The 53,505-nt window shown below is 71.6% G+C and carries 62 protein-coding genes (1 of these 62 running past the window's edge); 30 read left to right on the top strand and 32 right to left on the bottom strand.

Features of this window, described 5'->3' with window-relative positions:
- On the bottom strand, positions 1-709 hold the 5' portion of the coding sequence (gene aglJ / locus B4V04_RS08320; protein ID WP_498230749.1) for an S-layer glycoprotein N-glycosyltransferase AglJ. The gene continues 302 nt to the left of window position 1, outside the view; only the first 709 of its 1,011 coding nucleotides appear in the window; its start codon is at positions 707-709; its stop codon lies beyond the left edge, outside the window.
- Between the two features lie 159 nt (positions 710-868).
- On the opposite strand from aglJ, the gene B4V04_RS08315 reads away from it, so the two are divergent.
- A complete protein-coding gene (locus B4V04_RS08315) occupies positions 869-1,249 on the top strand; it encodes a DUF7522 family protein (RefSeq protein ID WP_498230748.1) in 381 nt (126 codons plus the stop codon).
- A gap of 54 nt (positions 1,250-1,303) precedes the next feature.
- On the opposite strand, the gene B4V04_RS08310 is transcribed toward B4V04_RS08315, so the two are convergent.
- Complete coding sequence (locus B4V04_RS08310; RefSeq protein ID WP_498230747.1) at positions 1,304-1,663, bottom strand: response regulator; 360 nt, start codon at positions 1,661-1,663, stop codon at positions 1,304-1,306.
- Between the two features lie 158 nt (positions 1,664-1,821).
- Between B4V04_RS08310 and B4V04_RS08305 the strand changes: the two genes are divergently transcribed.
- The 7 genes from B4V04_RS08305 to B4V04_RS08275 all read left to right on the top strand — a co-directional run bounded on the left by B4V04_RS08305 (position 1,822) and on the right by B4V04_RS08275 (position 6,895).
- Positions 1,822-2,853: a PhoU domain-containing protein gene (locus B4V04_RS08305; RefSeq protein ID WP_498230745.1), complete on the top strand. Its 1,032-nt coding sequence runs from the start codon at positions 1,822-1,824 to the stop codon at positions 2,851-2,853.
- 69 nt (positions 2,854-2,922) lie between these two features.
- Positions 2,923-3,105 carry a DUF7525 family protein gene (locus B4V04_RS08300; RefSeq protein WP_144799419.1) on the top strand — a complete coding sequence of 61 codons (183 nt, stop codon included), beginning with the start codon at positions 2,923-2,925 and terminating at the stop codon, positions 3,103-3,105.
- A 52-nt stretch (positions 3,106-3,157) separates the two neighbouring features.
- The gene (locus B4V04_RS08295; protein WP_144799420.1) at positions 3,158-3,385 is read left to right on the top strand and encodes a DUF7123 family protein; all 228 of its coding nucleotides are present in this window, start codon (positions 3,158-3,160) and stop codon (positions 3,383-3,385) included.
- Between the two features lie 113 nt (positions 3,386-3,498).
- Entirely contained in the window at positions 3,499-3,927 is a 429-nt protein-coding gene (locus B4V04_RS08290) for an SRPBCC family protein (protein WP_498230743.1), read from the top strand.
- The gene (locus tag B4V04_RS08285) at positions 3,924-4,730 is read left to right on the top strand and encodes a carbon-nitrogen family hydrolase (protein ID WP_498230742.1); all 807 of its coding nucleotides are present in this window, start codon (positions 3,924-3,926) and stop codon (positions 4,728-4,730) included. Before B4V04_RS08290 ends, B4V04_RS08285 begins: the two co-directional genes overlap by 4 nt.
- A gap of 658 nt (positions 4,731-5,388) precedes the next feature.
- The gene (locus tag B4V04_RS08280) at positions 5,389-6,381 is read left to right on the top strand and encodes a presenilin family intramembrane aspartyl protease PSH (protein WP_498230741.1); all 993 of its coding nucleotides are present in this window, start codon (positions 5,389-5,391) and stop codon (positions 6,379-6,381) included.
- An 82-nt stretch (positions 6,382-6,463) separates the two neighbouring features.
- Positions 6,464-6,895 (top strand): VOC family protein, encoded by a 432-nt coding sequence (locus B4V04_RS08275; protein WP_498230739.1) that lies wholly within the window; start codon positions 6,464-6,466, stop codon positions 6,893-6,895.
- Between the two features lie 24 nt (positions 6,896-6,919).
- On the opposite strand, the gene metG is transcribed toward B4V04_RS08275, so the two are convergent.
- From metG to B4V04_RS08225, 10 genes are all read right to left on the bottom strand, one after another.
- Positions 6,920-9,070: a methionine--tRNA ligase gene (gene metG / locus B4V04_RS08270; protein ID WP_498230737.1), complete on the bottom strand. Its 2,151-nt coding sequence runs from the start codon at positions 9,068-9,070 to the stop codon at positions 6,920-6,922.
- Positions 9,071-9,224: 154 nt separating this feature from the next.
- Entirely contained in the window at positions 9,225-9,677 is a 453-nt protein-coding gene (locus B4V04_RS08265) for a pyridoxamine 5'-phosphate oxidase family protein (protein ID WP_498230736.1), read from the bottom strand.
- Positions 9,678-9,753: 76 nt separating this feature from the next.
- Positions 9,754-10,668, bottom strand: a complete 915-nt coding sequence (locus B4V04_RS08260) for a thiamine-phosphate synthase family protein (RefSeq protein WP_498230734.1) — start codon at positions 10,666-10,668, stop codon at positions 9,754-9,756.
- Positions 10,665-11,312: a dCTP deaminase gene (gene dcd, locus B4V04_RS08255; RefSeq protein WP_498230732.1), complete on the bottom strand. Its 648-nt coding sequence runs from the start codon at positions 11,310-11,312 to the stop codon at positions 10,665-10,667. Before dcd ends, B4V04_RS08260 begins: the two co-directional genes overlap by 4 nt.
- A 107-nt stretch (positions 11,313-11,419) precedes the next feature.
- A complete protein-coding gene (locus tag B4V04_RS08250; RefSeq protein WP_498230731.1) occupies positions 11,420-12,166 on the bottom strand; it encodes a Yip1 family protein in 747 nt (248 codons plus the stop codon).
- 88 nt (positions 12,167-12,254) lie between these two features.
- Positions 12,255-12,923, bottom strand: coding sequence for an NfeD family protein (locus tag B4V04_RS08245; RefSeq protein WP_498230730.1), 669 nt, complete (start codon positions 12,921-12,923; stop codon positions 12,255-12,257).
- A 117-nt stretch (positions 12,924-13,040) separates the two neighbouring features.
- The gene (locus B4V04_RS08240) at positions 13,041-13,286 is read right to left on the bottom strand and encodes a DUF7312 domain-containing protein (protein WP_498230728.1); all 246 of its coding nucleotides are present in this window, start codon (positions 13,284-13,286) and stop codon (positions 13,041-13,043) included.
- 87 nt (positions 13,287-13,373) lie between these two features.
- Positions 13,374-15,131 carry a pyruvate kinase gene (gene pyk / locus B4V04_RS08235; RefSeq protein WP_498230727.1) on the bottom strand — a complete coding sequence of 586 codons (1,758 nt, stop codon included), beginning with the start codon at positions 15,129-15,131 and terminating at the stop codon, positions 13,374-13,376.
- A 124-nt stretch (positions 15,132-15,255) separates the two neighbouring features.
- Entirely contained in the window at positions 15,256-15,744 is a 489-nt protein-coding gene (locus B4V04_RS08230) for a metal-dependent hydrolase (protein ID WP_498230725.1), read from the bottom strand.
- Positions 15,745-15,838: 94 nt separating this feature from the next.
- On the bottom strand, positions 15,839-16,774 hold the full coding sequence (locus B4V04_RS08225; protein WP_498230724.1) for a sulfide-dependent adenosine diphosphate thiazole synthase: 936 nt from the start codon (positions 16,772-16,774) through the stop codon (positions 15,839-15,841).
- A gap of 138 nt (positions 16,775-16,912) precedes the next feature.
- Between B4V04_RS08225 and B4V04_RS08220 the strand changes: the two genes are divergently transcribed.
- The 7 genes from B4V04_RS08220 (at position 16,913) to B4V04_RS08190 (ending at position 19,183) form a co-directional block, all read left to right on the top strand.
- Positions 16,913-17,179 carry an eL43 family ribosomal protein gene (locus tag B4V04_RS08220; RefSeq protein ID WP_086220860.1) on the top strand — a complete coding sequence of 89 codons (267 nt, stop codon included), beginning with the start codon at positions 16,913-16,915 and terminating at the stop codon, positions 17,177-17,179.
- 3 nt (positions 17,180-17,182) lie between these two features.
- Positions 17,183-17,317 carry a DNA-directed RNA polymerase subunit P gene (locus tag B4V04_RS08215; protein WP_004049526.1) on the top strand — a complete coding sequence of 45 codons (135 nt, stop codon included), beginning with the start codon at positions 17,183-17,185 and terminating at the stop codon, positions 17,315-17,317.
- A gap of 20 nt (positions 17,318-17,337) precedes the next feature.
- Positions 17,338-17,589 (top strand): KEOPS complex subunit Pcc1, encoded by a 252-nt coding sequence (locus B4V04_RS08210; RefSeq protein ID WP_498230722.1) that lies wholly within the window; start codon positions 17,338-17,340, stop codon positions 17,587-17,589.
- A gap of 167 nt (positions 17,590-17,756) precedes the next feature.
- The gene (locus tag B4V04_RS08205; protein WP_498230848.1) at positions 17,757-18,143 is read left to right on the top strand and encodes a prefoldin subunit beta; all 387 of its coding nucleotides are present in this window, start codon (positions 17,757-17,759) and stop codon (positions 18,141-18,143) included.
- Positions 18,144-18,150: 7 nt separating this feature from the next.
- Positions 18,151-18,393, top strand: a complete 243-nt coding sequence (locus B4V04_RS08200) for a DUF3194 domain-containing protein (RefSeq protein WP_498230720.1) — start codon at positions 18,151-18,153, stop codon at positions 18,391-18,393.
- 142 nt (positions 18,394-18,535) lie between these two features.
- Complete coding sequence (locus B4V04_RS08195) at positions 18,536-18,733, top strand: HVO_0649 family zinc finger protein (RefSeq protein ID WP_498230719.1); 198 nt, start codon at positions 18,536-18,538, stop codon at positions 18,731-18,733.
- A gap of 24 nt (positions 18,734-18,757) precedes the next feature.
- Positions 18,758-19,183 carry a universal stress protein gene (locus tag B4V04_RS08190; protein ID WP_498230717.1) on the top strand — a complete coding sequence of 142 codons (426 nt, stop codon included), beginning with the start codon at positions 18,758-18,760 and terminating at the stop codon, positions 19,181-19,183.
- Positions 19,184-19,214: 31 nt separating this feature from the next.
- Here the strand turns inward: B4V04_RS08190 and B4V04_RS08185 are convergent, their stop codons facing one another.
- The 4 genes from B4V04_RS08185 to B4V04_RS08170 form a co-directional block, all read right to left on the bottom strand.
- Entirely contained in the window at positions 19,215-19,769 is a 555-nt protein-coding gene (locus B4V04_RS08185) for a GMP synthase subunit A (RefSeq protein WP_498230715.1), read from the bottom strand.
- Positions 19,770-19,893: 124 nt separating this feature from the next.
- Complete coding sequence (truD, locus tag B4V04_RS08180) at positions 19,894-21,426, bottom strand: tRNA pseudouridine(13) synthase TruD (protein WP_498230713.1); 1,533 nt, start codon at positions 21,424-21,426, stop codon at positions 19,894-19,896.
- Positions 21,427-21,765 (bottom strand): peptidyl-tRNA hydrolase Pth2, encoded by a 339-nt coding sequence (pth2, locus tag B4V04_RS08175; protein ID WP_008581783.1) that lies wholly within the window; start codon positions 21,763-21,765, stop codon positions 21,427-21,429.
- A 111-nt stretch (positions 21,766-21,876) separates the two neighbouring features.
- Positions 21,877-22,731: a bacteriorhodopsin gene (locus B4V04_RS08170; RefSeq protein WP_498230711.1), complete on the bottom strand. Its 855-nt coding sequence runs from the start codon at positions 22,729-22,731 to the stop codon at positions 21,877-21,879.
- 339 nt (positions 22,732-23,070) lie between these two features.
- On the opposite strand from B4V04_RS08170, the gene B4V04_RS08165 reads away from it, so the two are divergent.
- The 4 genes from B4V04_RS08165 (at position 23,071) to B4V04_RS08150 (ending at position 27,947) form a co-directional block, all read left to right on the top strand.
- On the top strand, positions 23,071-23,499 hold the full coding sequence (locus B4V04_RS08165) for a plastocyanin/azurin family copper-binding protein (protein ID WP_144799441.1): 429 nt from the start codon (positions 23,071-23,073) through the stop codon (positions 23,497-23,499).
- Between the two features lie 88 nt (positions 23,500-23,587).
- The gene (locus tag B4V04_RS08160) at positions 23,588-24,430 is read left to right on the top strand and encodes a sulfite exporter TauE/SafE family protein (protein WP_498230710.1); all 843 of its coding nucleotides are present in this window, start codon (positions 23,588-23,590) and stop codon (positions 24,428-24,430) included.
- A gap of 2 nt (positions 24,431-24,432) precedes the next feature.
- Positions 24,433-27,003, top strand: coding sequence for a heavy metal translocating P-type ATPase (locus B4V04_RS08155; RefSeq protein ID WP_498230709.1), 2,571 nt, complete (start codon positions 24,433-24,435; stop codon positions 27,001-27,003).
- A gap of 155 nt (positions 27,004-27,158) precedes the next feature.
- Positions 27,159-27,947, top strand: coding sequence for an aldo/keto reductase (locus tag B4V04_RS08150; protein WP_498230846.1), 789 nt, complete (start codon positions 27,159-27,161; stop codon positions 27,945-27,947).
- A gap of 7 nt (positions 27,948-27,954) precedes the next feature.
- Here the strand turns inward: B4V04_RS08150 and B4V04_RS08145 are convergent, their stop codons facing one another.
- Positions 27,955-29,349 carry a PAS domain-containing sensor histidine kinase gene (locus B4V04_RS08145; protein WP_498230708.1) on the bottom strand — a complete coding sequence of 465 codons (1,395 nt, stop codon included), beginning with the start codon at positions 29,347-29,349 and terminating at the stop codon, positions 27,955-27,957.
- Between the two features lie 81 nt (positions 29,350-29,430).
- Positions 29,431-31,308, bottom strand: a complete 1,878-nt coding sequence (locus B4V04_RS08140) for a S9 family peptidase (protein ID WP_498230706.1) — start codon at positions 31,306-31,308, stop codon at positions 29,431-29,433.
- A gap of 151 nt (positions 31,309-31,459) precedes the next feature.
- Here B4V04_RS08140 and B4V04_RS08135 point away from each other — a divergent pair, with 151 nt between their 5' ends.
- A complete protein-coding gene (locus B4V04_RS08135) occupies positions 31,460-32,506 on the top strand; it encodes a glycosyltransferase (RefSeq protein ID WP_498230704.1) in 1,047 nt (348 codons plus the stop codon).
- Positions 32,507-32,580: 74 nt separating this feature from the next.
- On the opposite strand, the gene B4V04_RS08130 is transcribed toward B4V04_RS08135, so the two are convergent.
- Positions 32,581-33,222, bottom strand: a complete 642-nt coding sequence (locus tag B4V04_RS08130; RefSeq protein WP_498230702.1) for a halocyanin domain-containing protein — start codon at positions 33,220-33,222, stop codon at positions 32,581-32,583.
- 141 nt (positions 33,223-33,363) lie between these two features.
- Between B4V04_RS08130 and B4V04_RS08125 the strand changes: the two genes are divergently transcribed.
- From B4V04_RS08125 to B4V04_RS08100, 6 genes are all read left to right on the top strand, one after another.
- Positions 33,364-33,843 (top strand): DUF7969 family protein, encoded by a 480-nt coding sequence (locus B4V04_RS08125; RefSeq protein ID WP_498230701.1) that lies wholly within the window; start codon positions 33,364-33,366, stop codon positions 33,841-33,843.
- Between the two features lie 80 nt (positions 33,844-33,923).
- On the top strand, positions 33,924-34,253 hold the full coding sequence (locus B4V04_RS08120; protein WP_498230699.1) for a hypothetical protein: 330 nt from the start codon (positions 33,924-33,926) through the stop codon (positions 34,251-34,253).
- Between the two features lie 123 nt (positions 34,254-34,376).
- The gene (mch, locus tag B4V04_RS08115; protein ID WP_498230697.1) at positions 34,377-35,315 is read left to right on the top strand and encodes a methenyltetrahydromethanopterin cyclohydrolase; all 939 of its coding nucleotides are present in this window, start codon (positions 34,377-34,379) and stop codon (positions 35,313-35,315) included.
- Between the two features lie 13 nt (positions 35,316-35,328).
- The gene (locus tag B4V04_RS08110) at positions 35,329-35,871 is read left to right on the top strand and encodes a double winged helix-containing putative transcriptional regulator (protein WP_498230695.1); all 543 of its coding nucleotides are present in this window, start codon (positions 35,329-35,331) and stop codon (positions 35,869-35,871) included.
- Positions 35,872-35,943: 72 nt separating this feature from the next.
- Entirely contained in the window at positions 35,944-37,149 is a 1,206-nt protein-coding gene (locus B4V04_RS08105; RefSeq protein ID WP_498230694.1) for a potassium channel family protein, read from the top strand.
- Complete coding sequence (locus tag B4V04_RS08100; RefSeq protein WP_498230692.1) at positions 37,146-37,502, top strand: nuclear transport factor 2 family protein; 357 nt, start codon at positions 37,146-37,148, stop codon at positions 37,500-37,502. Before B4V04_RS08105 ends, B4V04_RS08100 begins: the two co-directional genes overlap by 4 nt.
- A 12-nt stretch (positions 37,503-37,514) precedes the next feature.
- On the opposite strand, the gene mfnA is transcribed toward B4V04_RS08100, so the two are convergent.
- The 5 genes from mfnA to B4V04_RS08075 form a co-directional block, all read right to left on the bottom strand.
- The gene (gene mfnA / locus B4V04_RS08095) at positions 37,515-38,582 is read right to left on the bottom strand and encodes a tyrosine decarboxylase MfnA (RefSeq protein WP_498230690.1); all 1,068 of its coding nucleotides are present in this window, start codon (positions 38,580-38,582) and stop codon (positions 37,515-37,517) included.
- Between the two features lie 131 nt (positions 38,583-38,713).
- A complete protein-coding gene (ppsA, locus tag B4V04_RS08090; RefSeq protein ID WP_498230688.1) occupies positions 38,714-41,056 on the bottom strand; it encodes a phosphoenolpyruvate synthase in 2,343 nt (780 codons plus the stop codon).
- Positions 41,057-41,425: 369 nt separating this feature from the next.
- Positions 41,426-42,151 carry a DUF8116 family protein gene (locus B4V04_RS08085; RefSeq protein WP_498230844.1) on the bottom strand — a complete coding sequence of 242 codons (726 nt, stop codon included), beginning with the start codon at positions 42,149-42,151 and terminating at the stop codon, positions 41,426-41,428.
- A 37-nt stretch (positions 42,152-42,188) separates the two neighbouring features.
- Positions 42,189-42,842 carry a DUF8054 family protein gene (locus B4V04_RS08080; RefSeq protein WP_498230686.1) on the bottom strand — a complete coding sequence of 218 codons (654 nt, stop codon included), beginning with the start codon at positions 42,840-42,842 and terminating at the stop codon, positions 42,189-42,191.
- Entirely contained in the window at positions 42,839-43,606 is a 768-nt protein-coding gene (locus B4V04_RS08075; RefSeq protein ID WP_498230684.1) for a nucleotide-binding protein, read from the bottom strand. The genes B4V04_RS08080 and B4V04_RS08075 overlap by 4 nt, the downstream gene beginning before the upstream one ends.
- A 130-nt stretch (positions 43,607-43,736) precedes the next feature.
- Here B4V04_RS08075 and B4V04_RS08070 point away from each other — a divergent pair, with 130 nt between their 5' ends.
- Positions 43,737-45,041, top strand: a complete 1,305-nt coding sequence (locus B4V04_RS08070) for an MBL fold metallo-hydrolase (RefSeq protein WP_498230683.1) — start codon at positions 43,737-43,739, stop codon at positions 45,039-45,041.
- Between the two features lie 25 nt (positions 45,042-45,066).
- Here B4V04_RS08070 and B4V04_RS08065 read toward each other — a convergent pair whose 3' ends face one another.
- The 6 genes from B4V04_RS08065 to B4V04_RS08040 form a co-directional block, all read right to left on the bottom strand.
- Positions 45,067-45,351, bottom strand: coding sequence for a DUF8152 family protein (locus B4V04_RS08065; RefSeq protein ID WP_498230681.1), 285 nt, complete (start codon positions 45,349-45,351; stop codon positions 45,067-45,069).
- Between the two features lie 7 nt (positions 45,352-45,358).
- Positions 45,359-45,631, bottom strand: a complete 273-nt coding sequence (locus tag B4V04_RS08060; RefSeq protein ID WP_049906210.1) for a DUF7385 family protein — start codon at positions 45,629-45,631, stop codon at positions 45,359-45,361.
- Positions 45,632-45,732: 101 nt separating this feature from the next.
- A complete protein-coding gene (locus B4V04_RS08055; protein WP_498230680.1) occupies positions 45,733-46,656 on the bottom strand; it encodes an endonuclease V in 924 nt (307 codons plus the stop codon).
- Positions 46,657-47,613, bottom strand: a complete 957-nt coding sequence (locus B4V04_RS08050; RefSeq protein ID WP_498230678.1) for a rhomboid family intramembrane serine protease — start codon at positions 47,611-47,613, stop codon at positions 46,657-46,659.
- Positions 47,614-48,099: 486 nt separating this feature from the next.
- The gene (locus tag B4V04_RS08045; RefSeq protein ID WP_498230677.1) at positions 48,100-48,804 is read right to left on the bottom strand and encodes a type I 3-dehydroquinate dehydratase; all 705 of its coding nucleotides are present in this window, start codon (positions 48,802-48,804) and stop codon (positions 48,100-48,102) included.
- A gap of 82 nt (positions 48,805-48,886) precedes the next feature.
- Positions 48,887-49,861, bottom strand: a complete 975-nt coding sequence (locus tag B4V04_RS08040) for a transcription initiation factor IIB (RefSeq protein WP_144799462.1) — start codon at positions 49,859-49,861, stop codon at positions 48,887-48,889.
- Between the two features lie 246 nt (positions 49,862-50,107).
- Between B4V04_RS08040 and B4V04_RS08035 the strand changes: the two genes are divergently transcribed.
- From B4V04_RS08035 to B4V04_RS08025, 3 genes are all read left to right on the top strand, one after another.
- Positions 50,108-50,920: a cobalamin-binding protein gene (locus tag B4V04_RS08035; RefSeq protein ID WP_498230676.1), complete on the top strand. Its 813-nt coding sequence runs from the start codon at positions 50,108-50,110 to the stop codon at positions 50,918-50,920.
- 67 nt (positions 50,921-50,987) lie between these two features.
- Positions 50,988-51,542, top strand: coding sequence for a DUF84 family protein (locus B4V04_RS08030; protein ID WP_498230674.1), 555 nt, complete (start codon positions 50,988-50,990; stop codon positions 51,540-51,542).
- 164 nt (positions 51,543-51,706) lie between these two features.
- Positions 51,707-51,961: a DUF7123 family protein gene (locus tag B4V04_RS08025; protein ID WP_144799465.1), complete on the top strand. Its 255-nt coding sequence runs from the start codon at positions 51,707-51,709 to the stop codon at positions 51,959-51,961.
- 47 nt (positions 51,962-52,008) lie between these two features.
- Here the strand turns inward: B4V04_RS08025 and B4V04_RS08020 are convergent, their stop codons facing one another.
- On the bottom strand, positions 52,009-52,617 hold the full coding sequence (locus B4V04_RS08020; RefSeq protein WP_498230672.1) for a winged helix-turn-helix transcriptional regulator: 609 nt from the start codon (positions 52,615-52,617) through the stop codon (positions 52,009-52,011).
- Positions 52,618-52,719: 102 nt separating this feature from the next.
- Positions 52,720-53,505, bottom strand: a 786-nt coding sequence (locus B4V04_RS08015; protein WP_498230670.1) for an SPFH domain-containing protein, incomplete at its 5' end; no start/stop codon positions are given.

Below are 53,505 nucleotides of genomic sequence, written 5' to 3'. Positions count from 1 at the left end.
CGATACTGCCGAAGTAGAACAGGGGGTTGTTCGTCTTCGCCTTGCGGTACAGCTCGAGGAATATCACGCCGCCGTCGCGGATCGGGTGGAGGTTGGTCGCGGAGCCGCCGGGGCGCTCGCGGTAGGTGATCGAGACGACCGCGACCGAGACCTCGTTTTTGACGCACTCGACCGCCATCTCGGTCTCGATCCCGAACCCGTCGGCGGTGAGGTGGAGCCGGAGGAACGACTCCCGGGTGAACGCCCGGTAGCCGGAGAGGATGTCCCGGTAGCCCTCGCCGTGGATCGCGCGGAAGGCGAGGTTGATGACCCGGTTTCCGATCCGGTTCAGGCGGGTCATCGCCCCCGGTCGCATGTCGGCGAACCGGTTCCCGATGACGTGGTCGGCCTCGCCGGCGAACAGCGGTTCGAGCATCGCGTCGACGTCGTCGGCGTCGTACGTCGCGTCGGCGTCGGCCATCACGACGTACGTCGCGTCGACGTGGTCGCGCACCGCCTCGCGGACGGCCTGTCCCTTCCCGCGGCCCGACTGCTCGACGACGCGCGCGCCGGCCTCTTGGGCGGCCGCCCGCGTCCCGTCGGTGGAGCCGCCGTCGATCACGAGGACCTCCTCGGTCCCGACGTCGCGGAAGGCCTCGACGACGCGCGCGACCGTCTCGACTTCGTCCATCGTGGGCAGCAGGACGCAGACGTCGTCGTAGTCGCTCATGGCGGGTCGACGACGGGGCGGTCCCTAAACTCTGCCCTTCCGACGCGAGCGTTGTCGACGGCGGCGCCGCTCCGGACGCCTCTCGAGGCGGCCGTCGCTCGCACCGACGGGCCTGCGGACACCCATACGCTCATGTATGAGACGATCGATCGTGGTAGCATGGCACATGTTCCGGACTCCAACGCCGAGGAGCTTCTCAGCGCGGCGCGAACCGCGACCGGCGACGAGCTTCGCAGCCTGACCTACTTCACCGACGACGAAGTCGAACAGCTGTACCTCCGCAGCGACCTGAGCCGGACGGCCGACCTCGTCGGGTTCGCGGAGAGCGAGCGACACGGGTTCCACGCGCAGTCGCTGTACGCGAACACCCAACTCGGCGACTACCAGTTCACCGTGCGGGTGTTCGAGAACGGGTACCTCACGCGCGTGATCGCCAACGGCCACGGGGTGTGGGTGACGACCGACTCGATGGAGATGGACCGCTTCGAGGAGCTGGCGAGCGCGCTCGCGTCGCTCCTCCGGTCGTTCGATCCGCCGTGACCGGGTCAGTTCGATCCGCCGCGACCGGAGCGGACCGACCCGGACCCCCGTCGCTCAGCCGAGGTGACTCTCCAGCTCCGGGACCAGCTCGTCGGGATCGACCGGCTTGGTGACGTAGCCGTCGGCGCCGGCCTTCACCGCCTCCATCATCTTCTCTCGCTGGTCGACGCTCGTGCACATCACGACCGCGGCGTCCGGCCACCGATCCTTGATCGCCCGCGTCGCCTCGATCCCGGTCATCTCCGGCATGACGACGTCCATCGACACGGCGTCGGGCTCGTGCGCCTCGAACAGCTCCACGGCCTCTGCCCCGTTCTTCGCCTCCCCGACGACGTCGAACGACCCCTCCAGCGCGTCCCGGACCACGGTCCGCTGGAACGAGGAGTCGTCGACGACGAGCACCCGCTCGGTCATGGCTCGCTATCGGCAACTGAACGACATAAGCGCGCGGATCATCCGGCGCCCGACCCGGAATGATGCGTCCGATCCGCGTAACAAGCCCTTGTATATTCGATCAAGCGTATAATGAACATAGGAACAACGTTAAGGTGCATCCCGGGATATCTCCTCGCATGGAAACGCGGAAGGTCCAACGGCTGGGTCCGTCGACGCTGGCGATGACCCTCCCCGCCGAATGGGCACAGGAACACGGCGTCAACAAGGGCGACGAGGTGTCGCTCCGGATGGGCGGCAAGGGAACGCTCACCGTCCTCCCCGAGTCGGTGAGCACGGAGGAGTCGGAGGCGGTCATCAACGCCGACGGGCTCGACGCGCGGTCGCTGGAGCGGGCCATCGTCGCGCAGTACGTGCTCGGCCGGCGCGTGATCCACGTCCGGAGCGAGGGCACGCTCGACAGCGAGCACATCAACGCCGTCTACAAGGCCGAGACGCAGCTGATGGGGCTCGGCGTCATCGAGGAGACGCCGGAGGACATCTCCATCCGCTGCTCGGTCGACCCCGAGGACTTCACGCTCGACAACCTGCTCGAGCGGCTGGAGAACACCGGGTCGACGATGCGCGGCGAGGCCGTGAAGGCGCTCGCGCACGGCAACCCCGACCTCGCGCAGCGCGCGCTCAACCGCGAGCGGCAGGCGAACAAGATCTTCGTCCTCCTGCTCCGGCTCATCTTCACGGCGTACCAGAACCCGAACCTCGCCCGCGCGGTCGGCCTAGAGGAGGGGTTCCCCCTCATCGGCTACCGCTCCGTGGCGAAGAACCTGGAGCTCACCGCCGACAACGCGGAGGACATCGCCGACATCGTGATGGAGGCGGACGGCCACACGCTCGACGTCGACAGCGCGACGATGCGCCAGATCCGCGAGTTCACCGATCAGGTCGACGAGCTGACGGCGCTCGCGGTCAGGGCCGTCGTCGAGCGCGACTACGACCTCACCGTCGAGTGTCGCGACCTGTTTGCTCGGTTGGAGGACCGCGAGCAGGAGATCCTCGGCGAGCTGCCGAGCGATCTCGACAACGACACGCTGCTGATGACCCGCGAGGTGCTCGTCAGCCTCCAACACACCGCCGAGTACGCGATGCGGAACGCGGAGATCGCCGCGAACCTCGCGCTCAACGAGGAGTCGGAGCACGTCGAGATCATCTGAGAGCGACAGATATCGCCCCCGCGTCGCGCCCTTCGTATGAACTAAGTAGCCGCCCGCGAAGCGACGGGTATGAGCGAGGGATCTATCGAGTCTGACATGGAGATCGGCGTGGCGCTCGCGTTGGGGGCCGTCGCGCTCGTCGGCACGGCGCTGATGTTCGGGTACCCGTCGCAGCTCGGCCGCGCGTGGGGGTTCGCGGCGGCGTTCGTCTTCGCCCTCTGTGCGGTCGTGGCCGTGCAGCTGTTCGACTGAGCGGCCCGAGAACGAGAAACCGTTAAGGACGTCTGACGCCTACGCTCGCAGCATGAGCGAGTACACCGAGGAGGAGCAGCGGATCCTCGCGTACCTCACGGACAGCGTCACCCGTGGCGAGCGGTACGTCCGCTCGAAGACGATCGCCGACGCCATCGGCCTGACGGCCAAGCAGGTCGGCTCGCGCCTCCCCCGACTCGCCGAGAAGGCCGACGACGTCGACATCGAGAAGTGGGGCCGCTCCCGGTCGACGACGTGGCGCGTGACGCCGCAGGGCTGAGCGGCGGGGCGGCGCGCCTGACGGCCCCCTCGGCCGACGGCGACTCCGCCGGGGTCCGTGACCCGCCTGCCGGACTCGCGTGTTTTTAACCCCCGTGGCACCAACGGAGTGGTATGACCGTCCGAGTCTCCCGGACGTTCGAGTTCGACGCGCCCGCGGAAGACGTGTGGGCGTTCATCTCGGACGCCGAGAAGCGCGCCGGCGCGATCAGCGTGGTCGACACCTTCGACGTCCACGGCGAGGGGCGCGCGACCTGGCACGTCGCGCTCCCGATCCCGATGATCCGGTCGACGATCTCCGTCGAGACCGAGGAGGTCGAGCGCGACCCGCCGAATCGGGTGAAGTTCGTCGGCAGGTCGAAGGCGTTCCGCGTCACCGGCGAACACGCGATCACCGAGACCGACGGCGGCTGTCGGCTCGCCAACGAGTTCGTCGTCGACGGCCGGCTTCCGGGCGTCGAGTCGTTCTTCGAGCGCAACTTCGACAAGGAGCTCGACAACCTCGAGGACGCGCTCCGCGCCTCCCTGGGCCCCACGGCATGAGGGTCGCCTGCGTCCAGCTCGGCGTGGAGGGCGGCGCCGTCGCGGACAACGTCGAGCGCGCGGTCGAGCGGGTCCGGGCGGCCGCCGACGACGGGGCGGACCTCGTCGTCCTCCCGGAGCTGTTCGACGTCGGCTACTTCGCGTTCGACGCCTACGCCCGCGCGGCGGAGAGCCTCGCCGGCGACCGGCTCTCCCGGTTCGCGGCCGTCGCGGCCGACGCCGACGTCAACGTCCTCGCGGGGACCGTCGTCGAGGACCTGGCGGCCTCCGCGGCCGACGGGATCGACGTCCCGGCCGAGGAGGGCCTCGCGAACGCTGCGGTCCTCTTCGACCGCGACGGGGAGCGGCGACTCGTCTACCGGAAGCACCACCTGTTCGGGTACGGCTCCGAGGAGACCGACCGGATGGTCCCCGGCGATCGGGTCCCGGTCGTCGGCCTGGAGGGCGTGCGCGTCGGCGTCACGACGTGTTACGACCTCCGCTTCCCGGAACAGTTCCGCGAGATGGTCGAGGCGGGCGTCGAATGCGTGCTGGTGCCGAGCGCGTGGCCGTACCCGCGCGTGGAACACTGGCGGACGCTCGGTCGCGCGCGGGCGATCGAGAACCTGGCGTACGTCGCCGCCGTCAACGGGAGCGGCGCGTTCGACGGCGACGCGCTCTGCGGGCGGACGACCGTCTACGACCCGTGGGGCACCACGCTCGCGTCCGCGGGCGAGGAGCCGGCCACGGTGACCGCCGAGGTCGACCCGGAGCGAGTGGCGGCGGTGCGCGAGGAGTTCCCCGCGCTGCGGGACCGGCGCTGACCCGCTTCGAGCGCCGGCCCCGACTCCGCGCCTCGGCCCCGATCGCCGAGGTCGGACCGTCTGGTTTATACCGGAGAAGCGATAAGGAGGAGTTGCCGAAGTCCGACGCTTTTCTCGTTGGAGTTCGGCGACGAAACCACGCGCCCGTCCCGACCGCTCGGGCGGCGACGCCGACGACAGCCCGGGGGTCCGCTGTCCGGCTGCCGCCCGCCCGCCTCCCATCCCACCTTCGCCTCTCGCCTTTCCGGTTCCGCGCTGCATCTCGCCCCGCGAAGTCTCCCGCTTTTTACCTCTGTGTCACGCGTCGACCCGTCTCCGAGTCCCCCTTTTGCATCGCGGCTCCGCATCAGTTCGCGTCGAGTATCGGTCGCGATAATTCGAGCGACAGCTTCTTGTTCCGAATCGGGCTGGTCGTAAACGCCGCGGACGAACCCGGCCGGCTCGTCCGGTTTCGGGCGGGCCGGCCGGACGCTCGCTTCCACCGTCCGTCGTCCGTCGGCTCTCGGGTTCGGGTCCGACCCGCTCCCACACCGTACCCGAACCCGTTCTGCGGCGCGCGCTCGACGGTCACGCGGCCCGCGTCCGTGACACCCGATTCCCTCCAGCGACGGGGGCGAAGCGCAAGGACGAAACCCCTCGATCCCGAACCGTCGGTCGAATGTTCCCCCGCGAGTACCGCGGCGTCGCCTTCGTCGTCGGCCTGTTCCTCGTCGTCCAGCTCGGCGCGCTAGCGCTGGTCCCCGAGTTCGCCGAGAGCGGGTATCAGGCGGTCGAGAACCCGGACGACCCGACGAACAGCGTCGTGTACGTCCTCGCAATCTTAGCCATGACGGGGCTGATGCTCGCCGCGTTCAAGTACGACTTCGACGGCGCGATCCGCCTCCTCATCGTCGGCGTCTCGGCGTGGCTCTCCTGGTACGTCTTCTCCGCGCTGGTGTCGCCGCTGGCGGCGGCCGTGCCGGCGGCCGCGGTCGGCGTCGGGCTGCTCGTCTACCCCGAGTGGTACGTGATCGACACGGCCGGGGTGTTGATGGGGGCCGGCGCGGCCGGACTGTTCGGCATCTCGTTCGGCCTGCTCCCCGCGCTGATCCTCCTCGCGTTCCTCGCCGTCTACGACGCGATCTCGGTGTACGGCACCGAGCACATGCTGTCGCTCGCGGAGGGCGTGATGGACCTGAACATCCCGGTGGTGCTCGTGATCCCGCTGTCGCTGTCGTACTCGCTCCTCGGCGCCGACGAGGAGGGGGAGAGAGACCTCGACGGCGACGACGATAACCCCGAGACCACCGACGCCGACGAGGGCGCGGGCGAAGGCGCTGACGTCTCGGACCCCACCCCGATAGAGGAGCGCGACGCGTTCTTCATCGGGCTCGGCGACGCCGTGATCCCGGCCGTGCTGGTCGCGAGCGCGGCGACGTTCTCCCCCGCGGCCGGGCTCGCGGTCCCTCTGATCGGGATCAACCTCCCCGCGCTGCTCGCGATGGTCGGGAGCCTCGCCGGACTGCTCGTGCTGATGAGTTGGGTGATAAAAGGCCGGCCGCACGCCGGGCTCCCCCTGCTGAACGGCGGCGCCATCGGCGGCTACCTGATCGGCTCCGTCGTCGCCGGGGTCCCCATCGCGGACGCGATGGGACTCGCCGGGTTCCTCTGAGCGCCCGCGGTCGGAGCGCGCGAGGCGGTCGGCGCACCCGCCGGTCGACACCGTTTTTCCGTCGGTCGCCGTCGTTCGACCCGTGTCCGATCCGACTCCCCACCACGTCGGCGTCACGGTCGCCGACCTCGACCGCGCCGTCGACTTCTACACCGAGACGTTCGGCCTCGACGTCGCCGCCGAGTTCGCCGTGGGCGGCGAGGCGTTCGCGGACGCCGTCGCCGTCGACGGCGCGGCCGCCGAGTTCGCGCACCTCGTCGCCGACGGGGAAGGCAACGAGACTATGGTCGAGCTGGTCGCGTACGAGCCGGAAGGCGAGCCGACGCCCGAGCCGGAACTGAACCGGCCGGGCGCGGTCCACCTCGGACTCTCCGTCGACGACGTGGCGGAGTTCTACCGTGAGCTCGACGACGGCGTGGAGACGCTCAGCGAGCCCAGAACGACCGAGAGCGGGACCACGATCCTGTTCGTCGTCGACCCCGAGGGGAACCTGATCGAAGTGCTCGACGCGTGAGGTCGGAGAAAATCGAGACCGTTCTTACTTGACTTTCGTGCCCGGGCCGGCGTCCTCGTAGGTGGTGAGGAGGTCGGCCTCGTCGCCGGCGGCGAGCACCATCCCGTTCGACTCCACGCCGAACAGCTCCGCCTTCTCCATGTTGGCGAGCACGACGACCTTCGTCCCGGGGAGGTCGTCGATGTCGTGGAGCCGCTTCAGTCCGGCGACGATCGTCCGGGTCTCCGCGCCGAGGTCGACGCGGAGCCGCAGGAGGTCGTCGGCCCCCTCGATCCCCTCGGCCTCGGCGATCCGGCCGACCCGGATGTCCAGTTCCTGAAAGTCGTCGAAGCTAACGCGGTCGTCGCTGAGGGGTTCGATGTCGGTCATGTCGGTGTCGTCAGTGGTGTCGGTCGCGTCTCCGTCGGTCGATTCGTCCTCGTCGTCCGCTCCGTCCTCGTCGCCCTCGCTCTCGTCGCCGTCGGCCGCCTCCGCCTCGGCGACCCGCGACTCCAGTTTCTCGTTGAGCGCCTCGACGCGCTCGTCTTCGATCTGCTCGAACAGCTCTGTCGGCTCCGCAAGGTCGCCGGCGGGCCCCTCGCGGGCCGCGTCGACGGTGACGTCGTGCACCGACCCGTCCTCGCCGAGCTGGTCCCACAGCCGCTCGCACTTCTCGGGGGCGATGGGCTCGAAGAGGACGGCGATCGCCTTCGCGACCGCGACGCAGTCGTGGATCACCCGCGCGGCCTCGTCGGGCTGCTCGTCGACGAGCTTCCACGGCTCGTTCCGCTGGATGTACTCGTTGCCGAACCGGGCGAGGTCGGTGACGGCGTCGCCGAGCGCGCGCACGGAGTAGTCGTTGACCGCGGCCTCGACGTCGTCGATCGCCTCCTCGATCCGCTCCCCCACCTCGTCGCTCGTCGCGTCCGCGATGGGCGCGTCGTCGTAGTTGCGGTGGGCGAAGAGGAGCGAGCGGTAGAGGAAGTTGCCGACGGTGCCCACAAGCTCGGTGTTGACGCGGTCGCGGAACTTCTCCCACGAGAAGTCGACGTCCTGCTGGAAGCCGCCGTTGGTCGCGAGGTAGTAGCGCAGCGGGTCGGGGTGGAACCCCTCGTCGAGGTACTCGTCGGCCCAGACGGCGCGGTCGCGGCTGGTGGAAAAGCCCTTCCCGCCGAGGGTGACGAAGCCGCTCGCCATCACCGCGCGCGGCTCGGCGTGGCCGGTCGCCTCCAACATCGCGGGCCAGAAGATCGTGTGGTGCTGGATGATGTCGCGGCCGATCACGTGGACGATCTCGCCGCCCTCGGGGTGGGCGTCGCTGGCGCCCTCCTTCCACGCGGCCTCCCAGTCGAAGGCGTCGGCGCCGACTCGCTCGGAGTACTGCTTCGTCGAGGAGATGTACTCGATCGGGGCGTCGACCCAGACGTATAAGACGAGGTCCTGGGGGTTGTCTCCCGGGTAATCGATCCCCCAGTCCATGTCGCGGGTGATACACCAGTCCTGGAGCCCCTGCTCGATCCACTCGCGGGGCTGGTTCCGGGCGTTCGAGGTACCCTCCAGCCGGTCGAGGAAGCCGGAGAGGTACTCCGAGAACTCCGAGACCGCGAAGAACTTGTGGGTGCGCTCGCGGTACTCGGCGGGGTTGCCGGTGATCGTCGACTCGGGGTCCTCGACCTCTCCGGGCTCGAGGTGGCGCTGGCACCCCTCGTCGCACTCGTCGCCGCGGGCGTGCGCGCCGCAGTACGGGCAGGTACCCTCGACGTAGCGGTCCGGGAGGTACTGGTCGTCGACCGGGTCGTACGCGACCATGATCTCCTTCTCGTAGACGTGGCCCGCGTCCTCCAGGTCGCGGACGAGCTCCTGGGTGACCGCGGTGTTCGTCTCGTCGTGGGTGTGGCCGTAGTTGTCGAACTCGACGTTGAACTTCGGGAACGTCGCGGCGTACCGCTCGTGCCAGTCGAGCGCGAAGGCCTCGGGCGAGACGCCCTCCTGCTCCGCGTTGACCGCGACGGGCGTCCCGTGCATGTCGGAGCCGGAGACGAACGCGGTCTCCTGACCGAGTCGTTCGAGCGCGCGGCTGTACACGTCGCCGCCGACGTAGGTGCGCAGGTGGCCGATGTGGAGGTCGCCGTTGGCGTACGGCAGTCCGCAGGTCACCACCGCCGGGTCGTCGGTGGGGAAGTCGTCGTGGCTCATGAGGTGCGTGTATCGAGTTGTCGTGGATACGGGCCTAAAGCCCGCTGATTTTCGGGTGGGATCGAAACGGGTGGATCGCGTCGGCGAGAAGCCGCGCCCGATCGCTCGGACGGGGGTCACACGCGGCCGCTCGGTGACGGTCCCGCGGGGACCCCTAGGGGTCCATCGGTCGTTCGGCGCGACCGGTGAGTCGGTCCGGATCGAGCCGGTAGAACTCGAACTCCACCCGACCCGGCGGCTCGCCGAAGACGTCGACTATCGGTATCTGGTCCGTCCGTTCGAGACCGGCGAGCGACTCCGCGGAGACGGACTCGTCGGTGGTCGACACTAGTCGACCGCTCGCCACCACGCTCTTCCACCGGCCGTCGCGTTCCCCGTAGGTGACGAACGTGGTCCCGCGATCTGTGGGGTTCGCCTTTCCGCTCTCTTCTCCGACGGCGAGCCGGAAGTAAAACACCTCCTCGACCGGGTCGTAACCGTACGACACCGGGACCGAGTGCGGGGGGTCGTCGCCGGCCCTCGACAGGGAGAGGACCCCAGTTCCCGACCGCCCGAGGAACTCGTCGCGCTCGTCGTCGTCCATTCGAACCGCATCGGGGGCGCTCATACGCGATCTTGGACGGGCACGGTAATGAAGACCGGCCACGGACCGAGGCGGGGGCGGAACGCGTCGTCCGTCGCGCCTACACGATCTCGCGGACGACCGCGGCCGCCTCCGACGCCGTCGGGGCGAGCACGTAGACGATCGGTTCGACGCCGACGGCGCCGGTCTGGTAGAGGACGAGCGTCGCCGACTCGTCGCCCGCCGGGAGGTCGGCCGCGGCGACCGCGGCGGCGACGGCCTCGCGGGTCGGGCGATCGGCGTCGAACTCGACGGTCGGATGCGAGTCGGCGAGCGCCGCGACGGTGTCTGGGTCGTACCGGACGTTCACGGCGCCGCGGGCGGTCGACCCCGCCTCGCGGGCCGCGAGCAGCACCGTCGCGACGTGCTCGCTCACGCCGAACTCGGGCTCGCCGGGGACCATGGCACGCCCCTTCACGTCGACGAGGCGACCGGGGACCGCGGCGACGTCGTCGATCGTCCGGGCGTCGTCGAGGCACTCGGCGACGTTGGCGCCGACGTTCGGGATGAGCGCGGCGAAGCCCGAGGCGTTCGTCAGGGTGCGGAGCCCGCGCCGCACCGAGCCGAGGACGCGCTCGCGCTCGCGGAGCCCGCTGTCCGGGTCGTGGACCGAGAACTCCACGTCGGCCTCGGCGAGCGCCGGCATCGCCTCCTCGTGGAGCTCCGCGAGGAGGTCCCCCTCCTCCAACCGCCGGATCAGCACCTCAATCTCGACGAGCGCGCCGACGGGGCTCAGGTCGCCGGCGGCGAGCCCCTCGCCCACCCGATCGACCAGGTCGCGGACGCGCTCGTCGGCGACGATCCGGTCGTGGCGCGCCACGTCGCCGTGGGCGTACTTCGAGACCGCGGACTGGGAGATCCCGAGGGCGTCGGCGACCTCCCGCTGCGTGAAGCCGCGGTCGCGGAGGTCCTCCGCGAGCATCGAGCGGACCGTGGGGAGGAACTCGTCGACGACGACCTCCTCGATGAACTTCACGGGCGGTCCCCCGCGGTTCCGTCGTCGCCCTCGGCGGCGTCCGGCGGCGTCTCCGCCTCGCCGTCGCCCTCGAACTCCGGGTCGTCGCCGATCCGGGAGGCCTGCGGGCCGTCCTGGTCCTGATACTTCGAGCCGCGCTCCGCGCCGTACGGGCGGTCGGCGGGCGACTTCAGCTCCGTGAACGTGAGCTGGGAGACGCGCATCCCCGGGGAGAGCGCGACGGGCGCGGTACCGAGGTTCGACAGCTCGAGCGTGATCTGGCCCTGGTACCCCGGGTCGCAGAGGCCGGCGGTGGCGTGGACGACGATCGCGAGCCGTCCGAGCGACGAGCGCCCCTCGACGTGCGCGACGAGATCGTCCGGGATCTCCACGCGCTCGGTCGTCGTTCCGAGCACGAAGTCGCCCGGGTGGAGGATGAACTCGTCTCCCTCGTCGACGGTGGTCTCCGTGACGTACTCGCCGACCTCGTCGGCCTCGGTCGGGTGGATACAGGGGATGTTGGTGCGCTGGAACTCCAGGAAGCGCTCGCCGAGCCGCAGGTCGACGCTCGCGGGCTGGACCTGCTGGTCGACGTCGCCGAGCGGCTCGACCACGAGGTCCCCCGCCGCGAGCCGGTCGAGGATGTCCGCGTCCGACAGGATCATGTCGGGAGACGGAGCCCGCTCGGCTTAAAAACTCCCGAATGCGTCGCCGCGGGGGACGGAGAGCTCGCGGGAGCGGCGCGGGCGTCGCCGATCGCGCGGCCCCCGCTTCACACCACCGCGAGGAGGAACGCGAGGGCGGCGAACGCGCCGGCGACCGTCCCCGCGGTCCCGCGGTCGAGGTCGTGGGCCGCTTCCAATCCCCCGACAACGATCACCCACTGGACCGCGATCACGAGCGCCGAGGCGGCGAGCAGGGTCGCCTCCATCGTCCCGATCGCGGCGACGATCTCGTTCGCGATCGCCTCGATCGTCGCGCCGTCGACCGTCGTCGCCGAGAGCGCGTACCGGATCGCGGCGAGCCCAGCGGCCAGCCGGAGGATCTCGGGAAGGATCGCCCACGCCGCGATCACGAACGAGTCGCCCACTGAGCCGCTCCCGCCGGCGAGGCGCGCGCCGCCGTGGAGGACGAGCGCGAAGATCCCCCACCAGATCGGCACCCCGAACAGGGCGTACGCGACGTAGTCGCCGGTCGCGCTCCGGAGCTCCTCGCCGACGTCGACCTCGATCCGCTTCGGTCGATCGCATCGCTCGCCGATCAGCGAGTCGTCGTCTCCCCACGTCTCGCAGGTCGCCTCCGGCGGCCGGTCGGGGTTGTCGACGGTGACCTCGCTGTCGATCGTCGCGTCGAAGGCCGCGCCGAGCGCGAGGATACCCGCGACCGTCGAGACGGTGACGAGCAGGACGAGGCCGACCGCGACCGCGCCGGACCGCGGGCGGACCGTCTCGAAGTGGGCGCGGGAGCGGTCGAGGAGCGAACCGACGGCTCGGGAGAGGGGGGCGATCGGGGAGGGCATGGCAGGGATATCCGCGAGACCGTACAAGTGTCTTGTCCGTCCGGGCCTCGGTTGACCAGACCGGACCGCGGCCGACCCCCGAACGCGGTCACTCGCGTTCGGTCTCGGTCTCCGCGTCGGCCTCGGCTTCCGCTTCCTCGGCGTCCTCCCCGCGCTCGTCGGTCTCCGCGGCCTCAGCGGCCTCCGCGGCCTCCTTCCGAGCGCGGTCCGCCGCGAGCTCCCTGTCGATGTCGTCCTCGACGTACCCCATCGACTCCACGGTGACGACGTTGCCGCCGCCGGGGTCGACGACCATCACCTCCTCGCCCTCCTCGATCTCCCCCTCGATCGAGCGCGCGGAGTAGTAGGGGTTGAAGCCGCCGCCGGAGAGCTTCACCTCGCCGCCGGACGGGGTCACCGGTTCGGTGACGATGCCGGTCTTCCCCTTCAGCGAGTCGCTGTCGCTGGTCTGTCGCTGGCCCTTCCCGCCGTAGAGGTCGAACTCGTGGTAGCCGTAGAAGGCGGCCGCGCCGACGACGAGCGTCAGCAGCGCCATGACCAGCGCGAGGCCCGCGCCGGCGAAGCCGAGCGACGTCAGCAGGAGGCCGCCGAGCCCCGCGCCGATCAGCGCGATGCCGACGACGATGAAGTTCGCGCCCGGCGCGAGCGCCTCCGCCATCGAGAGCAGCAGGCCGGCCGTCAACAGCAGGAGGGGGAGCGTGTCCGGGTCGATCAGCCCGGACTGGAGGAGCGGTCCGAGTCCCGAGAGCAGATCCATGTCCGGACGTACGGCCGCGTCGGTATAAGTGGTGGTACGAGCGCCGGACCGTCGACGGAGAACGCGCCGGGCCGTCCGCGGCGAAAGCGCCGGGACGCGCGCCGGCGACGAGAGTTCTCAGAACCCGAACAGGAGCACGCCGACCGTGATCGCGACCCCGAGAGCGACGAGGGCGGCGTTCTCGAGGTCGATCGACTCGGGCTCTATCGGCTCCTCTTCGGGGGTGCCGGTGTCCTCCGTGATCCCGTCCGGCCCGACGTCGTCGACGGCGAACCGCCACTGGCGCTCGTCGCCGCCGTCGGCGTCCCGGGTCTCGTTCGCCCGGCTCCGCGTGTCGCCGTCGGCGTCCTCGTCGCTGGGCATACCCGCGGGTAGACGCGTCGGCGGTAAATGGCTGACGGGCGGAGGGACGAGGCGACCGCGGGGAACGCGCGAGCGCCGGGGGCGGGGCTACCGCTCGCGCGCCGCCGCGATCACGTCGCCGTCGTACACGATACCGCGCTCGCCGTCGAGCGTGACAACGCTCCCGTCGGCGACGCGCTCGGGGAGCGTCGCGCCGGAGACCATCGGGACGCCGAGCTCGCGGGCGACGACCGCGGGGTAGCCGGTCATCCCCTCGCGGGCGTCGATGATCCCGGCGACCGCGTCGAGGTCGCCCGAGAACTCGTCCTCGAAGGCGGGACCGAGCGCGACGATCGACCCCTCGGGGATCTCGTCCAGATCGCCGTCGGCGGTCCGGTAGACGGGCGCTGCGACGCGGCCCGCGACGGCCGCCTTCCCGGTCACCAGCGTCTCGGCCGCGACGTGGACCTTCAGCGTGTTGGTCGTGTTCGTCCCCTCGAACTCCGTCAGCATGCCGGAGAGCACGACGAGCGTGTCGCCGGAGGAGGCGCCGCCGGTGTCGAGCGCGGCGTCGACCGCGTTGTCGAGGATCGCCTCCATGTCGCGGGCGTACTCCGTCAGGACGGGGCGGACCCCCCACGAGAGCGCGAGCTGTCGCCGGACCCGGTCGTCCGGAGTCGTCGCGACCACGGGGACGCCCGGTCGGAACATCGCGGTCTTGCGGGCGGTGAAGCCGGACTCCGACACCGCGACCACGGTGGAGGCGCCGATGTCGCGGGCGAGGTAGCGCGCCGAGCGCGCCAGCGCCTCGGTCCGGGAGCCCTCCGCGGCGGCCGGGACGCGCTGCTCGCGCGTCTCGGCGTACTCGTCGCTGGACTCGACCTCGCGGACGATCCGGTCCATCGTCTCCACGACGTTGACGGGGTCGTCGCCGATGGCGGTCTCTCCGGACAGCATCACCGCGTCGGTGCCGTCGAGGACCGCGTTGGCGACGTCGGAGGCCTCCGCGCGGGTCGGCCGCCGCGAGTGGACCATCGAGTCGAGCATCTCCGTCGCGGTGATGACGGGGACGCCCGCGTTGACGCATGTGCGGATGATCCGCTTTTGAATGACTGGGACGTCCTCCAGCGGGCACTCCACGCCGAGGTCGCCGCGCGCGACCATCACGCCGTCCGCGGCGTCGACGATGCCGTCGAGGTTCTCGACCGCGCCGGCCCGCTCGATCTTCGCGACGACGGGGATGTCGTCGCCGCCGCGCTGCTCTAACTCGTCGGCGATACGGTAGACGTCGTCGGCGTTGCGCACGAACGACGCCGCGACGAAGTCGGCGTTCGTCCGGACGGCCAGGTCGAGCTCGGCCTCGTCCTCGGGCGTGATCAGGTCGACGTCGATGGCGACGCCCGGGAGGTTGACGCCCTTCCGCGAGCTGAGCTTCCCGCCGGAGACGACCGTGGCGACGACCGACTCGCCGTCGACCCGCTCGACGCGGCACTCGATCCGGCCGTCGTCGAGGAGGACCGTGTCGCCCGGGCCCGCGGCCGCGATGGAGTGGGTGAGCCCCACGCGTTCGGTAGTGGCGTCGTCGCCCTCCGCGAACGTCACCTCGGAGCCCGTCGCGAGCTGGATCGGCTCGTCGAGCTCCGCGGTGCGGACCTCCGGGCCCTTCAGGTCGACCATCACCGCGAGCGGGTCGTCGATCGCGTCGTCGACCGCGCGGGCCCGCTCGATGACCTTCTCGCGGTGGGCCGTCGTCCCGTGGCTGGCGTTCAGCCGGACGACGGACATCCCCGCGTCGGCGAGGGCGCGGATCGCGTCCCGGTCGTCCGACGCGGGACCGATCGTGCAGACGATCTTGGCGTTGCGCATACCGCCGGCTTCGGCGCACGGCCGCAAAAAGGCACACGGTTGAGTCGGGAGCGAGTGAACGTTCGTGACGTTCGCCGGGGCCGAGTCGAACGATTCGGCGACGCCTGCGCGTTCGCGGGCGCGCTCAGGGCGTGAGCCCGATCGACAGCGCGAGCGCGGCGACGCCGAGCCCGAGGAACAGCCGGTTCGCGCGCGGGTTCGCCGCCGGCGTCAGGTCGAGCGTGACGTGCCACGCCGAGAGGGGGCGAAACGGCCGGATCCCCATGGGCGTGATCGCGTCGCCGGCGACGTGCGAACCGACCGAGAGGGTCGCGACGCCGCCGACGAAGACCGGGGTCAGCGGCGGGAGGGTGGTCCCTGCCGGCGTGCCCGCGGGGAGCGCGATCCCGGCCGCGAGGGCCGCGACCGCGCCCGCCGCGACCGCGAACGCGACCGTGTGCGTCGGCCCGCGGTGCGCGACCGGCAGCCACTCGTCGGCGTCGGGGAGCGTCGCGAACGCGACGGCGACCACCGCGCCGAGGGTCGCAAGCCCCGGCTCGCCGGCGACGCGGACCGCCCCCGCGACCGGCGCGTACGCGAGCAGCGCGATGCCGACGTGGCCCCGCCAGTACATGGGCGACGCTCGGGAGATACGGATAATAAAGCCGTCGGGGGAGGAACCGTCACGGAGAGGCGGCGGCTCGCGCGCAGGCCGCGCGGTCAGCGCCTCAGTCGTCGGCCGGCGCCGGCGCGTCGCCCGCGGAGAGCCGGACCTCGGGGCCGTCGACCTCCAGCTCGTCGAGGGCGGCCTGCGCGGCCCGCTTCCCGGAGACGAGCATCGCGCCGAACGTCGGGCCCATCCGCGGGAGGCCGTGGGCGGTCGCGACCGCCATCCCGGACGCGATCAGCCCGTCGTGGACGACGCCGGTGTGCTCGACGACCCGGTCCTCGCTCTCGCCGACCCACATCGAGTCGTGGCCGGGCGAGTCGTGGCCCGGGGCGCCGTACTCGCCGTCGCCGGTCTGGTCCATCCCGGTGTTGTGCTCCTTCGCGTGCTCGATGCCGGGCGCCGAGAGGACGCCGCGCTCGTCGAGCTTGCTGATCGCGACCGCGTCGTGGCCCGTCGCGTCGATCACGAGGTCGGACTCGACCGCGATCGGGTCGACGCAGGTGATCTCGCGCGGGAGCGCGTGAACCGGCGTCCAGTTCATCACGATCCCGCCGACGCGGTGGTCCTCGCGGACGACGAGGTCGGTGAACTCCGTCATGTTCTGGACGCGAGCGCCGGCGTCGCAGGCGGCCTTGATCAGCCCGGAGCAGGCCTCGGGACCGGCCGCCGTGTAGAGGCCGTCGACGTCCTCGACCGGCTCGTAGTCGACGTCGAGGTCGTCGAGGATCTCCTGGGCGGGGTCCCGGACCGTGACGGTGTTCATCAGGAACCCGCCGAGCCAGAAGCCGCCGCCGAGGTAGTTGTTCTTCTCGACGATCATCACCTTCACGCCGCGTTCCGCGAGCTCCTTGGCCGCCATCAGCCCGGACGGACCGCCGCCGAGGATGATGACCTCGGAGTCGGTGAACTCGAGGAACCCGTCGGTCCACTCCTCGCCGATCGCCTTCGTCACGTCGGTCTCGCTCACGTCGCTGAAGCCGTCGAATCCGTGCATACAACTTAGTGATATTACTCAGTTGTGAAAGGCGTTGCGGTCGGCGGCAAGCCCGTCTTGCCGACGGGCGCCGGCGGCCCCTCGTGACGCCCCCGACTCGTAGCCTTTTTACCCGCGCTGGCGGTAGACGGACTCACTATGGCTGAGGACAAGGCACGAAGCACCGGTAGTGCGGGCCGATTCGGCGCCCGTTACGGCCGGGTCTCCCGCAAGCGGGTCCAGGACATCGAAGAGGAGATGCGCAACGCGACCGTCGACGGCGACGACGTCACGCGCAAGGGCACCGGCATCTGGGTGAACGAGGAGACCGGCGAGACGTTCACGGGCGGGGCGTACCGGCCCGAGACGCCCGGCGGCCGCACCGTCCGCCGCTCCATCCGCGCCGCGCTCGCCGACGAGGAATAGGGAATGAGCTACAAGTGCTCCCGCTGTAAGCGCGACGTCACCCTCGACGAGTACGGCGGCGTGCGCTGCCCGTACTGCGGCCACCGCGTCCTCCTGAAGGAGCGCGGCGGCGACGTGAAGGAAGTCAACGTCGAGTAACCGCCCGGGCCGATCCGACCGTGACGGCGTCCCGCGCACACGAGACGGTCCTCTCGTTCGCCTACCCGTCCGAGCGACGCGCACGGCTCGTCGCCGACGCGCTCGCGCCGGAGGTCGGCGAGATCGACGACGCGCGCTCGGCCGCGACCGTCTCCCGCGACGGCGACGCGGTCCGAGTCCGGGTCGCCGCGGACGACCTCGTCGCCCTCCGCGCCGGGGTCAACAGCTGGTCCCGGCTCGTCGAGGTCGCGGAGCGAGTCGGGAGCCGGTGAGGTCGCGGAGCGATCCGAAGCCGAACTCGACCGCGGGTAACGTCGATCCGGTTCGATCATCCGACGGAATCAATCCGCTCGCGGCTCCTCGCGCCATTTCAGGCCGACAGGCTAGAAGACGGGGGTTTTTCCGTCCGGACCGCCTCGCTTCGCCCATGCAAGGGAACATGCCGCCCGAGGCACAGGAGAAGATCGAGGAGCTTCAGGAACTGCAGGAGACCGCACAGCAGGTCGCCGAGCAGAAGGAGCAGGCGCAGACCGCGCTCAACGAGTCGAAGACGGCGCTCGACGCCCTCGAAGACGTCGACGAGGACGCCGGGATGTACCGCGAGATCGGCGAGGTCCTCGTCGAGACGGACTACGAGTCCGCCTACGACGACCTCGAGAACAAGGTCGACTCGCTCGAGGTCCGCGTCGAGCAGCTCCAGAAGCAGGAAGAGCGCGTCGAAGAGCAGTTCGACGACCTGCAGGGCGAGCTCCAGCAGATGCTCCAGGGCGGCGCCGGCGGCGGCGGTCCGATGGGCCCGGGCGGTCCGGGCGCGGGCGGCGCGTAAGCGAGCGATGAGCGACGAGCCGACGGACGACGAAGTGGTCCGCACCGCGGCCGAGGCCGCGGAGGGCGTCGTCTTCGCCCACTACGACCAGTCGGCGGTGACCGACCTCGACGTCACGGTGACGTTCGAGGAGGGCGTACTCGACGTGGACGTCTACCTGAACGCCCCGGAAGACCCCGACCCCGACGCGGTCGCCCGCGAGGCGGCCGAGACCGCCGGCGCGGCGGTCGACGAGCTGTTCGCGGAGTAGGTGGCCGTTTTCCCCGTTTTTTGATGAATCTAGCGACGGCGACGTCCGTGCCCCTCTCACCGCGAAGGGACGTCCCGGCCGAACGGTTCGCACAGAATCCTCACCGATAGCTATTAATCGCTTCCGTGTGTACTGTTACCGCATGTCATCGAGCTACGGCGGCAGGTCGGCGTTCGAGCGACTTCGCGAGCGGCTCGACGAGCGCCCCCACGCCTGCGAGGAGTGCGGATTCGTCGACGACGAAGGCGGGTGGGAGGCGGTCACGACGGGCGCGACCGTCGAGTACCGACGGGAGTGCCCGAGCTGCGGGACCGATCACGTCCGGCGGTACCGGCTCTGAGGCGGGAGGGAAGGCCCCGCCGCGATGTACGACGAGATCCTCTGTCCGACCGACGGGAGCCCCGGGAGCGACGCGGCCGTCGAACACGCGCGCTACCTCGCCGAGCTGGCCGACGCGCGGATCCACGCGCTGTTCGTGGTCGACGAGACGATCGCGGGCGCCGACGGCTGGGACGTGGTCGTCGGGCGCGAGGAGGAACGCGGCGAGCGCGCGCTGGACGCCGTCGCCGCGGCCGGCGCGGAGCGCGGGATCCCGGTCGAGAAACACCTCCGGCGCGGGCGCCCGTACGAGGAGATCCTCGACGCCGCGAGCGACTACGAGGCCGACCTGATCGTGATGGGGACCCACGGCCGGACCGGCGTCGGTCGGTTCCTCGCGGCCGGATCTGTCGCCGAGCGGGTCGTGCGACACAGCGAGGCGCCGGTGTTGACGGCGCGGCTGGGGAAGTGAGCGGGCGGTCGGAACTGCGGCGCGGGTGGCTTTACGTCGACTCGCAGATCGAGACGAAGTTCTCGAACACCTCGTCGCCGCGCTCGGTGTGGGCGACCTCCGGGTGCCACTGGACGCCGTACAGGTCCGCCTCGGGGTTCGACATCGCCTCGATGCCGCAGACGTCGGAGGTGGCGGCCCGAGTGAACCCCGCCGGGAGCGCCTTCACCTCGTCGGCGTGAGAGGCCCAGACGCGGGTCGACGGCGCGAGCGACCCGACGAGGGGGTCCTCGTCGTCGACGATCTCCACGTCGACGTCGGCGTAGCCGCCGTAGTCGCCACCGCCGACCTCGCCGCCGAGCTCGGTCGCGATCAGCTGCATGCCGAGGCAGATCCCGAAGACCGGGACGTCCATGTCGAGGTAGTCCGGCGCGTTGCCGACGCGGTCCATGTCGGGGCCGCCCGAGAGGACGATCCCGTCGGCCTCGACCTCGTCGACCGGCTCGTCGGCGTCGACGATCTCGGTGTCGACGCCGATGTCGCGGAGCGCCCGCCGCTCGAGGTGCGTGAACTGGCCGTGGAGGTCGATGACGACGATTCGGGTCATGGCTCCGATTGACGGCTCCCGCACAAAAACGGCTCGGAACGGGGCGCAGTATCGTGGTGGTTTCGACCCTTTCAACGACTCGGTAATGCACGGGCGTGGATCGATCGGGGATCCACGCCCCCGATCAGAGGTCGAGCGGTCCGCGCTTCGTGAACTCCCGGAGCAGCACGGTCGCGTACGAGCCGCTCGGGAGCGCGAACGCGAACCGGGGATCCCCGTCAGCGAACGACGCGTCGAGGTCGGTGCGCAGGAGTATCGCCCGGCGGGTGCCCTCCGAGTCGAAGTCGCCGGGGAGCGCGAAGTCGCCGGACTCGATCCCGGCGTCGGCGAGGACCTCGCGCTCGATCTCGCCGGGCTCGCCGTCGCCGAGCTCGGTCTCCGTGCCGACGAGCGGGGCCGTGACGAACGCCCGGTCGCGCTCGCAGTGTCGCGAGACGACCGACACGCGGTCGGCGTCGACGCGCTGGAGCCGGTCGGTATCCGGCGCGTACAGCTCCTCGGGGGCGTCGCCGTCGGCGAAACAGACCACGTCGCCGGCGACGGGGCGGTCGAACGGGAGCCCGCGGCGCAGCCGCTCGCTTAGGATCCGGTTGAAGAGGAACGACTGCGCGGCGTTGACGAACAGCCGCTGGAGGTTCGACGGCACCGCCTCCAGCGCGTGCCACCAGTCCTCGTCGTCGGGCGGCGCGTCGGGGGCGACGCCGCGGTCGGCGAGCCGGTGGACCATCGACCGCTCGAACCGGAGCTTGCCCGGGATCGCGTCGAGGCAGGCCCCCCAGTCGCCGTCGCCGGTGCCGTCGGCGGCCGAGCGCTCCGCGTCGTCGACGCCGGCGGCGACGTCCCCGGCGAGACCCTCCTCGGCGGCGCCGCCGGCGACGTCGGGGTCCACGCCGAACGCCGCGTCGACGCGGTCGCGCGCGGCCCGGGTGTCGTCCGGCTCCGTCTCGGCGGGGTTGCCCGCGTACAGCCGCACCGCCTCGCGCGGGTCGTTGCGAGCGATCGCGAGCCCGACGACGTGGGTGACCGGCCGCCGGCTGCCGAAGCGCTGCTGGCCGAAGTAGTTCGGGACGCCGACGGTCGCCTCGGCGGGCGAGGCCCCGACGTCCGAGGCGTCCTCCCCGTCGTCGTCGCCCTCGTCGCCCGCGAACGCCCGGAGGTCGCGGACCGTCTCGGCGACGCGCTCGGGCGCCTCCGCGACCGCGTCGGCGACCCGGATCTCGAAGGCGTTGCCGGCCAGATCGCCGAAGGAGAGCCGCCGGCCGGCCCGCCCGAGCGGCTCGATGTCGGCGCCGCGGATCGCGGGGAGGTCGTCCGGGTCGACCTCGCGGAGGGTGAACAGCTGCGTCGTGACGGCGCGCTTGTCCTTCGTGCCGGCCCACGAGACCCGCTCGCGGCTGATACCGAGGGCGTCGGAGATTCGGCGCGCGAAGTCGTTCGTATCCCAGTCGCGCAGCGTGACGCGGACGACCAGTTCGGGGTAGCTCCCGCGGTCGGCGCCGAGCGGCTCCGGGTCGAACGCCTCCAGCTCGCGGACCCGGAAGTCCTCGGGGGACTCCCTGAGCCGCCCGCCGATCCCGTCGGCGTCGCTGACGTAGTAGTCCATGCCGACCGCGCGCTCGGTCGGGTGCGCCTCGCGGAGGTTGCGTTCGGAGGTCATCTAGTACAGCGAGAGGTCGCCGGTCACGCGGTCGACGCTGTCGTCGCGGGCCGGCCCGACCGCGAGGGCGGTGACGGTCCCGGGGTCCAACTGGGTGTGGCCCGCGTCCCGGACGATCGCGTACGGGAGCCCTTCCTTGTCCGCCTTGTCGGCCAGCTCGAACAGCTGGCTCTCGGAGTCGCCCTTCAGCACGACCTTCTTCTGCCCCTCGCCCTGCCACTTCTTCCGGGCGCGGCGCCCCGCGTCCTGGTACGCCGACAGCGACGCGTGCGCGACCTGCGCGGCGAGCTTCCCCTCGCCCATGCCGATGTCCGTCCGGGCGACGATGGCCTGTTTCATGTCCCGAACCACCGCCGCCGCGGGTTTAGCGCTTGTCTCTCGGCCGCCGCGCCGGGGGCTGGCCGGCGTCGGAACGGGTTGAAGAGAGTTCGCGGGCGGGAGACCGCGCGGTCAGTCGTCCGCCGGCGCCGCGCCGCTGCGGGAAGACGCCCCGAGACCCGACGCCATGTCGGCGACCGTGCTCTCGTTCTCGACGACCCACCGCAGCAGGAGGAACGCGAAGAGGTACTTCGCGACGATGTCCATCCCGCTGTAGGCCCACGAGGTGACGGCGACGTCGAGCACCGCGAACCCCTCGGCGCCGAGCGCCCAGAAGATCGGGTAGCCGAGCCAGAGGACCACGGTGAGCGCCTTCAGCGTGTTGAAGATCTCGGCGGTGCCGGCGACCTCGGCGTCCTCGGTCCACTCGACGAGCAGGACGTAGAGCACGACGGCGAAGAACGCGCAGCTGATGACGTACCACACCCAGCGCAGCATGTAGGAGGAGGTGGTCAGCGCGGCCGCGAGCCCGGTGACGCACATCCCGACGTCGGCCACGACGGCCGTGAACAGCTTCGTCAGGTTCGACCCGGCCAGCAGGCCGAGCGCGACGAGGATCATCGGCGTCGACAGCGCCCACGTGAGGTACCGACCCCACGGCGTGAGCACCTCCTGCCCGGCCAGCGCGTGTCCGGCCGGCATCTCGAGGAAGCTCACCGTGAGGCCGGAGACGAGCCCGGTGTAGCTCGATATCGACACCAGCGGCACCATCAGCGTGGCGACGAAGATCAGCTGGGCGCGGGGGTCTTCCACGTTTCTCCCCATGTACACGAACAGGAGGATCGACAGGCCCGCGAGGGCGATGTTTATCCAGAGCGACGCGCTCAGGAGCGCGTCGTTCCGAATCGCCTGGAACGCTTCGGCTTGGGTCGTTTGGAGCGGGACCGTTCCGCTTGCGAGTAGGTCGGCCGCGGCTGTTTCGATCATGCGACGTCCGCGGATAGGCGTCGACCTCAGTAAACGTCCAAACCTGACGTGTAAGGGTTTTTTGACGGATTCCGATCTCAGACTGAATAGTTCGAAATGTTCCGATTCGTAAAACGGATGGTGGACGATCGTTTTCCGAGGATCGCCATCAGCGCCCGACCTTCCGGAGCCAGTCGAGGGGGCGGCCGGCGACGACCGCTGCGACCGCGGCACGGGGAGGAGCGGTCCCGTCCGCGTCATCGCGTGGGCGAGCCCGAGCGATTCCCGCGACGGCCAGAGCGATTCCCACGTGGTGGGGCGAACCGCGGTATTGAAACGACCGAGGCCCCGAGGGAGGGTATGCAACGGAGACGGTTCCTCCGACGGGTCGGTGCGGCCGGCGTCGGGACCGGAGCGACCGCCGCCCTCGCCGGCTGCGCCGGCGTCGGCGGCGACCCCGGCTACGACGTCGGGATGCTCGCGTCCGCCTACCGCCCCGCGGAACTGACCGTGTCGGTCGGCGACACCGTCGTCTGGGAGAACACGAGCTCTCGGGCGCACACGGTGACCGCCTACGAGGCGGCGATCCCGGACGCGGCCGACTACTTCGCCTCCGGCGGCTACGACGACGAGGAGACCGCCCGCGAGGCGTGGGCGTCCGACTTCGGCGGCGGGCTGGAGAGCGGCGACCGCTACTCGCACACCTTCGAAGTCGCCGGGCGCTACGACTACGTCTGCATCCCGCACGAGACCGGCGGGATGTACGCGACCGTCTTCGTGGAGGAGTGACGTGCGCCGGCACCGGCCCGGACGATCCGACCCGCGACCGACGAAACCCATTACCGCCCGCGACGCCAAGGCGCGGTAACACACGCCCATGGACATCTCGACGCTTCTGGGGACCGACGTCCTGCTGTTCCTCGCCATCGGGCTGCTCGGCGGCGCCCACTGTATCGGCATGTGCGGCCCGCTCGTGACGGTGTACGCCGGCCGGATGCGAGAAGGCGGCGGCCGGACCGACGGCGGCGCGGCGAGCGGCGGGACCGGCGGCGCCGCGTCCGCGGCTTCCGACCGCCGCGGGAGTCACCTCACGACCTACGAGGTCCGCCAGCACGCGCTGTTCAACCTCGGTCGCGCGGCGAGCTACGCGACCATCGGGACGGCCCTCGGCGCGCTCGGCGGGGTCGTCCTCGTCACGACCGCGACGCTGACGGGCGCGGCGGAGGTCGTCCGCGGCGTCGTCGGCCTCGGCGTCGGCGCGGCCGTGATCCTCGTCGGCGTCCGGTACGCGCTCGGCGGCGCGACCGGCGGGGTCCACCTCCCGGGGCTCGAACGGGTCACCGGCTGGCTCACCGGCCACGTCGACCGGCTCGCGAACGGGCCCGGCATCGTCGCGCTCGGCGCGGTCCACGGACTCTTACCCTGTCCGATCCTCTACCCGGCGTACCTCTACGCGTTCGCCAGCGGCTCGGCGGTGAGCGGAGGGATCGCGCTCGCGGCGCTCGGGGTCGGCACGATGCCCGCGGTGTTCCTCTACGGCACCGTGATCGAGGGCGTCGACGCGGTCCACCGGCGCCGGATCCACCGGCTGCTCGGCGTCGCGTTCGTCGCGCTCGGCTACGTCCTGTTCGCGCACGGGCTGATGTCGGTCGGGATCCACGTGCCGCACCCGCGGCTCCCGTTCTGGAACCCGCTCGACGCCGGGATGGGGGGGATGTGACGATGGCGGCCGACTGCACCCTCTGTGATCTCCCGACGGACGGGGTCGACGTGACCGACGACGCGGGCAACGAGTTCTGCTGTCCGGGCTGCAGGGACGTGTACGCGGCCCTCGGCGACGCCGACGTGGACGCCGACGCGGTGCGCGAGCGGCGCCGCGCCGATGAGGGAGACGGGGAGGGCGCGGGCGAGGAGTCCCGCACCGACGTCCCCCCCGACCACGAGGCGACGTTCCTCGAGGTCGACGGGATGCACTGCGCGACCTGCGAGGCGTTCATCGAGGCGGTCGCGACCCGGACCGACGGTGTCAGCGCCGCGAGCGCGAGCTACGTCACGGACACGGTCCGGATCGACCACGACCCGGACGGCGTCTCGACCGACGACCTCTCGGAGGCGGTCAGCGGCCTCGGTTACAGCGCCTATCCCCGCGACGACGCCTTCTCACGCCGGCAGGCGGACAACATGGCGACGGCGCGGCTCGCGGCCGGCGTCATGGTCGGGATGGCGGTCATGCTGCAGTACATCGTCATCATCTACCCGACGTACTTCGCGTTCCCCTTTTATAACGAGCGCACCCTGGAGTACCTCAACCAGGCGATGTCGTCGACGTCGGGGACGTACTTCTTCATCGTGATCGCCGTCCTGACGACCGTCGTCCTCTTTTTCACCGGCAAGCCGATACTGCGTGGCGCCTACGTCAGCGCGAAGACCAGGTCGCCGAACATGGACCTGCTCGTCGCCATCGCGGCGGTGAGCGCGTACGTCTACAGCACCCTCGCGGTGATCTTCGTCGAGTCGCCGTCGATCTACTACGACGTGACGGTCGCGATCATCGTGATCGTCACCGTCGGGAACAGTTACGAGGACTCGATCAAGAAGCGCGCGACCGAGCTCCTCTCCGACCTCACCGCGGTGCAGGTCGACAGCGCCCGACGGCTGACCGCCGGCGGCGACCCGACCGCCGGGGGCGACGCGCCCGACGCGGCCGCCGCCGAGACCGAGGAGGTCGCCATCGACGCGCTCGAACCCGACGACCGCCTGCTCGTGCGCGCCGGCGAGCGCGTCCCGGTCGACGGCGCGGTCGTCGCCGGCGACGCCGCGGTCGACGAGTCGGTCGTCACCGGCGAGTCGATGCCGGTCCGGAAGACCGCCGGCGACGACGTGGTCGGGGGATCGGTGGTCGCGGACGGCTCGCTGACGGTCGCGGTCGGCCCGGACGCGAGCTCCAGCCTCGACCGCGTCGCGGAGCTCGTCTGGGACCTCCAGAGCGGGAACCACGGCGTCCAGAAGCTCGCCGACCGGCTCGCGACCGTCTTCGTGCCGGTCGTCCTCGCGGTCGCGGTCGTCGCCGCCGCCGCGAACCTCGCGCTCGGCAACGGCGTGACGGAGGCGATGCTCGTCGGGCTCACGGTGCTCATCGTCTCGTGCCCCTGCGCGCTCGGGCTCGCGACCCCGCTCGCGGTCGCCGCGGGGATCCGCGACGCGCTCGAACGCTCGATCGTGATCTTCGACGACACCGTCTTCGAGCGGGTGCGCGACGCGAAGACCGTCGTCTTCGACAAGACGGGGACGCTCACGACCGGCGAGATGGAGGTGATCCGGGCCGACGTCGACGTCGACCTGCTCCGGCTCGCGGCCGCGCTGGAGGAGCGGTCGGCCCACCCGGTCGGGCGGGCCATCGCCGCGGCGCGGGCGAGCGGTGGCGCCCGGGGAGACGCCGGCTCGCCCACCCCCGCCGCGGTCGCCGACGGCGGGACGGCCGAGCCGGCGGCGTCCGTCGACGACCCCGACGCGACCGCCGGCGGCGACGCCGGAGACGCGACCGCCGCGCTCGCGGTCGAGGAATTCGAGAGCCACGCCCGCGGCGTCTCCGGGACGGTCGACGGCGTCGAGGTCGTCGTGGGGCACCCGGCCCTGTTCGACGAGCGCGGCTGGACCGTCCCCGACGCGATCCGGGAGGCGGTCGCCGAGGCGCGCGACGTGGGCCGTGTCCCCGTCGCGGTGGGGCGCGACGGCGCCGCCGAGGGCGTCGTCGTGGTCGGCGACGAGCTGCGCGAGGGGTGGGAGGAGACGGTGACGGCGCTCGACGACTCGGGCGTCGACGTGGTCGTGCTGACGGGCGACGACGAGCGCGCGGCGACCGTCTTCGAGGAGCACGACGCGGTCGCCTCGGTGTTCGCGGGCGTCCCGCCGGAGGGGAAGGCCGAGACGATCGAGCGCCTGAAGGCGAGCGGGCTCACGGTGATGGTCGGCGACGGGACCAACGACGCGCCCGCGCTCGCCGCGGCCGACCTCGGGCTCGCGCTCGGCGGCGGCACGGCGATGGCGGCCGACGCGGCCGACGTGGCCATCGTCGACGACGACCTCGGCTCGGTCGCGACCGTCTTCGAGCTCTCGCGGGCGGCCGGCCGACGCGTGAAGGGGAACATCGGCTGGGCGTTCCTGTACAACGCGGTCGCCATCCCGCTGGCGGTGACCGGCCTCCTCAACCCGCTTTTCGCCGCGGTCGCGATGGGCGCGTCCAGCCTGCTCGTCGTGACGAACTCCTCGCGGGCGCTGCTGTCGGACGACTGACCGGGAGCGAGCGCCGAGTCGGTCCGCGGCCGCGACCGGGGCTGCCGCGCTCCCCCGCCCGGCCCGCCGCGACCGCAACCGACTTTCCCCTCACGCGACTACCTCCCACCATGTCACAACGACAGCAGTCCTTCGACGTCCCGACCCGCGACGGGATGCCCGCGCTCGGACTCGGCACGTGGGAGAACGACGAGCCCGCGCAGTGCACCGAGTCGGTGAAGACGGCCCTCGAGACCGGCTACCGCCACGTCGACACCGCTCAGATCTACGGCAACGAGGCCGCCGTCGGCGACGGGATCGCCGCGGCCGACGTCGACCGCGACGACGTCTTCCTCGCGACGAAGGTGTGGATCGACCAGCTCGCGTCCGAGGACGTGGTCTCGTCCACCCGCGAGAGCTTAGAGAAGCTCGGCACCGACTACGTCGACCTGCTGTACGTCCACTGGCCGGCGGGCGCGTACGACCCCGCGGAGACGCTGCCCGCGTTCGCGGAGCTCCGCGACGACGGCCTGATCGACCGGATCGGCGTCTCGAACTTCGAACCGCACCACCTCGACGCCGCGACCGACGCGCTCGGCGAGGCGCCGTTCGCGAACCAGGTGGAGATGCACCCCCTGCTCCGGCAGGAGGAGCTCCGGGAGTACGCCGACGCCAACGGTGTCGAGCTCGTCGCCTACTCCCCGCTCGCCCGCGGGAACGTGCTCGACGACCCGGCGATCACCCACATCGCCGAGAAGCACGGCGTCAGCGCCGCGCAGGTGAGCCTCGCGTGGCTCCGCGAGAAGGGCGTCATCGCCATCCCGAAGGCGACGGGCGAGGACCACATCGCCGACAACTGGGCGAGCCTCGGGCTCGAACTGGACGACGAGGACGTCGAGGAGATCGACACGCTCGGCCGGACCGACCGCCAGCTGAATCCGGACTTCGGCCCGGACTGGGAGTAACGCCCGGTCAGTCGACGACCCGGGAGAGGGTGATCGCGATCTCGTTTCCGCGGTCAGGGCCGGACTCCACCGCGACGCTGCCGTTCGAGAGCTCCACGCTCCAGTAGACGAGCCAGAACCCCAGCCCGCTGCTGTGGTACACGTCGGTCATGCCGTGGTCGCCCGTGAGCACGTCGGCCTCGACGGCCGGGATCGGCGGGTGGTCGTCTCGGACGACGACCTCCGCGCCGGCCGGCGTCCGACGGAGGGAAACGCTCACCGTCGGATCGCCGCCGTCGGCGTGTCGGACCGCGTTCCCCAACAGTTCGGTCACCGCGGCCCGGAGCTCCGGGCGCCCCTCGATCGCGACCGGATCCGGCGTCGAGATCTCGATCGAGGCGTCCGGATACCGGTCCCGGACGGTCTCGACGCAGTCGGCGATCGCCTCGCGGAGCTCGATCCGCTCGCACTCCTGCTTCCCGGTGATGAGGTCGATGATGTCGCGCTCCTTCTCGGCGGTCTCGAGGAGCTGTTCGCCGACCCGACGGATCACGGCGGTGTGCTCGGTCGACTCCGGCACCGACGACTCGAGGAGCTCCGCCGTACCGAGGATGACGTTGAGGTCGTTCCGGAGGTTGTGCCGGAGGAGATTGTCCATCACGACCAGCTGGCGCTCGCGCCGCCGCCGGTCGGTGACGTCCTTGGTGAACCCCGTGATGCGGACGACCTCGCCGTCGTCTTCGATCGGTTCCGCCTGCACCCAGACCCACCGGTTGTAGTTCTCTTCGGGGTTCGCCCGGTACTCGATGTCGACCGACGCCCCGGCGGCGATCCGCTCCATCGCCGCTTCGACCGCCGAGACGTCGTCCGGGTGGATCGCGTCGAGAAACCGCTGCGGATCCCTCTCGAGCTCCTCGATCGACCCGCCGTAGATCTCCTCGTACGAAGGGTTCACGAACAGCAGCTCCGTCCAGTCGGCGTCGAACATCCACAGCACGTCGCCCGAGACGGCCGCGATCTCCCGGAGGTGCGAGGCCGTCTCCGCGCGGTCTCGCTCGGCCCGCACCCGGTCGGTGACGTCGCGGGAGCTGACGACGTACCCGTCGAGCGCGTCGTCGGTGAGGTTCGACATGCGGCTCTCCAGCCAGACCCACGAGCCGTCCGCGGTCCGGTGCCGGTACTCGACCGTCTCCTCGGCGAACCCGTCACTCGTTATCGTTCTGTCGAAGGCGCCGCGGGCCGCCTCCCGGTCCTCCGGGTGGACGTACTCGAAGGCGTTCTCGCCGACGAGCTCCTCGGGGGCGAATCCGAGGATCCGTTCCGCGGCCCCGTTGACGTAGGTGAACCGCCCCGCCTCGTCCAGCAGGGCGATCTTGTCCTGCGCCTGGTCGAGCAGGAGGCCGAGCGGCTCGGGCCCGTTCATTTCTTCGTGGTCTTTCGCGCGGGAACATAACGGTCACGGCGGTGCGCGCGTCCCGTTTTGCTCTCGGACACAGGCGTCGCCTCAGACGTGCTCCGCGAGGAAGTCGACGACCTCGCGGTACGCCTCGATGCGGTTCTCCAGCTTCGAGAAGCCGTGCCCCTCGTCGTCGAAGATCAGCTTGCGGACCGGGACGCCCTGATCGCGCGCCTCCTCGACGATCTGCTCGGCCTCGTCCACGGGCACCCGCGGGTCGTTCGCGCCGTGGAGGACGAACAGCGGCGACTCGATCCGCTCGATGTTGTTGATCGGCGAGATCGACTCCAGGAACTCGCGGTCCTCGTCGAGCGAGCCGTACTCGGCCTCGCGCAGTTCGCGGCGCCAGTCGCCGGTGTTCTCCAGGAAGGTGACGAAGTTCGCGATGCCGACGACATCGACGCCGGCGGCCCACAGCTCGGGGTACTCGGTGAGCGCGGCGAGCACCATGAAGCCGCCGTAGGAGCCGCCCATCGCGACGACGCGGTCGGGGTCGACCTCGGGGTGGTCGTGGAGCCACTCGACGCCGGCCTCGACGTCGGCCACCGAGTCCATCCGCTTCTCCACGTCGTCGAGCGCGGCGTACGCCTTCCCGTACCCGGAGGATCCGCGCACGTTCGGCTCGAAGACGGCGTACCCGTTGTTCAGCAGGTACTGCTTCACCGAGGCGAACGAGGGGCGGCGCTGGGACTCGGGGCCGCCGTGGATGTCGACGACGACGGGGTAGCCGCCCTCGGGCGGCTCCGTCTCCGGCACGGAGAAGAACGCGGGGATCTCCCGGCCGTCGAAGGTGGGGTAGTGGACGAGTTCGGGCTCGACGAACGTGTCCGGCGGGATCCCCGCGGTGGAGGCGGCGGTCCAGCGCTCCGTCTCGCCGGTGGTCGCGTCGACGACGTAGGCGTTCGCGTTGTGGGTGCTCCCGGTCGCGGTGACGGCGAAGCGGTCGCCGTCGGGGCCGAAGCTCACGCCGCCGGCGACGCCCCTCGGGAGGTCCGGGGCCGGGAAGGGATCGATCCGGTCGGGCTCGACGAGTTCGCCGACCGCGAGCTCGGTGTAGCCGTCGACGTTCTCGGAGTAGACGACGCGCCGGGACTCCTCGTGGACCGCGACGCCGTCGACGTTCCACCCGTCGTCGCCGCCGGGTTTCTCGGGGAGCGCTTCGTCGTCGCCCGTCTCGCCGTCGCCCGCCGCCCGCCCGCCCGCCCCGGACGCGACCACCGAGAACTCCCCGGTCGCGAGGTCGAGCCGCTCCAGCCGGAGCGTGTCGCTGTCGCGATCGGTGACGAGGTAGAGCCCCTCGCCGTCCGGCCCCCATTCCGGGCTGCCGTACCGGACGTCGCCCTCGTGGGGGGTGTGGTGGGTCAGGTCGCCGCTCGCGACGTCGAGCGTGTACACGTCGTGGTCGAACGAGGAGTGCGCCTCGTGGACGATCAGGCGGTCGTCGCTCGGCGACCAGCCCGCTACGGAGAGCCAGCCGTCTCCCTCGTACACCAGCTCGGCGTCGTCGCCGGTCGCGTCGCGCTCCTGGACGTACACGTCGAACACGGACTCGTCGCGTCGGTTCGAGGCGAAGGCGAAGCGGTCGCCCTCGGAGTCCCAGCCGCCCCAGCGGTGCTTCGCCTCGGGGCGCTCGGTGAGGTCGACGATCTCGCCGGACTCGTAGTTGAGCCGGTAGAGCTGGGCGCGCTCGTTACCCCCCTCGTCCATGCCGAAGACGGCCTCGGCGCGCTCGGGCGACGAGTCGACGAACGAGACCGACTCCTCGAAGAACGTGTGTTGCTCGGGCCATCCCAGCGGCTCGCCGAGCGACCACACCTGTCCGGTGCCGGTCGTGTTCAGCAGGAAGGAGAGCCGACCGTCGGGACCCAGGTCCGCCCCGCCGGCGCTGCGCACGTTGAGGTACCGCTCGATGTCGTACCGGTGCATGGGGTCCGGTTCCGGCCGCGGTGGGAAACAGTTTCGGGTGGCGGGGGAACGGTTCCGGACCGACTCGGTCCCCGACCCCGGCGCGGCGAGCCCCCGCCACCCCCGCGGCGATGCCGTGTCTTTTTATCCGGGCCCGCCGTCCGGTCGCCGTATGCGCGTCGCGTTCGTCTCGCTTCTCGCCCCGGGTCACGGCGACACGCCGTCCCGGGAGCGGACGCGACGGGTCGCCCGCGGGTTCGCCGCCCGCGGCCACGAGGTCGTCTGGCTCTGCGCGCGCTGGTGGGGCGGCGACCACGACGTCTTCGAGGAGGAGGGGATCGAGTACCGGTCGGTGACGGCGGACCCGTCGCCGACGGCGTTCGCGGCGCGGCTGCCGCTCGCGCTCCGCCGAGCGAGTCCCGACGTCGTCCACGCGGTCAACAGCCCGCCGACGCCGGGGCTCGGCGCGACGGTCGCGGGGACGCTGACGCGGACGCCGGTCGTCGTCGACTGGTGGCGCGACCACCCCGCGGACGCCGCCCGCCGCTACCGGCTCCTCGCCCGGAGCGCCGACGCGGTCACGACCCCCTCGCGGACGACGAAGACGCGGGTCCGCGAGCACGGCGCCGACGGCGACGACGTGCGTGTCGTCCCGGAGAGCGTCGACTTCGACCTCGTCGAGTCGGCCGGCGTCGACGACCGGTTCGACGCGGTGTACGCCCGGCGCCTGGACCGCCACGCCAACGTCGAGACGTTCCTGCTCGGACTCGCGGAGCTCCGCGGGCGCGACTGGACCGCCGCCGTCGTCGGCGACGGTCCCGAGCGCGAGCGGATCGAGGCGACCGCGAGCGACCTCCGGATCGACGACCGGGTGTCGTTCCTCGGCGACCTCCCGCGCCGCGAGCGCGTCGAGCTGTTCAAGGGGACCCACGTCGTCGCCGCCACGGCGACGTGGGAGACGTTCGCGACGGAGCTTTTGTGGGCGCTCGCGTGCGGCTGCGTCGCCCTCGTCGAGTACCAGGCGGACTCCAGCGCCCACGAGCTCGTGGAGGGCCGCGAGCGCGGCCGCCTCGTCACGAGCCCGGCCGAGCTCGCGGACGAGTTCGTCGCCGTCGGCGACCTCGAGCGGAAGCCGATCGAGCGCGACTTCGCGAGCTACGACCGCGACGCGGTGTTGGATCGGTACGTCGAGGCGTACCGCGGGCTCCTCGGCGAGTGAACTGAAAAAGGCGGGTCGAAATCTCGGGTCGGCGACGGGCCCGCCGACCACCGCGCGGTCGCTCCGAACGCCGACTACTCCTCGTCGCCGGTTATCGTCCCGCCGTACTTCATGAAGACGAACGCCAGCCCGAGCGTGCTCACCATCGCGATGAACGTGGCGACGCCGAGTGCGCGGGCGCCCTGCGGGACGAAGACGGCGTTCGAGCCGCCGCCGCCGCCGCCGGTCGACTCGGTCTCGACGTCCCCGCCGACGGCGAGGCCGGCGTGCATGCCGACCGCGGTGTGGGGGACGCAGTGGTAGTGAGTGATGCCGGCGTCCTCCTCGGTCACCTCGTACTCGTAGGTCGCCCCCTCCTCGCCGACCGGGTCGCCGCTGTCGAGGCTCGCCGGGCCGCCGCCCTCGACGGTCTGGACGTTGTGGGCGCCGCCGTTCCCCGTCCATTCGAAGGTGATCGTGGTGCCGGTGTCGACCCACAGGAGGGTCGGGTCGAAGGCGAGACCGCTGTCGCCCGCGCCGACCGCTACCGTCACCTCGCTCTCGCCGCGGGCGTCCTGATACGACCCGACGTTCCCGCTGCTGGCCCCGCTCGGCCAGACCGGCTGTTCCTCCTGTGCCGCCGCGGTCCCCGCCGTCGCCGTCGCCGCCCCGGCGGCAGCGGTCGCGCCGCCCGCGGTCCGCATGAACGCGCGCCGGGAGACGTCGTCCGAGCTCATACCACCCGGTTCGTGACGGGTTGTAGTGAATATGTTGATCCGGGCGCGAGCGGCGTCGGCGTCTCACCCGTCGGCGGGGACCGGCGGCGAGGGCCGACGTGCCGGCGACGGGCGTTTAAAAACGGCGCCCGTACTCCCGCCATGAGCTATCCGGTCACCTACTACTGCCCGCACTGCGGGACCCTCGTCGAGCTGGAGCGCGACGGCTACCTCGCGGACAAGGCGGTGACGCCGTACCCCCTCGAGGGCTGGACGTACGTCTCCCCCGCGGAGTCGTTCGAGGACGAAGACGACGTCGACGGCGTGAGGTTCGTCTGCGGCGAGAGCGACGGCGTCGTCTGGGACCCGCGCGACGGGGTGCGCGGGACCGACGTCGGCGGGGAGGTCGACGGCGACGGTGTCGGCGGCGGCGACGGCGGAGGCCGCGACGGCGACGACCCCGGCTGCGGCGAGCCGTTCTACCTCTCGTTCGTCCGGTACGACGAGGGACGAGAGGTCGACCCGCGCGCCGAGAGCGAGCTGGTCGAGATCGACCCCGACCCGCGGCCGAGCGGTCCGCGGGGGCCGAGCGGGCCGAGCGGGGTCGGGGACGCCGGCGACTCCGACGGCGGGTTCTGGTAATACGACGCTGCGAACGAAGCGTAGACAGACCCATCACGATCGACCGTACAATTATCCCCGTGAGGCGTTACGGGTCAGGCATGCCGGACACCAAATCGGGGCGCGATAAGCAGGCCCGCGACGAGGAGCGCCGACGGATCGAGCGCGACATCTCCGAGGCCCGCGAGCGCGGCGACGAGGCGGAACCGTCGGAGAACGGTCCGCCGACGTGCTACCGGCGGGGCTGCGACGAGCCCGCCGCGTTCGAGGTCACCGAGCGGTATCAGGAGGACACCGGAACGGGCGCCGTCGAGGCGACCGCCCTCCTCTGCGTGGACCACGCGGCCGCGGAAGGCCCGGCCAATCTCGACAGCGCGTACGAGGGGTACGTCTTCCGCGTCGAACCGGTCTCGGCCGGGGACGGCGACTGATCCGAGCAGTCGACGCCGACCGATCTGCGTAGACGGCGACGACTGACCGATGCGGAGGGCGGCGTCGCCCGAGAGCGACGCCAACAGACAAACCCCTTAACCGGGGAGCGAAACGTATCGAGTATGGAAAGCATCAACCGGACCGCGATCGAGCTCGTCGACGAGGCGCTCGACTTCGCCGGCGAGCTCGACGTCGTCGGCTACGAGCTGGAGAACGGCGCCACGGTCGTCGACTTCGGGATCGACGCCGCCGGCGGCGTCGAGGCGGGGCTGTTGCTCGCCGAGATCCAGACTGCCGGCCTCGCGAACCTCCGCACCCGAATGGGCGAGGTCGCCGGCGCGCCCCGCCAGTACGTGGAACTGTCGACGGACCACCCGGCGATCGCGCTGCTCTGCTCGCAGAAGGCCGGCTGGGAGCTCGGCTTCGAGTCCGGCTACGAGGGGCTCGGGTCCGGCCCCGCCCGCGCGCTCGTCGGGCAGGAGGCGGAGTTCGAGCGCGTCGGCTACTACGACTCCTCGGAGTTCGCCACGCTCGCGGTGGAGTCGACCGAGCTCCCGACCGAGGAGGTCGCCGAGCACGTCGCCGACCTCGCCGAGGTCGACGCCGAGGGCGTCTTCCTCCCGGCGTACGCCACGGGCTCGACCGCCGGCTCGGTCGCCACCGCGGCCCGCGCCGCGGAGCTCGCCGTCTTCCGCCTGCTGGAGCTCGGCTACGAGCCGACCGACGTGCTCCACGCCTCGGGTGCGGCGCCGATGGCGCCCGTGACCCGCGACGAGGACCTCGCGATGGGGCGGACGAACGACGCCCTCGCCTACGGCGGCGAGGTCCACCTGCAGGTCGCCCGCGACGACGACCGCTTCGACCAGATCGTCTCGACCGCCCGCGAGGAGTACGGCACCCCCTTCGTCGAGGTGTTCGAGGAGGCGGACTGGGACTTCTACGAGGTCGACGAGCGCGTCTTCGCGCCCGCGAAGGTCACCGTCGACGTCGTCGACGGGCCCGTCTACGCCGTCGGCGAGACGGACGAGGAGCTGCTCGCCGAGTCGTTCGACTACCGCTGACCCGGTCGGTTCGATGCGACTCAAGCCCGTCCCCGACCCCCCGGCCGCTCTCGACGACCTCCGCGAGCTTCAGCGGGCGGTGCCGCTCGTGCCCGGCAGCACCGACGACTGCTGCGCTCGCCTCCGCGACCGGTGTGGCCTCCCCGACCGTCAGACCGCGAACGACTGGCTCGCGTTCCTCCGCGCGCTCGGGCTCGTCCGAGAGACGCCGCGGGGCTTCGTGCGGGCCGACGCGGAACCGACCCCCGAGCTGGTCCGCGAGGGGCTCCGCGAGGGCGTCCTGCTCGTGCCGGAGGCGCTCGCGGCGCTCCGGGAGGCGACGCGGGAGGACCCTCTCACGCCCGACGCGCTGTTCGAGGCGACCCGCGAGTCGGTGCCGCGACACGACCGCGCCCGCAACCCGGAGTGGGAGGCGACGTGGCGCGACCGGACGACCCGGCTGCTGGCGTGGCTGGCGCTCGTCGACCTCGCGGAGCGCGTCGACGGGGACGGAACCGGTGGGACCGAGGCGTCGCCCGCCTACGTCGCCGGCGACGCGGCCGGGAACGGCGCCTGAGCGCGTCCCGCGCCGAATCGGCGAGAACGGCCCGCAACAAGCCTTTTACTCGGCGCCGGAGAGGGTGTTCGCATGGGACGATTCGACCGGCGGGAGTCGCCGCTGTCGGTCACGTACGAGCCGACGAGCGTGAAGGACCTGCTCGTGGAGATGAAAGACACCGCGGAGCTTCTGATCGACCTGTCGTACTCGGCGGTGCTCCACGGGAGCCCGACGATCGCCGAGGAGGTCGTCGAGCTGGAACACCGGATGGACGTCCTCCAGATGCGCGCGCGGATGAGCCTCATGCTCGCGGCCCGGAGCCCCGACGAGGCCGAGACGCTCGCCCCGGTGCTCGGCGTGGTCGGCGCGGCCGACAAGATCTCCGACGCCGCGGGCGACATCGCGAAGATCGTCACCGAGGAGATCGGCCTCCCCGACGCGATGCGCGGCGCGCTCACCGGGGGCGTCGAGACGCTCATCCGCGGCGCCGTCGCGCCGGACTCCGGCTACGCCGGTCGCACGCTCAAGGACATCGACCTGGAGTCGAAGACGGGGGTTCGCGTCATCGCGATCCGGCGCGACGACGACTGGATCCTCAACCCCGGTCCGAAGACGCGGCTCGAGGCCGGCGACGTGGCGCTCCTGCGCGGGCCGGAGACGGGCGTCGCCGAGGCGTACCCCGAGCTGACGGGCGAGCCGTTCGAGCCGGAGGAGCCGGTCGAGCCCGCGATCGACGACCTGGAGCGCGCGGTCGACTCCATCGTGCTGATGAAGAACCTCTCCGAGCTCGCGGTCGACCTCGCGTACGGCTCGATCCTGTTCAACAACGAGGAGCTCGCCGAGGAGGTGTCCAACCTCGAGATCGAGGTCGACGCGCTCCAGTCGCGGTTCGAGGCGTGGACGCTCCGGGCCGCGCGCGAGGCCGACGACCCCGTCTCGCTCCGCGGGCTGATCCACCTCGGCGTCGCCACCGAGGAGATCTCGGACGCCGCCTTGGAGATCACCGAGGGCGTCGCGCGCGACCTCGGCGTCCACCCGGTCGTGGAGATGGCGGTCCAGGAGTCCGACGAGATTATCGCGCGCACGGTGGTCCGAGAGGGGAGCGACCTCGCGGGCGCGAGCGTCGAGAACGGGATCCCGACGACCGACGTCTCCACGAGCGTGATCGCGATCCGCCGCCCCGACGAGGGGTGGCTGATCGGCCACGACATCGACACCGTCCTCCGCCCCGGCGACGCCGTGATCTCGAAGGGGACGCGCACCTCCGCCGAGGAGTTCGAGGCGCTCGCGTCGTGACCGCCTCGTCGGCCGCGGACCCCGAGGGGCTCGCCCGCGCCTACTACGAGGCGCTCGACGCCGGCGACTACGAGCGGCTCCGCGGGCTGCTCGATCCCGACTTCGTGCAGCGGCGTCCGGACCGCACCTTCGAGGGACGCGACCGCTTCGTGGCGTTCATGCGCGACGAGCGGCCGATGACGGACACGACCCACGCCGTCGACGCGGTGTACCCGTCGGGCCCCGGCGTCGCGGTCCGCGGGCGGCTGCTGGACGCCGACGGTGACGAAGTGTTCGCGTTCGTCGACGTCTTCGACGTCGCGGACGGGCGGCTGGCGGCGCTGGAGACGTACGCCGCCGACGGGGCGGAGTAGGCGACGACGCCCTCACTCCCGTATCCGGTCGAGGTCCGCGACGAACGCCCGGAGCGCCTCGCGCGTCACGTGGGGCATGCAGACGACGCGGAGCTCGCCCGCGGCCGTCCGCGATACCTTCCAGTCGGCCTCCCGGAGCGCGTCGAACTCGGCCTCGGGGAGCGCCGCGGCGACGAGCGGGAGCGTCGGCTCGACGACGTCGTAGCCGCGCTCCGCGAGGGCGTCGGCGAGCCACGCGGCGTTCTCGGTCGCCCGCTCGGTCGCCTCGCGGTAGCCGTCGGGCCACAGCGCCTCCATCGCGGCGACCGCGCCGGCGACGCCGGCGCCGCTCCGGGTCCCGGTCAGCGTCGCCTGCTCTCGCGTCTCCAGGTACGGCGTGTCGACCGCGAGCGCGTCGAGCGCGGCCGGGTCGCGGGCGAGGAGCCCGCCGGCCGGCACCGGCGCCCGCCCGAACTTGTGGGGGTCGATCGTCAGCGTGTCGACCGGGGCGTCGCCGAACGACCACGCGCGGTCCGCGAACGGGAGGAGGAACCCGCCCCACGCGGCGTCGACGTGCATCAGCGCGCCGGCGTCGTGGGCGATCTCGGTCAGCGCCGGGATCGGGTCGACGCGCCCGTACTCCGTGCTGCCGGCGACGCCGACGACCAGGGCGGTGGCGTCGTCGACCGCGGCCGCGACCGCGTCGCTCCGGGCCCGGTAGTCGCCGTCGACGGGGACCGTCCGGAGCTCCACGTCGAGCAGCTCCGCGGCCTTGTGGAACGAGAAGTGGCCGCTCTCGGGGACGACGACGTTGACGTCGCTCGCGTCGTGCCGGTTTCGGGCGGAGCGGACCGCCTGCACGTTCGCCTCGGTCCCGCCGGAGGCGACGTAGCCCGTCGCGTCGGTCGGCGTCGGGTGGTCCGCGAGGGTCGCGAGCAGCTCGACCGCGCGCTCCTCCAGCGACGCGACCGCCTCGTAGGTGGCCGGGTCGCCGGGGTTCGTCGCGAGGTAGCGCTCGGCCGCCGCCCGGGCCGCGGGGTGCGGCTCGGTACACATCGAGGAGAGCACCCGGTCGAACGACTGCGGCTCGGGCTGCTGCATTCGGGAGACCGTTACCGCGGAGGGTCTTACTCGTTCCGCTCTCGGGTCTCGCGGCCGCCCGACGGCGGACCGCGCTCGCGGCCGCCGGACTGGGAGATCGCGGCTCGCGGCCGCCGGAGAGACCGGTCCCGTCAGCGCACCGAGTCGAGGAGGAGCCGCTGTTCGGTCCGCTTCACCTCGTGTTGCACGTCGCGGACCGCGTCGATGTTCGCCGAGATGGAGGAGACCCCCTCCTCGACGAGGAACTCGACCATCTCCGTCTTCGAGCCGGCCTGCCCGCAGATGCTCGTGTCGACGCCGAGCTCGCGGCACGTCTCGATCGTGTCGCCGATGAGCCTGAGCACGGCGGGGTGGAGCTCGTCGAACCGGTCGGCGACGTGCTCGTTGTTGCGGTCGACCGCCAGCGTGTACTGCGTGAGGTCGTTGGTCCCGAACGAGGCGAAGTCGATCCCGGCGTTCGCCAGCTCCTCGATCTGCAGCGCGCTCGCGGGCGTCTCGATCATCACGCCCCAGCGGTGCGTCTCCGGGTCGATGCCGGCGTCGCGCATGTGTCCCGTGACGGCCTCGATGTCGGCCGCGTCGTTGACGAGGGGGAACATCACCTCCAGGTTGTCGTACCCCATGTCGAAGAGGCGCGCGAACGCCGCGAGCTCCTGCCGGAACGGGTCCGGTTTGTCGAGACTGCGTCGGATCCCGCGCCAGCCGAGCATCGGGTTGTGTTCGTTCGGCTCGCCCTCGCCGCCCTCCAGCTCGCGGAACTCGTCGGTGGGCGCGTCGATGGTGCGCACGCGGACCGGCCGCGGGTAGAACTCGTCGGCGACGCGGCGGACGCCCTCGATCAGCTCGTCCTGGTAGGCGCGGGCGCCGTGGTCGGCGATGTACTTCTCGGGCGTCTTCCCGAGCGAGAGCACCATGTGTTCGATCCGGAGGAGGCCGACCCCGTCGGCCCCCGTCGCGGCCGCGCGCTCGGCCGCCTCGGGGATCGAGACGTTCACCTTCACCTCCGTCGCCGTCATCGGCTTCACCGGCGTCTCGGGGCGGGCCGCCTCCACGGGCTCGAACTCCTCGCCGGACTCGGCCTCGTCGTCGGCCCCGGCGCGCACGGTTCCCTTGTCGCCGTCGAGGGTGACCTGCTGGCCGTCCTCGAGCAGCCGCGTCCCGTTGCCGGTTCCGACGACGGCCGGGACGCCGAGCTCGCGGGAGATGATCGCGGCGTGGCTCGTCATCCCGCCCTCGTCGGTGACGATCCCCGCGGCGCGCTTCATCGCCGGGACCATGTCCGGCATCGTCATCTCCGTGACCATCACGTCGCCCTCCTGGACCTGGTCGAGGTGGTCGAGCTTGTGGACGATCCGGACCGCGCCGGAGACGACCCCCGGGCTGGCCCCGAGCCCGTCGACGAGGACGTCCTCGTCGTCCCCGTCGCCGCGGCCTTTTCCGTCAGCGACGCCGGCCCGCTCCGATCCCGCGTCGCCCGCGGCGGTCTCGCCGGCGGTTCCGGCCTCGTCACCGCCGCTCTCGTCCTCCTGAATCGTCGTGATCGGCCGCGACTGGAGCATGTAGATCTCGCCGTCGCGGATCGCCCACTCGACGTCCTGAGGGGTCCCGTAGTGGTCCTCGACGCGCTCGCCGAGCGCGACCAGCTCCTCGATCTCCGCGTCGGAGAGCACCCGCGCGGTGCGGCGCTCCTCGTCGACGTCGAGCTGGACGGTCTCGCCCGTCTCGTCGTCTTTCACCATCTCCACCTTCTTGTCCGCGACGGTGACCTCGTCGACGGCGCCGCGCTCGCGGTCGTACACGTAGTTGTCGGGGGAAACCGTCCCGGAGACGACCGCCTCGCCGAGCCCCCACGCGGCCTCGATGGTGATCTGCGGGTCGCCGGTCGAGGGGTGGCTGGTGAACATCACGCCGGACTTCTCGGCGTCGACCATCCGCTGGACGACGACCGCGATGTCGACGTCGGCGTGCGGGAACCCCCGCTGCTGGCGGTAGTAGATCGCCCGCTGGGTGAACAGCGACGCCCAGCACTCCTTCACGCGGCGCAGCAGATCGTCCTCGCGGACGTTGAGGAACGTCTCCTGTTGCCCCGCGAACGAGGAGTCCGGGAGGTCCTCGGCGGTCGCGGAGGAGCGCACGGCGACGAACGCCTCGTCGTCCCCGTCGCCCATCGAGCGGTACCGTTCCAGGATCTCCTCGCGTACCTCCTCGGGGAACGGCGTCTCCAGGATCAGCTCTTCGGCGCGCTCCTCGGCCGCGCGGAGCGCGGCGGAGTCCTCGGGGTCGACGTCGACCGCCGAGAACAGCTCCTCGTCGATCCCCGCCTCCTCGATGAAGGTCCGGTACGTGCCCGCGGTGACGGCGAATCCCGGGGGAACCGGGAGTCCGGCGCCGATGAGTTCACCGAGCGAAGCGGCCTTCCCGCCGACGGTCCCGACGTCGTCGGCGTCGACGTCCTCCAGCCAGAGTACTGCCATTCGTGTACCCGGAGGATCCGCGAGCCGACCTATGAAGCTTCCGGCCTGTGAAACGGTGAATAAAAGCTTACTCAGTCGCGAGTTACGGGTGGGCCGAGGGGCGCGGCCGGAGCCGGCCGCCGCGGTCGCTCAAGGGATCGAACGCGGGGAGCGGGTCGCAGAGCGCGCCGAAGAGTTGGTCGCAGAGCGCGCCGAAGAGTTGGTCGCAGAGCGCGAACGTGGGGAGAGGGCCGAAGCAGTCAGGGAACGACGAACCGTCCGTCGGTTCGTAACCCGTCCTACATCCCCGTTTATCCTATACTTACCTCCCGACAGGAGAGTCAGGAACCGTAACGTGTTACAGAAGTTGTAACAGCACTCCGCGGACGGTCACTCGCCGGCGAGCCGCTCGCGCTCCGCGCGGAGGATCCGCTCCCAGACGCCGAACAGCCGGCTCTGCAGGCCGTACCGATCGTTCACCCGGCGGACCCACGCGTCGTCGGCGAACAGGAGGCGCTGGAACCGGCGAACGCGCGGCGAGAGCGACGTCCGGTCGCCGGCGTAGTAGGACAGCGACTCCTCGCGGGTCCGCTCGACGAGGGCGGACGGGACGTCGATGCCGTCGGCCGCGGCGGCGTGGACGAACCACTCCAGATGTAACAGCGCGTCGGCGAGGAGAAAGCGGTCGCGGAACCCCGAGACGCGGGCGAGCGCCGGTCGACCGTCGATCGTCACGTCCCGAGGGCGGGAGAACCGCGGGGCCGTCACCGTCACCCCGGCGGCCCCCGCAACCGCGGCGGCGACGCGCCGGAGGCGCCGATCGCCGTACCGCACCGGCGCGAGGAGCGCGAGCTCGTACCACGTCGGCAGCCACTCGCAGTAGGGCTCGGAGAAGGCGCCGTCGGCGAGCAGCGTCGCCGCGACCGACCGCGCCTCGGCGGGCGACAGCGTCGCGTGGTCGGTCCGGAGCCGGTCGACGACCCGCGCGCCGTCGACCGCGTCGACGCCGGCGAGCCCCATGCCGTCGGCGACGTGCCGGGTGTACGCGCGGCTCGCCGCGTACCAGTCCGCGAAGTCGGCGGGGCCCGTCAGCCGGAGGAGTCGGAGGACCGTGATGGCCCGACTACGCCCGCGGCCGACAAAACCGCTCCGCTCAACGCTCCGGAGTACGACCGAGTTCGGCCTCACCGTCGACGTCGCCGGAGTCGTCCGCGAGCGCCGCGTCGAGCCCCCACTCGTCGGCGCGCTCGGCCGCCTCCTCGCGCGCCTGCTCGCGGATCGCCTCGATCCGGTCGTCGTCCGCGAGGAACGCCGCGACGGCGTCGGCGTCGTCCGCCTCCGGGTCGGCCAGCCGCTCGTCGGGCGCCCGCTCGCGGGTGCGGTCGGCGAGCGACGGGTCGTCCGCGAGCTCCGTGGCCGCCGCGCCCGGCGCGACGCGGAGCGCGTCCTCCTCGTGGGCCGCGTCGAGCCCGTCGCCGTCGACCGCGTACAGCTCGACCCGGTACGGGCCGGGCACCGCGATCTCAGCGAGCGCGTCGGGGCCGCCGCTGTCGCTCACCGTGTTGTACGCGAGCACGGGAACCCCGTCCGCGAAGGTGAGGACGCCGCGCGCGTCCCCTTCCAACAGGAGCGTCTCCTGCGGGACGAGTGTCGCGTACCCGGTCAGCCCGCGGTCCAGCGCCCGCGAGAGCGTCGTGGCCACGTCGGAGACGACGCGCGACCGGAGGAGGGTCCCGCGAGGGATCCGGAGCTCGGGGGCCTCGTTCGGCTCACTCGATCCCGCCGCTCCGTCGGCGGAACCCGTCATGGCGTGTCGGGCACGACCGCGCTCCGGAACCGGTCGGCGACCGCGTCGCCGTCGCCGTCGCGCACGTCGAGCCGGGCCGCCGCCCGTCGGTAGCCGGCCGCCGCGTCGCTCTCCGGCGCGTGCGCGAGGAGGGGTTCGCCGGCGCGGCGCGCGTCTCGGACCACGTCGCTGTCGGGGACCCGGGCGAGCACCGGACCGCCGAAGTGGCGCTCGGCCTGTTCGGCCACGTCCGCGGCGTCGTCCCGGACCTTGTTGAACAGGACGCCCGCCGTCTCGGTGCCGTACGAGCGGGCGTACTCCTGGACCTTCAGCCCGTCCGAGAGCGCGGGGATCGTCGGCTCGACGACGACGACGACCCGGTCCGCGAGGACGACCGGGAGCACCGCCGACTTCGAGCCGAGCGCGGCCGGCGAGTCGAGCAGGAGCACGTCGGTGTCGCTCGCGAGCTCGGCGACCACGTCGCGGAGCCGACCCGGCTCGGCCGCCTCGAATCCCGCGAGCGACGTGCCGCAGGGAACGACCGAGAGCCCGAAGCGGTCGTACGTCGCCTCCGCGACGTCGGTCGCGGTCCCCTCGACGAGTAAGTCGTGGAGGGTGAGCGCCGCGTCGTCGAGCCCGGCGTGAAAGAGGAGGTTCGCCATTCCCGTGTCGGCGTCGACGACGGTGACGTCATGCTCGTCGGCCAACGCCATCCCGAGCGCGAGCGTGCTCGTCGTCTTGCCCGTGCCGCCCTTCCCGCTGGCGACCGCGAACGCCTCGACCATGCGCACACCTGTCCGGTCGCTCGGCTAAAGCCTGTCCATCGCGAAGCCCACCCATCGCGGGCGCGAGGGAGCGCGGCTACGGCCGAACCCCACCGCACAGCGTTTTGCCGTTCGGCGCCAAGCGGCGACCATGCCGACCGTCATCGACGCCGACGCGTTCCGCGACAGGATCGACGAGCGCCGCCGCGGCGAGCGGTCCTTCGCCCTCGTCGACACGCGGCCGGACGAGAGCTACGAGAGCTGGCGGATCGCCGACTCGGTCCACTACTTCTACAAGCCGTTCCACGAGTTCGACGCCGACGACTTCGCGGCCGAGACCGGAGTCGGACCCGACGACGCCGTCGTCACGGTCTGCGCGAAGGGGAAGGCCTCGCTCGACTTCGCCGAGGAGCTCGAAGCGGCGGGGTACGACGACGTGACGGTCGTCGCGGACGGGATGCGCGGCTGGTCGGGCGTGTACGACCGGACCGCGGTCCCGCTCCCCGACGCCGGCGACGACCCCCTCGACGTCGTCCAGATCCAGCGGCGCGCGAAGGGGTGTCTGGGGTATCTCGTGGTGGGCGGGCGGGCATCCGAAGCTGGGACCGACGGCTCCGACCGCGTCGCCATCGCCGATCCCGATGGCTCCGACCGCGTCGCCATCGCTGTCGACGTCTCGCGTCACGGCGACGAGTGGCGGGAGGCGGCCGCCGAGCGCGACGCGTCGATCGCGGCGGTCCTCGACACCCACGTCCACGCCGACCACCTCTCCGGCGGTCGGGACCTCGCCGACGAGCTCGGCGTCTCCTACTACCTCCCGGCGGCGGCCGCCGAGCGCGACGTGGCGGACGCGTTCGAACCCCTCGCGCGAAACGAGACGCTCGACGTCGGCGGCGTCGACGTGAAGGCGCTCGCGACCCCCGGTCACACCTCAGACATGGCGAGCTACCTCGTCGGTCGGTCGGCGGTGCTCACCGGAGACGCGCTGTTCACCGACAGCGTCGGCCGGACGGAGCTACAGTTCGGGGACGCCGACGAGAGCGCGAAAGAGACGCCGGACGGTTCCGCGGACGCGGCGGACGCGACCCACGGCGCGACACAGCTGTACGACTCGCTCCACGGGACGCTGCTCGCGGAGCCCGACGACGTCGTCGTCTGTCCCGGCCACTTCGCGGTCGGGAACGACGGGACGACCGGTGACGTGGTGCCCGGCGAGCCGGTGACGACGACCGTGGGGGCGGCGCGACGGGAGCTGGATGTGCTCGGACTCGACCGCGAGGCGTTCGTGGAGCGGATCACCGCGACCCTCCCGGAGAAGCCGCCGAACTACGAGGCCGTCATCGCGGCGAACCGCGGGGTCGAGTCGCCGTCGGACGAGACCGCGGCGATCGAGTTAGAGCTCGGACCGAACCGGTGTGCGGCGGACGCGAGCGGAGAGTCGACGGCGGACGACTGAGTCGCCGGCCGTCGAGACCGTGCGGTCACTCGCCGTCCGGCCGGTTCGCGATCCGGGCCGCGAGCTCCCGCGCGGCGTCGACGTGATCGTCTGCCTCCGGGTCGCCGGTCCCGTCGACTTCCGCGAGCAGCGTCCGGATCTCCGCGGCTCGTCGGACGACGGTCGCGTCGTCGACCTCGCCCTCGGCGATCTCCGCGGCCAGCGCCTGGGCCTCGCCGAGTCGCCAGCCGGCCTCGCGCTCCACCGGGCGCTCCTCGGTGGCCGCGAGGTGGTCACGTAACGTCGCGACCGGATCAGACTCGTCGCTCACGGTCGCGTCACTCGTCGTGGATGAAGACGAGCCGCTTCGTCTCGGTGTTACACAGACAGAGGTCGATCCCGTCCCTAGTGGCGCCGATCTGCTGCCAGCCGTGGTCGCTGACGAACAGCGTCTGGAACACGCCGCGGTCGCAGTCCGGGTTCGGGCAGCCGACGCCGGCGGCGTTCTTATAAACGGTCGTCCCCCCGCCGGAGCTCTGACGCACCAGCCCGTCGCGCAGCGAGCGGAACTCCTCGGCAGACATCGGTCCGTCCGTGTCTTCGTCTCCCATGTCTTCGCGTTCGCGGGCCACGATATATAAACCGGCGGTCCGTAACAGTCCGTGCCAGGATCGAGCGGCGATGGCTCGGAAGATTCGGGCGGATTCGCGAGTCAGTCCTCCCCGCGCTTCGCGGCGTCCGCGTACGCGTCCGCGAGCCGGGTCGGCTCGGGGAGCTTGTACCCCGCGCACAGCGCGTCGACCAGTTCGACGGTCGTCTCGGTCGAGACCCGGTGCCCGGGACTCACGTACAGGGGATTCACGCGGCGGCTGTTCGGGTACTGCCGCGACTGGAAGGCGTGGCCGACAACGGGGGCGTCGGCGGCCGCGTCGGCTGCGTCGGCCGCGTCGGCGCCCCTCTCGACAGTCTCGACCGGGTCGTCGGCGCGGATCGGCGTCCGCCACCCCTCGGGCCGCTCGTCGGTCGGCTCGTCGGGGTCGCCGCACAGCAGGCGCTTCGCGACGCCGACGCTCGGGACGTCGAGCAGGACGCCGACGTGGGTCGCGATGCCGGCCTCCCGGAAGTGGATCCGGCCGGAGCCGTCACAGACCAACAGGTCCGGCTCGGCGTCGAGCGCGTCCAGCGCGGCCAGCATCGGCTCCCCCTCGCGGAACGCGAGGAGACCCGGGACGTACGGGATCGAGAGCGGCGTGGTCGCGCTCGCGTACTCGATCACGACCCCGTCGCGGACCGCGACCGCGGCGGAAACCGCCCTGTCCTCGCCGTCGTCCGGGGTCAGGAACGCCTGATCGACGCCGACCACGACCGGCGCGTCGGGACCGCCCGCGTCGTCGTGCGTCCCCGGGAGCGACTCCTGGTGTGCGTCCGGGAGCCCGTCGGTCAGATCCGCGGGGTCGTCGATCGCGACCGCGGCCGGGTCGAGCCCGTGGTCGTCCGCGAACGTCGCCGTCGCGGCCAGCTCGCGCTGGAGCGACTCCATCTCGGCTCGAGAGAGGGCGGGATCCGGGAGGAACTCCGGGCGTTCGACGTCGTCGGGGTCGACCGGCGGCGACCGCGCCGAATCCGGCGGCGACATTTAAAAGCGCCCGCCGCCGGGGCCGCCCGGACCGCGCGGGCCGCGTACGCCGCCCATGCTCATCCCGCCGGGACCGCCCGCGGACCGCGCGAGGCTCTCGTTGCGCTTCCCGAACGCGAGCCCGATCGCGAAGCCGATCAGGTGCGCGAGGTGGGCGATGCCGCCGACGCCGCCCGTCCCAGTCTGGATCACGAGCACCGCCGAGATCAGCGCGATCCCCCACGTGAGGTACTTGATCTTCATCGGGATGACGAAGAACAGCAGCACCTGCATGTTCGGCCGCCAGACGGTGAGCACGCCGAGGATCGCGAAGCCGGCGCCGCTGGCCCCGAGCACGCCCGTCGTCGGGGCGTTCGTCGCGACCGCGAACAGGACGTGGCCGAGACCGGCGAGGATCCCCGCCCCGAAGAAGAACGCCACGAAGCGGCGCGAGCCGACCGCGCGCTCGACAAGCGGGCCGAAGAACAGGATCACGATGCTGTTGCCGATGATGTGGAACAGCTGGAGCCGAGAGTGCGAGAGCACGGAGGTGAACCAGGTCCAGACGTTACCGATCGCGTCCGAGCGGAGGACGAAGATCTGGCTGTGGGCGGCCTCGCCGAGCGTGAGCGTCACGGCCCACTGCGCGAGGAACGTGACCCACATCGCCGCCAACAGGGCGTACGTCGCGTTGCCGCGGACGTAGCTCACGAGCCCGCCCGTGCTCGTTTCGCGGTCGATGCGGCGCTTGACGCGGTCCGCGACGCCCGCGGACTCGCCGCCGGAGGCGCCCGACCCGCCCGCCTCGACGCTCTCGTCGAAGCCGCTGTCGAACACGCCGCCGGGGTCGTTCCACTGCGAGAGCCCCGGGCAGTCGTGGTTCTCCGGCAGACGGTGCTCGGCGCAGAACGTCTGGCCGCACCGCTTACACTGGTACGGGAGGTTCTCGTACTCCCCACAGACGTCGCACGTCGCCATTACCGCCCCTTACGGGGGCGCTCCTAAAGCGGTTTGGCTCTCGGACTTGATCTGTGGGAAATCGGACGGTGAGTGAGGCGGTTATTTATAAACACAGTGCGGTGTTGCGCCGGAGAGTACCGACGCCGGTCTGACTCACCGCTTATCAATCGTCGATGGCGCGATGAACGTCCACAAAGCCCCAGCCGCTCGGCCGAATGCGATCGGTGATTCGACGCTGAACACCTCCAAAGCCCCAGCCGGGAGGGCGGCGCACGCTCGCTGCGCTCCTCGTCACTCGCTGCGCTCGTTCCTGCGGTGCTTGCGTCGCCTGCCCCGCCCTCCCGGCTGCCCCTTTGAGTCCCGCCCGACCGCAACCGCCCCGCACCTCACGCCTCCCCAGCCTCGTCGCTGGCGCCGGCGGCGCCAGCGACTCCCTCGCGCGTGCTCCTCGCGGCCTACCGGCCGCTCGGAGGCACGCGCCACCGCACGTTTATTTATAGTAACTCACCCGTCCGTCTCGCCCTCCCGCAGCCCGTCGACGAGCCGGCGGAGCGTCGCGAGCGGGTACTGCCCGGGCGCGGTCGCGTTCGCGGGGTCGACGGGCGCGTAGCCGATCTTCGAGCCGTAGAGGGGCGTGACCGCGCGAGTGTGGCGGCCGGGCTCGCCCATGCACATCGTCGCGACGCGGTGGCCGGCCGCGGTCGCCTCGTGAGTCGCCTCGATCATCGCGAGCGCGTCTCCGGGCGCGGCCGCGGTCGTCGCCAGCTTCCCCACGTCGCCCTCGCTCGCCGCGTCGGCGAGCAGGTCGACGAGCGCGGCGGGCTCCGGCGTCGACTCGAAGTCGTGGACGGAGACGACGACGCTGACGTCCTCCTCGCGGGCCGTGTCGCGGAGGGCGGTCGCGTGCGACCGCTCGCCCTCGGGAGCGTTCCCGCGGAGGGCGGCGAGCTCGACGTCGACCGCGGCGACCGCGTCGTGTCCGAGCGCGGTCGAGAGCGCGTCGTACCGACCCAGGTCATCGGCCTCGCCGCCCTCCCACGACGCGCGGTTCGTGACGAGGAGCGGGAGCTCCCCGTCGTAGGCGTCGAGCTGGGCGAGCGGAGCGTCCGCGAGGTCCATCCGGAACTCCGCGGCGTCGGCGTGCTCGCGGGCGCGCGGCTCCTCCGAGAGGTCGGCCGTGCTCGCGGTCAGGACGAACTCCTCGAACATACCCGGGGGTTCCGGGGGCGGGGACTTATGTGTGTGCGTCCGGCCCGAACCGGGGCTCAGAAACAGCGGAAGCGACGCCGCCCTACGCGACGAGGCCGTCCTCGGCCTCCAACAGCTCGTGGTAGCGGTTCCGGATGGTGACCTCGCTGATGTCGGCGACCTCCGAGACCGCGGCCTGCGTCGTCTTCTCGTTGGTGAGGAGGGCGGCGGCGTAGACGGCGGCGGCCGCGAGGCCGACCGGCGATTTGCCGGAGTGGACGCCCTTCTCCTTGGCGTTGCGCAGGAGGCTCTTCGCGCGCATCTCCGACTCCTCGGAGAGCTCCAGGTCGGAGGCGAAGCGGGGGACGTACTGCTCGGGGTCCGCCGGCTTCACTTCCAGCTTGAGCTCGCGGACGACGTAGCGGTACGTCCGGGCGATCTCGGCCTTCTCGACGCGGGAGACGTCGGCGATCTCGTCGAGCGAGCGCGGGACGCCGGCCATCCGCGCGGCGGCGTACACGCAGGAGGTGGAGACGCCCTCGATGGAGCGGCCCGGCAGGAGATCCTCGTCGAGCGCGCGGCGGTAGATGACGGAGGCGGTCTCGCGGACGTTGTCCGGGAGCCCCTGCGCGCTGGCCATGCGGTCGATCTCGCCGAGCGCCTGCTTCAGGTTGCGCTCCTTGGAGTCGCGGGTGCGGAACCGCTCGTTCCACTTGCGGAGCCGCTGCATCTTCTGGCGCTGGCGCGCGCCGAGCGACCGGCCGTACGCGTCCTTGTCGCGCCAGTCGATGTTCGTCGAGAGCCCCTTGTCGTGCATCGTGTTGGTCGTCGGGGCGCCGACGCGGCTCTTCTCGTCCTTCTCGCGGGAGTCGAAGGCGCGCCACTCCGGCCCGCGGTCGACCGAGTCGGCCTCGACGACGAGGCCGCAGTCGGCGCAGACGCTCTCGCCGTGCTCCTCGTCGTTGATGACGTTCCCGTCGCACTCCGGACAGCTGAGCGTCTCGTCGGTTCGTTCCGATTCCTCCTCGTCGGTCTCCGTTCGGGAGCGACTCCCCCGCGTGTGTAATCGTTCACTCATGGCTAAACCCCCTCTCGGTAACTGAACACGGTCCGAGAGCGATCTTACCCGATAGACGGCGGAACCGAACTTAAAACGACCGGAACGTGTCGCCGGAAACCCGACGAAAGGACACGATCTATCACGCGTTTTCGGCGAGTGACACGATCCCCGAGCCGGCCCAACCCGACCCGACCGCCGCCCGGGCGACCGCCGACCCTCCGCCGACCGAAACGCTTGGGCCGCCGGCGTCCCGAGAGCGAGTCGATGACCGCTCCCCGCGTCGTCTCGCTGGCTCCGAGCGCGACCGCGACGGTGACCGCTCTGGGCGCCGCCGAGACCCTCGTCGGCGTCACCGCCCACTGCGACCCGCCGGCCGACGCCGGATCGGTGCACTCCGAGTCGGCACACCCCGGATCGGCGCACGACGAGGAGATTCCGGAGACCGTCGGCGGCTGGCTCAACCCGGACCTCGACCGCGTCGCCGCGCTCGACCCGGACGTCGTTCTCACGAGCGACGGCCTCCAGGCCGACCTCACCGAGGACTGCCGCGAGCGCGGCTTCGACGTCCGACACCGCGAGCCCGCCACCCTCGACGAGGCGATCGCGACGTTCGTCGCCCGCGGCGCCGACGTGGATCGACCGGAGGCAGGGGAGCGACTGGCAGAGGAGTCCTGCGAGCGGCTCGACCGGGTCGCCGAGGCGGTGGCGGACCGCCCGCTCCCGACGGTCTACTGCGAGGAGTGGTCGGACCCGCCGATGGCCGCCGGCAACTGGGTGCCCGACGCCGTGCGCGCCGCCGGCGGTCGCTACCCCTTCGTCGACCCCGGCGAGCGCTCCCGCGAGGTCGACCCCGCGAGCGTCGAGGCGGCCGACCCCGACCACCTGGTCGTCCACGTCTGCGGGCGCGGCGACCGGATCGACCCCGCGACCGTCGCGGAGCGCGACTGGACCGTCGACGCGCCCGTCCACGTGATCGACGACTCCCTCCTGAACCAACCGAGCCCGGCGCTGATCGACGGCGTCGAGCGGCTGGCCGAGCTGTTCCATCCGGAGGCGTTCCCGGAGTCGACTCGGTAGCCGTCCCCGGAGTCCGCCCCCGGAACCGACCCGACGCCTATTCGTACCCCGTCGCCCAACCGCCGGTATGCGAGTCGGCGTCGGCAGCGGCAACCCGGTGAAGCGGCGCGCGGTCGAACGGGTCCTGGAGTCGCCGCGGGGGCGCGACCTCGTCGACGAGGCCGCCGCGGACCCGACGACCGTCGCGGTCGAGTCGGTCCCCGTCCCGTCGGGCGTGAGCGAGCAACCCACCGGACACGCCGAGACGATCGCCGGCGCGGAGAACCGCGCCGCGGCGGTCCTCGACGCCGGAGCGTACGACCTCGGCGTCGGTATCGAGGGCGGCGTCGCGCGGTTCGACGGCGCCGACGAGCTGTTCCTCGTCATGTGGGCGGCGGTCTCGGACGGGTCGCGGACTGGCCGCGGGGGCGGACCGAGCGTCGCCCTCCCCGACGACGTCGCCGCGCGAATCGCTGGGGGAGAGGAGCTCGGCCCGGTGATGGACGACGTCCTCGACACGTCGGGCGTCGCGAGGCGCGGGGGCGCTGCGGGGGCGCTCACGGCCGGTCGCGTCGACCGCGCCGACGCGCTGGCGACGGCGGTAGCCGGAGCGCTCGGTCCGTTCGTCTCCGACCTGTACTGAATCGGCGGCGGTCGATCGAACCGAACGTCGCGGTTCGGTGTTCGTACCGAAACCGGAGACCGGTCCGGTGCTCGGTGGGGGCATTCGGCGGGGAAACAGCACGACCGCGGCGTGTTAACCGAGTCTACCAACCCGCTTATGGGCGGACGTCGCCTGTATCGGGTATGAGCACGGTCCAATCGGACGCGGTTGTCGTCGAGCCCGCCGGCCTCTCCGCGAAACAGGCGCGGATCCTGGGGTACCTGCGCGAGAACGCCGGCGACCGGACGTACTTCAAGTCGCGGCTGATCGCCGACGACCTCGACCTCTCCGCGAAGGAAGTCGGCGCGAACATGAGCGCCGTCGCCGACGCGGCCGCCGATATCGACGTCGAAAAGTGGGGGTACTCCTCCGGCACGACGTGGATGGTCACGGAGTAGCGGCGAGGGGGGGGTCGGGAAACGGCGTCGTCGGCCACGTCCGTCGACTACGGGTCGTAGGCGACGAGTTCTGCGGCGTCGTCGGCGAACGCGACGGCGTCGGCGTCGAACGAGTCGGCGTACCGGACCACGAGCGTGAGCAGCCGCTCGGGCTCGGTCAGCGCGTAGCCGTCCGTCCGGTCGAGCAGCCCGGCGTCGTCGAGCGCGGCGGCCGCGGCGCTGATCGTCGGCCGAGAGACGCCGAAATCGGCCGCGAGCTCCGCCCCCGTCGCGTTCGGGTCGCGCAGCAGCGCGAGGATCATCCCGCGGGGCGTGTCGCGGCGGAGGTAGCCGAGCGCGCGCTTGTCGAGCTCGTCGAACCGGCCCGCCGGGAAGTACCGGCGGTAGTCGGCGTCCTTCGCCGACTCGATCTCGCCCGCCTCCTCCAGCTTCCGGAGGTGGTACTGCGCCTCGCCGGTCCCGAGCCGGAGGTCGTCGCGGAGCTTCGAGAAGTGGGCGCCGGGGGTCGTCGGCACGTAGCCGCGGATCGCCTCGCGCGTCTCGTTGGGGTCTTCCTCCCCGTCGGCGCTCGCGGTTCCGACGAACGGCGCGGCGGCTCCGATGGCGGCGAACCGCCGGAGCGTCTCGCGCTTCCGTCCGTCGAACCCATCAGTCACGCGGGAGGATAGTCGACCCCGAGACAAAAGCACTTCGTTCGGGGCGGAATCGGCGGATCCGGTCGTGCTACCGGTTCCGCGACCGGCTCCGTCGCGGGCCGATCAGGTCTCCCGCTCGACCTCTTCGTCGACCGGCTCCTCGTCCATCTCCTGAATGACCTCGTCCGCGGACTTGATGTCCGCCCCGGCGCCGCCCGCCTTGACCGCCTCGGCCTCCTTCTCCAGCTCCTCGACGTCCATCTCGGCGGACTCCTCGATCTGACCGAGGATCTCGTCGATGTCGTCGAGCCCGAGCATCTTCCGGGTGTTGTCGTCGAACTCCTTGCCCTCGAGCCCCTCCATCTCTTGGACGTCGGAGCCGGAGAGCGCCTTGCCGTAGCGGCCGACGAGGCTGGTGAGCTCCTGCGGGAGGACGAACGTCGTGGACTCGCCCTTGCCGATCTCTTCGAGGGTCTCCATGCCGCGCTCGATGATGGCGCGCTCGCCCATCGACTCGGCGGAGCGCGCGCGGAGGACCGTCGAGATCGCGTCCCCCTGCGCCTCCAGGATCTGGCTCTGTTTTTCCCCCTGCGCGCGGATGATGTTCGACTGCTTGTCACCCTCCGCCTGCTCGACCGCGGAGCGGCGTTCCCCCTGCGCCTCCAGGATCATCGCGCGCCGGCGGCGCTCGGCGGAGGTCTGCTGCTCCATCGCCTGCTGGACGTCCTTCGAGGGGTTGACCTCGCGGACCTCGACGCTCTCGACGCGGATCCCCCACTCGTCCGTCGGCTCGTCCAGCTCCTTGCGGATCTTCGCGTTGATCTCCTGGCGCTTGTTCAGCGTGTCGTCGAGCTCCATGTCGCCGAGGACGGCGCGGAGCGTGGTCTGCGCGAGGTTCGAGACCGCTTT

The organism is Halorubrum sp. B52 (assembly GCF_059752555.1).
This window is presented reverse-complemented; position numbering and strand designations above follow the sequence as displayed.

What these genes read in the sequence shown, in the direction of transcription:
- B4V04_RS08315 (WP_498230748.1), top strand. Translation starts at nt 869, where the DNA reads ATGGCACATGTTCCGGACTCCAACGCCGAGGAGCTTCTCAGCGCGGCG.
- B4V04_RS08310 (WP_498230747.1), bottom strand. Translation starts at nt 1,663, where the DNA reads ATGACCGAGCGGGTGCTCGTCGTCGACGACTCCTCGTTCCAGCGGACC.
- B4V04_RS08305 (WP_498230745.1), top strand. Translation starts at nt 1,822, where the DNA reads ATGGAAACGCGGAAGGTCCAACGGCTGGGTCCGTCGACGCTGGCGATG.
- B4V04_RS08300 (WP_144799419.1), top strand. Translation starts at nt 2,923, where the DNA reads ATGAGCGAGGGATCTATCGAGTCTGACATGGAGATCGGCGTGGCGCTC.
- B4V04_RS08295 (WP_144799420.1), top strand. Translation starts at nt 3,158, where the DNA reads ATGAGCGAGTACACCGAGGAGGAGCAGCGGATCCTCGCGTACCTCACG.
- B4V04_RS08290 (WP_498230743.1), top strand. Translation starts at nt 3,499, where the DNA reads ATGACCGTCCGAGTCTCCCGGACGTTCGAGTTCGACGCGCCCGCGGAA.
- B4V04_RS08285 (WP_498230742.1), top strand. Translation starts at nt 3,924, where the DNA reads ATGAGGGTCGCCTGCGTCCAGCTCGGCGTGGAGGGCGGCGCCGTCGCG.
- B4V04_RS08280 (WP_498230741.1), top strand. Translation starts at nt 5,389, where the DNA reads ATGTTCCCCCGCGAGTACCGCGGCGTCGCCTTCGTCGTCGGCCTGTTC.
- metG (WP_498230737.1), bottom strand. Translation starts at nt 9,070, where the DNA reads ATGAGCCACGACGACTTCCCCACCGACGACCCGGCGGTGGTGACCTGC.
- B4V04_RS08265 (WP_498230736.1), bottom strand. Translation starts at nt 9,677, where the DNA reads ATGAGCGCCCCCGATGCGGTTCGAATGGACGACGACGAGCGCGACGAG.
- dcd (WP_498230732.1), bottom strand. Translation starts at nt 11,312, where the DNA reads ATGATCCTGTCGGACGCGGACATCCTCGACCGGCTCGCGGCGGGGGAC.
- B4V04_RS08250 (WP_498230731.1), bottom strand. Translation starts at nt 12,166, where the DNA reads ATGCCCTCCCCGATCGCCCCCCTCTCCCGAGCCGTCGGTTCGCTCCTC.
- B4V04_RS08245 (WP_498230730.1), bottom strand. Translation starts at nt 12,923, where the DNA reads ATGGATCTGCTCTCGGGACTCGGACCGCTCCTCCAGTCCGGGCTGATC.
- B4V04_RS08240 (WP_498230728.1), bottom strand. Translation starts at nt 13,286, where the DNA reads ATGCCCAGCGACGAGGACGCCGACGGCGACACGCGGAGCCGGGCGAAC.
- pyk (WP_498230727.1), bottom strand. Translation starts at nt 15,131, where the DNA reads ATGCGCAACGCCAAGATCGTCTGCACGATCGGTCCCGCGTCGGACGAC.
- B4V04_RS08230 (WP_498230725.1), bottom strand. Translation starts at nt 15,744, where the DNA reads ATGTACTGGCGGGGCCACGTCGGCATCGCGCTGCTCGCGTACGCGCCG.
- B4V04_RS08225 (WP_498230724.1), bottom strand. Translation starts at nt 16,774, where the DNA reads ATGCACGGATTCGACGGCTTCAGCGACGTGAGCGAGACCGACGTGACG.
- B4V04_RS08220 (WP_086220860.1), top strand. Translation starts at nt 16,913, where the DNA reads ATGGCTGAGGACAAGGCACGAAGCACCGGTAGTGCGGGCCGATTCGGC.
- B4V04_RS08215 (WP_004049526.1), top strand. Translation starts at nt 17,183, where the DNA reads ATGAGCTACAAGTGCTCCCGCTGTAAGCGCGACGTCACCCTCGACGAG.
- B4V04_RS08205 (WP_498230848.1), top strand. Translation starts at nt 17,757, where the DNA reads ATGCCGCCCGAGGCACAGGAGAAGATCGAGGAGCTTCAGGAACTGCAG.
- B4V04_RS08200 (WP_498230720.1), top strand. Translation starts at nt 18,151, where the DNA reads ATGAGCGACGAGCCGACGGACGACGAAGTGGTCCGCACCGCGGCCGAG.
- B4V04_RS08195 (WP_498230719.1), top strand. Translation starts at nt 18,536, where the DNA reads ATGTCATCGAGCTACGGCGGCAGGTCGGCGTTCGAGCGACTTCGCGAG.
- B4V04_RS08190 (WP_498230717.1), top strand. Translation starts at nt 18,758, where the DNA reads ATGTACGACGAGATCCTCTGTCCGACCGACGGGAGCCCCGGGAGCGAC.
- B4V04_RS08185 (WP_498230715.1), bottom strand. Translation starts at nt 19,769, where the DNA reads ATGACCCGAATCGTCGTCATCGACCTCCACGGCCAGTTCACGCACCTC.
- truD (WP_498230713.1), bottom strand. Translation starts at nt 21,426, where the DNA reads ATGACCTCCGAACGCAACCTCCGCGAGGCGCACCCGACCGAGCGCGCG.
- pth2 (WP_008581783.1), bottom strand. Translation starts at nt 21,765, where the DNA reads ATGAAACAGGCCATCGTCGCCCGGACGGACATCGGCATGGGCGAGGGG.
- B4V04_RS08170 (WP_498230711.1), bottom strand. Translation starts at nt 22,731, where the DNA reads ATGATCGAAACAGCCGCGGCCGACCTACTCGCAAGCGGAACGGTCCCG.
- B4V04_RS08165 (WP_144799441.1), top strand. Translation starts at nt 23,071, where the DNA reads ATGCAACGGAGACGGTTCCTCCGACGGGTCGGTGCGGCCGGCGTCGGG.
- B4V04_RS08160 (WP_498230710.1), top strand. Translation starts at nt 23,588, where the DNA reads ATGGACATCTCGACGCTTCTGGGGACCGACGTCCTGCTGTTCCTCGCC.
- B4V04_RS08155 (WP_498230709.1), top strand. Translation starts at nt 24,433, where the DNA reads ATGGCGGCCGACTGCACCCTCTGTGATCTCCCGACGGACGGGGTCGAC.
- B4V04_RS08150 (WP_498230846.1), top strand. Translation starts at nt 27,159, where the DNA reads ATGCCCGCGCTCGGACTCGGCACGTGGGAGAACGACGAGCCCGCGCAG.
- B4V04_RS08145 (WP_498230708.1), bottom strand. Translation starts at nt 29,349, where the DNA reads ATGAACGGGCCCGAGCCGCTCGGCCTCCTGCTCGACCAGGCGCAGGAC.
- B4V04_RS08140 (WP_498230706.1), bottom strand. Translation starts at nt 31,308, where the DNA reads ATGCACCGGTACGACATCGAGCGGTACCTCAACGTGCGCAGCGCCGGC.
- B4V04_RS08135 (WP_498230704.1), top strand. Translation starts at nt 31,460, where the DNA reads ATGCGCGTCGCGTTCGTCTCGCTTCTCGCCCCGGGTCACGGCGACACG.
- B4V04_RS08130 (WP_498230702.1), bottom strand. Translation starts at nt 33,222, where the DNA reads ATGAGCTCGGACGACGTCTCCCGGCGCGCGTTCATGCGGACCGCGGGC.
- B4V04_RS08125 (WP_498230701.1), top strand. Translation starts at nt 33,364, where the DNA reads ATGAGCTATCCGGTCACCTACTACTGCCCGCACTGCGGGACCCTCGTC.
- B4V04_RS08120 (WP_498230699.1), top strand. Translation starts at nt 33,924, where the DNA reads ATGCCGGACACCAAATCGGGGCGCGATAAGCAGGCCCGCGACGAGGAG.
- mch (WP_498230697.1), top strand. Translation starts at nt 34,377, where the DNA reads ATGGAAAGCATCAACCGGACCGCGATCGAGCTCGTCGACGAGGCGCTC.
- B4V04_RS08110 (WP_498230695.1), top strand. Translation starts at nt 35,329, where the DNA reads ATGCGACTCAAGCCCGTCCCCGACCCCCCGGCCGCTCTCGACGACCTC.
- B4V04_RS08105 (WP_498230694.1), top strand. Translation starts at nt 35,944, where the DNA reads ATGGGACGATTCGACCGGCGGGAGTCGCCGCTGTCGGTCACGTACGAG.
- mfnA (WP_498230690.1), bottom strand. Translation starts at nt 38,582, where the DNA reads ATGCAGCAGCCCGAGCCGCAGTCGTTCGACCGGGTGCTCTCCTCGATG.
- ppsA (WP_498230688.1), bottom strand. Translation starts at nt 41,056, where the DNA reads ATGGCAGTACTCTGGCTGGAGGACGTCGACGCCGACGACGTCGGGACC.
- B4V04_RS08080 (WP_498230686.1), bottom strand. Translation starts at nt 42,842, where the DNA reads ATGACGGGTTCCGCCGACGGAGCGGCGGGATCGAGTGAGCCGAACGAG.
- B4V04_RS08075 (WP_498230684.1), bottom strand. Translation starts at nt 43,606, where the DNA reads ATGGTCGAGGCGTTCGCGGTCGCCAGCGGGAAGGGCGGCACGGGCAAG.
- B4V04_RS08070 (WP_498230683.1), top strand. Translation starts at nt 43,737, where the DNA reads ATGCCGACCGTCATCGACGCCGACGCGTTCCGCGACAGGATCGACGAG.
- B4V04_RS08060 (WP_049906210.1), bottom strand. Translation starts at nt 45,631, where the DNA reads ATGGGAGACGAAGACACGGACGGACCGATGTCTGCCGAGGAGTTCCGC.
- B4V04_RS08055 (WP_498230680.1), bottom strand. Translation starts at nt 46,656, where the DNA reads ATGTCGCCGCCGGATTCGGCGCGGTCGCCGCCGGTCGACCCCGACGAC.
- B4V04_RS08050 (WP_498230678.1), bottom strand. Translation starts at nt 47,613, where the DNA reads ATGGCGACGTGCGACGTCTGTGGGGAGTACGAGAACCTCCCGTACCAG.
- B4V04_RS08045 (WP_498230677.1), bottom strand. Translation starts at nt 48,804, where the DNA reads ATGTTCGAGGAGTTCGTCCTGACCGCGAGCACGGCCGACCTCTCGGAG.
- B4V04_RS08040 (WP_144799462.1), bottom strand. Translation starts at nt 49,861, where the DNA reads ATGAGTGAACGATTACACACGCGGGGGAGTCGCTCCCGAACGGAGACC.
- B4V04_RS08035 (WP_498230676.1), top strand. Translation starts at nt 50,108, where the DNA reads ATGACCGCTCCCCGCGTCGTCTCGCTGGCTCCGAGCGCGACCGCGACG.
- B4V04_RS08030 (WP_498230674.1), top strand. Translation starts at nt 50,988, where the DNA reads ATGCGAGTCGGCGTCGGCAGCGGCAACCCGGTGAAGCGGCGCGCGGTC.
- B4V04_RS08025 (WP_144799465.1), top strand. Translation starts at nt 51,707, where the DNA reads ATGAGCACGGTCCAATCGGACGCGGTTGTCGTCGAGCCCGCCGGCCTC.